We start from the raw sequence: 57,671 nt of genomic DNA, 5'->3' as shown, positions 1-57,671 counted from the left end.
GTATGGGATTACTACTGCGAAACCATGAACGTTCCCGTGCGGGAAGCCTGGCTGGCCGAAGTCAAACGTTATGAGCGTGAAGTGCTGCTGCAGCGCGAAGCTGCGAACGGCTTGTCGTAATTGGATTGGAAAACCTTCCGCGCTTTTGCGTCTATCATCCGATTGGTCGGAGGAATGGCGCAAAGGAACGGGAGGTTTTTTCTTCATCAGCCGCCGGGGAAAAAAAGTCGTCTCGCCTTCGTCCTCGCAACATACAATGCAGAGAACGGCAATGAACGAAACGGCGGGAGTGGGATGCGGGATGAGTAGAGTTAGAATGATTCGCTCTGTCTCGATCGGAGTCGTCATAGGCATACTCGCTTTGGGTCTTCTGCCTTTTCTTGCGGTATTCAGTTGTGCGGAAATGTACGGCTTGGCAGATCCGGTTGATTTGGACCAATTGATTGAGCATCCGCTCGTTTTCTTAGGCGCCATTATCAAAATGAAAAAATAGACGGGCTCAATCAGGGGCCAACTAGTGATTGATTATTTGAATCGGGCTTACTATAATGAGCATAGGTTTCGCATCGACTCGTAGCGAAGAGAAGGGAATTCGTTATGCCCCTGTTGCACGCCATTGGCAATAAGCCGATTATCGCTGCCATAAGGCAAGCATCGGATGTGCCGCAAGCGCTGGGCAGTCCGGTGGACAACCTCTTCTTCATGGGCGGGAGCGTCAAACAGTTGATCGATGCGGTGAAGCGGACGAAAGACGCCGGCAAGGGCGCATTCGTCCATGTCGATCTGATCCGCGGCCTTTCCAGCACCGACAAGGAGACGGTTGAATTTATCGCCGATTGTGCAGGCGCCGACGGTATTGTGACGCCCAAATCGCATTTGATTAAAGAGGCAAAACGCGTAGGGCTGTACGGCATTTTGCATTTGTTCGCGCTCGATTCGACAGCGATGGAGAACGGGCTGAAGCTGGCGCAAGCAAGCGTTCCCGACGGCATCGAACTGATGCCCGGCATCATTCCCAAAGTAATCGAACAGTTCGCCAATGAACTGACCCATATTCCGATTATCGCCAGCGGGCTGATTCAGACGAAAGCGGAAGCGGCCCAGGCTTTGGCCGCCGGAGCGACCTCGCTTTCGGTAAGCAGCCCGGCGCTGTGGAGCCTCGGCTTCGACGATATCGCATAACTGCATACGGCAAGATGAAGTTTGGAGTGAGGATGAAGAGAAAGCTCCGGGCAACGAGTGGGACCGTACGGTCCTTGTTTCGTTGTCCCGGGCTTTCTTTTTTTCTTTGACTTGTATAACGTCAGCAAAATGAAACCGGAGGGATGGCAATGACCAACACGTTGGTTGGCAACAAAGAGTCTCGCGTTCTCCTGATCAGTATCGACGGTATGGCGCATTATTACTTGAACGATCCGCACGTGCGCATGCCTCATTTGCGCAAGCTGATGCGGCAGGGGGTGACGGCGGACAAGATGGAAAGCGTTTTTCCGACGGCCACGTGGGCAATTCACACGAGTCTCGCAACGGGCGCGTATCCCCGCAAAACGGGGGTGCTCGGCAATTGGGTGGTGGATCGGCATACCGGGCAGGTGGGCGAGCATTTTGGCGACCGGATGTGGGGCAAGGAGGAATCCGTCAACTGCGAGACCTTGTACGATGCGGCCAAACGTTCGGGATGGACGACGGCGTCAATCTGTTGGCCGGTCACCAGAGGGGCGGCAGCGATTGACAGCAATATCCCCGAATTTTACGAGCAGGAGCTGTTCGATGCGTATTGCACGCCAGGGCTTATGGAGGAGCTGAAGGAGGCCGGACTTCCGGTCGAATGTTACGGCAAGTGGAGCACCGATCATGCCAGGGGGCCGATGCAGGATTGGCTGACAGCGGAGATCGCCAAATATCTCATCCGGACGAAAAGTCCGCGGCTGCTGATGATGCACTTCTTGCTGCCGGATAGCCTTCAGCACGATTACGGCACTCGCTCCAAGGAGGTATATTGGTCGCTCGAGCATACGGATGAACGAATCGGCGAAGTGATTGCCGAGCTGGAACGGCAGCAATTGCTGGACGCGACGACGATCTTCGTGGTATCCGATCATGGCTTCGTCGACACGATTCGTTCCTTCTATCCGAACGTGCTCTTCAGGCAGCGTGGCTGGTTCGACCCGGATCGGCCCGACGAGAGTCGCGTCATGGCGGTATCGAACGGGGGATCCGGCTACGTGTACGTGATGGAGGACGACCCGGAACGCAATGAGCGTCTCCGCGAGGAAGCAAGAGCGGCGCTTGCCGGCACCGGAGTGGTGCACAAGATATTCGAGCCAAGCGAATTTCCTTCCATCGGGTTGCCCGCGGGAGGCGAGCTGGATCGTTTCCGTCCGGATTTGGCCTTCGTCGTGGAGCCGGATTGTTTCGTGCATTTTGAATCGAACGGCGAACATGTCGCCCGGCAACGGGCCAAATTTTACGGGATGCACGGGTACCTGCCCACGCTGGATGAGATGAAAGCGATATTCGTCGCTTCCGGGCCGACGGTACGTTCGGGGCTGACCATTCCGGAGATGAGGATCGTTGATGTTGCGCCTACGATCGCCAGGCTGATCGGCGTGGAACTGCCGGCTGCGGATGGCCGGGCGCTCGATACGATCTGGAAGGAGCAGGAAGGTAATCCTGCCGGGGGCATCGTCCCCCCAGGCCAAAAAAAATGACCTGCAAGCAGCGGGCTCGCAGGTCCAAGATAATGCTATATCAAAAAGGGGGTCTTCTTTATTATCGCGGCCAAACATTAACTGAAGATGAAAGCAACGTTACGTTTATATGACAAGATATAGAGCGCTTTATTTGGAAATTAAACATCGATATCGAGCACAGCAATGAGGAGAATGTAGTTCCCGGCAAAAAAAATGACCCGCAAGCAACGGGCTCGCAGGTCCAACGTGAATCTATATCAAAAAGGGGGTCTTCTTTATTATCGGCGATAAACGTTAAACGAAGATGAAGCGGACATTACGTTTTCGTTACAAGCTATAGAACGCTTTCATGGCAACTGGCCGGTCCAGGGCGTGACTGAACACTCGCTCAGGTGCAATCTGCTTTCCTCGGAGTGTTCAGTCACACCCTACTCCTTCGAAATCCGGCCGATCTCCAACTGGTTGGCGGTGCCGGTTTTGCGGTGGTGGGTAACGGTGTACATGAACGAGTCCTTAAAGTAAACGTTCAGATACGCATCCGAGCCGGCATTGCGCTTCAGTTCCAACTGATTGTAGCCGAGCGCGTTCGGCTTGTTCGGATCGGCAAAGGTTTCGATCTCCGGGACGAAGACGGACAGCGGCTTGCTGCCCCATAACGCGACGCCGGTGACGATCGCCTCCTTCGGATTTTCCGGCGTCGTTTCGATCGTGAACGCCATCTGCTGCTCGTTGTAGTTCATCGTCAGCTTGACGATCTCGGAGCTGGCTGCTGCTGCGGACGGGTCGGCGGCAGCAGTTGTTGCGGCGCCAGTAACGGGAGCCGCTGTGGTTCCGGCAGCTCCCGTCGAGGCCGTCGCTGCACTGCCTGCCGCGGCTGCCGTGCTGCCCGCGGCTCCTGCGCCGCTCGCCGTCGTTCCCGCGCCGCCGGCTGACCCTGCTGCATCCGCCGCAGCGTCGGAAGCAACCGCGCTGTCCGGCGCGACGATTTCCGTCGGTTTGCCTAGCATTTCTTCGATCTTTTTGCTGGGCAGCCCGAGGAAGTTTTGCAGCTGCACATGCCCCGCCGCAAAAAACGCTTTGACCACCGTCCCGCCATCTTGATCGAGCAGCGTGCCTACTCCTTCGTAGGCGCCGTTCGCGAACTCGCCGCGGTAGACGGGTTTGCCTTCCTTGTCGTAAGCCTCGCCGACACCGTTCGGCTTGCCGCCGGCGAACGTGCCTTTGTAGACCGGCACGCCGGCATCGGTGAAGCTCGCGCCTTCGCCGTTGTAAACGCCCGCCGCAAAAGCCCCCTTGTACTTCACAAAACCGTTCGGGTACAACTCGGTGCCGTCGCCGGCGTACAACCCGCTTTTGAAGCCGCCTTCGTATACGATCGCTTTGTTCGCGCCGTACAGTTTGCCTGCGCCGTTATACTTGCCTTCGGCGAACGCGCCTTCGTACAGCAGCGCGCCGGATTCGTTGTACAGCTTGCCCTCGCCGCCGTAAGTCCCCGCGCTGAACGCGCCTTCGTATTGCAAATCGCCGCTCGGAAAAAACAGCTTGCCCGCGCCGCCGATTTTGCCATTCTGGAACTCGCCGACGTAGCGGATTTTGCCATCGGGATAAAAATCCATGCCTTGCCCGTTCATCGTGTCCGCCGCGAACTGACCTTTGTACAGAAGCGTGCCCTTGTCGTCGTAAAGCGTGCCGCCGCCGGCCTTGAGCCCTTTGTCGAACTCGCCTTCGTACAGCAGCTGCCCGTTGTCGGCATACAACTTGCCTTGGCCGGCGTACAAGCCGTCCTTCAGGCTGCCCTTGTAGCGGGCGACCTTGCCGGTAGGAGGCAGCACTTTGGCATTGCCGCTGAATTTGGCCGCTTGGGAGGAAGCTTCGCGCAGGACCGGGGTCGGGTAGAACCACTTTTTGACAAGCGGAGGCGGTTTGATGAACAGGAAGAAGCTTAACACGAGCACGCCGATAAAAGCGAAAGCGACGACCCGTTTGGACACGTAATAACGGCCGATGGAGACGTAGTTTTGCAGCGACGTTTCTTTGGTGCCGAGAAGCGTTTTGAAGAAGTTCTGGATCTTCTTGATGATGATGCCCGGCAGCTTCTTCAAATCGCGAAGCGGTTTGAGCAGGTTCCGGATGATGGGCAGCGCAACCGGCTTGAATATCGTTTCCATCGTTTTCACGAAACCGTTGTCGCTCACGTCGTACGCCCCTCCTTCAATTGATGGTGTGCCGGTTCCGGCCGGCTATGGGACCTGGATCTGCATTTGGCCCGGCATATTGATCTGGATGACGCCGCCCCAGTTGCACATGCACTTGGAGCTGTTGTTCAGCGCCGGCATGTTGGCGACCAGCACCGTCGGACAGCCCGGCGCCCACGGCGCGGCGGTAACCGGTATGCACGGCATCGGCGTAAGCACGCCAAGCGCGGCTGCGGTTGCGGCGGCAACCATCGGGTTGGCCATCGAATTGCACATGCCGAACGGCAGGATGTTCACCATCGGCTTGTTGTCCATGATGTTCGCGATCGGCATGGAGGTCATGACGCGATTGGCCGGCAGCACCATCAGCGAGCTTGGCGCTACGCCGAAGCTGCATTGCAGCAACGCTCCCCCGCATACGATATTCCCCATATCTTGGCGCCTCCTTCGGACGCCGCGGCGGACGTCGAAGTTTGTCGGATGGAATGAAAAACCGCTGTTATGTACTCCGCTTAGGCAATTTTCGCAAAAAAGCCATTTTTTATGGACTATTTAATGAAAATTGAGCGGTATTGGCGAAATAGACCATGTTTCCACTGGTTATTTCGTGAAAAACCCCGTTTTCGAGGCGGGTTGGGTGCGAATAGGCCCTATTTTCACTGGCTATTTTGGATGAGAGCGGGAAAATCCCGCGAATAGGCCATTTTTTGTGGCTTATTTGGGATGACCGGTTTGTTGCCGGCGGTGTCCGCAAGATCATGTCGGTTTGTGGGACATCTTGCTAACTTATCGTACTACATTAATGTTGCGCGGAGCAATACAAGTTTCGCCAGTCAAAACGATTGCTGGAAAGGCGGCAAACCGTACAGAAGCCGCACTATTGTGGCATTTATCACCAAAATACAGGGTGCGCTGCGTCGGCAAGTATTGTAGTATGAAAGTAACAGCTTGGCGGGAGGAATCGGATTGTTGTATGCGTTTGTTGTCAAAAGGTGTCTGATCGTTGCGTTGGCGATTGCGGTGGCGCTGCCGGCCGGGACGGCGTTTGCGGCGGGAGAGGAAGCGCGGGGCAAGCTGCTTTCGCTTCAGGATGCCGTTGCGGCCGGTCTGAGGGCAAGCTCCGCCGTTCGCGACGCCAAGGCCGACATTACCAAAAAGAACACGGAGCTGAAGCAGGCATACGAAGCGGTCCGAAACCAGAACGACAAGGACAGCGGCCTGTTCGCCAAACCGCATAGCCTGAGCAAGGATCTGGACGTCCGGTTCAAAATTCCGGAAGCGCAAAAGCAAGTTTACATGGCCCAAGTGGCGCTGCAGGACAAAATGAGGGCGGCGCAATTCGACGTGCAAAAGCAGTATTTGGCGGCGCTGCAGGCGATGTCGGCGACGACGGCGGCGCGGACGAAGATGGAAGCGGCGAACCGGAAGCTCGCCGACACGAAAACGAAGGTCCGGCTTGGTCTTGCGGACGGCAAGGCGCGGGAGGAAGCCGAACAGGAGCTGGAGAAGGCGAATTCGACGCTCAAGCAGGCGGAGCTAGCCTATAAGTCGTCGCGCATCGCGCTTGGCAGCAGCATCGGGATGAATCTCGAGAGCGGCTTCACATTCGGCCTCGAACCGGATTACGCCAATTTGAACCAATCGATGCTTTGGTATTACACGGCCGGTGCGGAAAAGACGAATCTCGGCCTGCTGCAGGACGTGCAGGACAGCCGGCTCGCGGTGATGAAAGTCGACGTCACGCGTCAGCTGTACGCCGCCAAGTTCGGGGCCGGCCGCGTCAGTCTGATCGAAAGCTTGTACAAATTTACGGATACCGATTATGACTTGTTCATGGCGGGCTACGAAGAAATGTTGACGAAAATTGCTGCCGACTGGGAGGGGTTGTTCTGGTTCGGCATTTTGCCGATTCCGAAGACGCTGCTGCAGGGCGAGTTCGACGGATTGCGGTATTTCGACGATCTGAAGTATTCGTTGCCGGTATCGATGATGGATCAGAACAAGGCGGTGCTGAAGGAAAAAGAAAGCCGCATCGCGCTGATCGACGCCATCAAAGCTTCTTATCTGGACGCCAAAGGCGCGGAAGAGGCATACGCCCAGACGCTGCGCGACGAAGAGAAGGCGAAGAACGAGCGCGAAGCCGCCGCGAAAAAAGCGAAACTAGGCCTGCTCGGCCAGGACGGCGTGCAGCAGGCCCAGGAGGCGGTCGACCAGGCGGGCCAAACGGTATTCGCCGCACAGATGGCGTACAAAACCGCGTTGTTCAAGCTCGATTACGACACGGGCGGGGCCGTGGGGCCGACGCTGCGGCCGGGCGTGCTGCCGTACAAGGAAATCGACGACGGTTTGGCGCCGATGGGCCAGCCGCCGAAGAGCGCCGCCGCCGCCGGCTCCTGGACGGTGAAGGAGAAGGTGCCTTCGCTGGTCAGCGAATTTGCGGTCAAGCCGGATCCGAAGCTGAACGCGACGCATTATGCGCTGTTTACGACCGGCGGCAAACGGATCGGCAAAGTGACGCCGGTGAAAAAAAGCATGCGCCAGCCGAGCGCGATGTTCGCCAGCCCGGACAAGCTGAAGCTGGTGCTGTACAGCGGCAAGGAGCCGATTCTGGAAGCGGCGCTTGACGGCGCCGGCGCGTCGGGCACGCTGCAGCAGGCGCCCGTCTCGGACGCGACGCGCGAGCAGGCGGCCGCCGCCGTGGAGGCGACCGCACAAGCCGAGGCCGCCGCTGCGGCGGAAGAGGCGGAAGCGGGCGCAGGGGAAGGTGCGGGCGCAGGTACTGATGCGGGAGCCGGTGCGGGCGTTGGTGAAGGCACAGGCGCTGGAGCAGGCACGGGAGCAGGCACGGGCGCAGGTGCGGGCGTTGGTGAAGGCACAGGAGCAGGTACGGGTGCCGGAGCAGGTGCAGGTGCAGGTGCAGGTGCGGGAACGGGCGCCGGAGCAGGTACAGGCGCCGGAGCGGGAACAGGAGCAGGAACTGGTACAGGCACGGGAGCCGGTACGGGAACAGGCACAGGAACTGGTGCAGGCGCAGGTTCCGGAGCAGGCACAGGCGCTGGAGCAGGTACGGGTGCCGGAGCAGGTACAGGAACTGGTGCGGGCACAGGAGCAGGAGCAGGTACGGGTGCCGGAACAGGCACGGGAGCCGGTACGGGAACAGGCACAGGAACTGGTGCAAGCGCAGGTTCCGGAGCAGGCGCGGGAGCAGGCACAGGCGCTGGAGCAGGTACAGGTGCCGGTGCAGGTACAGGAACTGGTGCGGGCACAGGAACAGGAGCAGGTACGGGTGCCGGTGCAGGTACAGGAACTGGTACGGGCACAGGAGCAGGAGCAGGAGCAGGAGCAGGAGCAGGAGCAGGAGCAGGAGCAGGAGCAGGTACGGGAACAGGCACGGGAACAGGCACGGGAACAGGCACGGGAGCCGGTACGGGAACAGGCACAGGAACTGGTGCAGGCGCAGGTTCCGGAGCAGGTGCGGGAGCAGGAACTGGTGCAGGTACGGGGGTAGGTACCGTTGCGGGCACGGGCGCTCCGGCGAAACCGGCCAGCGCTGCGCTCGCGGGCACGATGATTATCGGCACGTTCATGGTGACGCTCGATGCGTTGACGCCGGAGCTGTACAACGCGGCCAAGGAAACGATGCAGGCGTCCGGCCAGGGCGTGCTGGTCAAAACCGACGGCGGCGCCTGGGTCGACGCTTCCAAGCTGAACGATCAAGGCGATGCCGACTCGCCGGGCAATGCCGTCAAGGCGGACAAGATCGACGCGATGAAGCTGACCGTCAAAGCGACCAAAGCCGGCGCTGCATCATCGATGCTGACGGCGGCGCAGCTGCAGCAGGAGAACGAGCGGCTGACGAAGGAGAAGGACAAGCTGCAGGCCGCGTTGGAAGAAGCGACGGCGGCGCAGAAGCCGGCCGAAGCGGCGCAGCTGGCGCTCGAGAAGAAAAACGTCGAGGCGCAGATCGCCGCGAACGCCGCCATGCTGAGCGGCGATGCGGCTGCCGCGCTGAAGCAGCTGCAGCTTGTCGGCAATCCCGACAAGCTGGCGGCAGCGATCCAGGCGGAAAGCGACGCCGCCCGGGAGAAGGAACTGCAGGCGCAGCAAGACAAGCTTGCCGCCGACGCGCAGCAAGCCCGCGCCGCTGGCGACACCGCCGCCGCTGCGGCGCTCGAGGCGCAGCGCCAGGCGGTGGCGGCGCAGCTCGCCGAGCAGCAAGCCGCCGCGGCCGCCGCGCAAGCCGATGCCGTCGCCGCCGCCAAGGCGGACGCCGCGGTAGCGACGGCGCAGCAGCAGCTCGCGCAGGCGCTTGCGGCCGGCAGCGCCGAAGCGGCGTCGCAGCAAGCGCAGCAGCTAATCGCGGCGCTGGCGCAGCAGGCTGCGGCCGCCGCCGGTTCGGCGGCCAGCGCACAGGCGCTGGAGCAAGCGCAAGCGAAGCTGGAGGCGGCGCATGCGGCCGCGGTCGCCGCCGGCGACGCGGAGCAGGCGCAATCGCTGGCCGCGTCGCTCGCGGGAGTAGCCGACGCCATCCTGCTTGCGGCCAAGGAAGAGTTGTTTCTTCGGCTCGATGCCGGCGAAGAGCTGGCGGAGCAGATGGCGGCGCAACTGCAAGCGGATGATCCGCTCGCCCCGGCAATCGCGGAAGCGATCGCCGCGAGCGGGCAGGAGACGCTGCTCGCCATCGCCGCCAAGGAGAAAGAGAAGTATTCGGCGGAAGAGTTGGCGGCGCTGGAGCAGGCTGCGGACGCCGTTCGACAGCAATTCGGAGCGGATACGCAGCCGATTCCCGCAGAAAATGTCGTTTCCGGCGATAAGGTGATTAAATTTGACACGCCACCTGTTATAATAGACGGAAAGGCTTATATACCCATTCGTCCGGTTTCCGAATCATTCGGCGCCGCCGTCGCTTGGGACGATGCAACGATGACGGTAACGATCAGCAAGGACGGCGCGACAATCGTGTGTACGATCGGAAGCGGCACGGCCTACATAGACGGCTCGCCGGTGCCGCTGGATGCGGCGCCGGAGCTGATTCTCGGCAGAACGATGGTGCCGCTGCGCTTCATCGCCGAAGGGCTCGGCATGACGGTTGTCTGGGACGACGCGACGCACACGATCCGCTTGGCGGAATAACGCCATCGGCATCGGTATCGGCGCTTCGCCGACGGCTGCAGCCAGCCGAATAAGCCTCGTTTCCCCGGGAGTCCGCACTCCCGACTGAAATAAGCCCGATTTTATTGGCTATTTCGCCCCAAATGGCCGACAACAACGAAATAGCCAGTGAAAACACTGGCTATTCGCGGAAAAAGCTCCATTTTGGCGCGGTCAGACCGAAATAACCAGTGAAAACACTGGCTATTTCGCTCGACACGGGCAAAAAAGGGTAAATAAGCCACTTTTAATGGGCTATTTTCGCGGAAAGCCCGAATTGTGGAGAAGACGCATGATCAAGCAATGGAGCGAGGTGAACGGACGATGAAAAAATCGATCGCGGTGCTGCTGGCGCTTGTGCTGCTGCTGGCGGCCGCCGGCAACTATTTGTACCGCAACTGGTCGACGCTGCGGCACTTGCCGACGGAAAACGCGATGAAGCTGGGCAACATGTCGCTCGCCGTCACCGACGACGACAACAATGCTTACATCATAGGCGGGTCCAAGAAGACGATCATCAAAACGGACGCAGGCGGAACGGTCGCCTACAAAATCCGCCAGCCGTCCGACCAGCCGGACCTGATGCACAACTTCAACGATTTGGCGGTCGACGGGAACGGCTTCCTGTACACGGTCGACACGCTGCTCGACTCCTTCGGGTTCGTCGTCAAGGAGGAGCGCGTGATCCGCTACACCCCGCGCGGCGAATTCGACGCCGAGTTGTTCCGCATCGATTCGTCAAAGCTGAAGAACGGCAAAGGCGACAGCCTCATGCGCGTCGGCAGCATCAAAGCGCTGCAGCTGCGCGAGGACGGCCTTTACTTTTTCCTCGACGAGGTATCGAAGTTTACGCTCATGAAGGTCGCCAAAGGGGAAAAAGAAGCGAAACCGGTCTACACCGGCACGCTGCCGGACGGGAAAACGCTGAACGAAGTGCGCGGCACGGCTCCCGGCTCGATCGTCTTTTCGACGCGAAGCGGCGAGGTGTATCGCGATCTCGGCAACGGCAGCTCCGAACTGCTGTATCCGCTGCCCACCATCGACCGGACACGGCTCAATTTCCCGGAAAGCATCGGCATCGACGGCAAAGGGCGCCTTTCGTTCATCGATTTCCGGCTGAAGATGATCAGCCGCATCGACCGCGCCGAGCCTTACGTCCTGGAATCGCTGCTCACGGAGGAAAAGGCGCAGGAGCTTGGGCTGGACCTCGATTTCTTCGACCTGTACGCGATCCGCGTGGCGCAAGACGGCGCCGTAACGGTGGCGTCGGGCACCGAAGTATTCCGGCGCGCGGCGGACGGCTCGATCGACTTGAACATCCGCGCGTCCGACCTCCACTACTCCGCCGCCATCATGTCCGGCAGGTGGCTCGTCTGGGCGGTCGCCGTCGTATCGGCGCTGGGGCTGCTCTGGGCGGTCAAGCTGCTGTACGTCAACATCATGCGGCGCCGCATCTCGCTCATTTTGAAGCAAATTTTCGTCTTCGTGCCGATTATCGTCGCTTCGATGGGGCTGCTGTCCTACGTGGTGTACACCAACTTCTCGGCCAAGCTCGAAGACGAAACGATTCGCGAGCTGGCGCTGCTCGCCCGCAACGGGCAGAACCTGATCGACGGCGACCGGCTGGAGCGGATCAAATCTCCCGCCGATTACATGGACGCCGACTTCCGGCTGTTTCACGACAAGATGAAAGGGTTGTTCGAGAGCGACCAGTTCAATTTCGAAGGCTTCTACCGGGCGCTGTACAAATACGAGAACGGCCAGCTGTATCGCATCATCGAGGACGACGACAGCTACAACATGTTCCGGCCGTTTCCGACGACGGAGCAGAACTCGCTGGTTGCGCAGACGGGCGCCATCGTCACGGATAAATGGAATGACGACACCGGCTACTGGATGTACGCCATCGGCCCGGTCTACAATTCAAGCGGCAAAATCGTCGGAGTTTACGAAACGAGCAAAAACCTGGAAGGCATTCTCCAGCACCGGCGAATGATTCTGGTCAGCACGATTCGCAATATCGCCATCATTACCTCCGTGCTGCTCGTCGTTTTCCTGTTGATGACTTACTACATGCTTTCGTCGATCCGCAAGCTGCGCGGCAGCGTAACCCGGTTCGCCAAAGGCCAGTGGGACGCCGTAGTCGATATCAAGACGCGCGACGAAGTGTCCGATCTCGGCGACAACTTCAACTTTATGGCCGGCCACATTCGCGATTACATCGTGCAGATCACGAACGCCAGCGAAGCGTATTACCGGTTCGTGCCGCAGCAGTTTTTGCAGTCGCTTGGCAAGGAAAGCATTCTCGACGTTCAACTCGGCGACCAGGTCGAGAAGGAAATGCACATTCTCGTCTGCAACATCCGTTCCTTCTACCAGTTTTCGAAACGGCTGACGCCGGAAGAGAACTTCAACTTCATCAACTCGTTCCTGAAGCGGTTCTCGCCTTATATCCGCAGCCACGAAGGCTGGATCAACAAATATTTGGGCGCCGGCATCATGGCCCTGTTCTCGAATGCGGCGGACGAGTCGCTGCTGGCGGCGATCGAAATGCGCAGGGAACTGGAGCTGTACAACGTGCACCGGGATCACACCGGCTACGTGCCGATCGACATCGGCATCGGCATCCATCGCGGGCCGCTGCGGCTCGGCATCGTCGGCGAAGAGAAACGGATGGAAGGCAACGTCATCTCGGACGACGTGAATGTCGCGTCGATGGTCGAGAAGCTGACGGATACGCTTGGGGCATCGATTTTGATTACGGATGACTTCGCCCGCCAACTGAGCGGCAATACGTCGTTCCAGTACCGGAATCTGGGGCTGATCCGCGACGAGGACAGCGACAAGCCGCTGCAGCTGTACGATGTGTACCAGGGCGACCCGGATACGATCCGGACGCTGAAGGAGCGGACGAAAGCGCAGTTCGAGCAAGCGATCCAGCTGTACCAGGTCGGCCGCTTCTACGATGCGCGGGAAGCGTTCGTGCAAGTCATCAAGATCAATCGCCAGGACAAGGCGGCCAAGCTGTATTTCTACATTTGCGACGAGTACTACCAGAAGGGCGCTGCCGCCGACTGGAACGGCACTCTGTACGTATCGTAACCAGGCAGGCTAAAAGGGAGCCATTTCCGGGGCCTCCGCAGCGTATCTGCATCCGCATCGAAGACACGCCCAAGTCCCGATTCGTGGGGATATCTTGACAAGGCGAAGGGCAGGGAACCGTCTTATGGAGCAGTTGAAGCAAACCGCATCCGAACGATCGTATCTCGTGCAGGAAATGGAAAATGAAGCGCAGGCGCAGCGGATCGGCGACTTTTTCCTGTCGCCGCATTCGTTCGACGATCAGCGCTATACCCCCGGCGAGCAGGAAATGTTCCGCAACCGGCCCCGCCAAAGCCTGCATCAGGGAGGCGACCGGTTCTGGTTCGTGGAGAACGAGCGGGGAGAAGTAATCGGCGCCTGCAACATCAAGGAGAACGAGCATCGCACCGGCGGCTACATGTGGGATTTTATCGCCGTGCACCGGCAGTACCGCAACCTCGGCATCGCGCGGCGGCTGTACGATACGATGATCGCGTTCGTTCGTTCGCGCGGCGGCCGCTACATTCTCACCTACACGTGCGACTTGCCGGAATACGCGCCGATTCAGCGCATGTTCGAGGGGCGCGGGTTTACGCTAGTGGGCACTTGTCCCGACTACTACTACGACGGCGAAGCCATGCTGCTTTACAATAAAAAGCTGTAGGAGATCGCAAGTGGCCCAGTGTAAGAACGGCTGGCCCCGGCGGCGACCTGCGGCGAAGCGACAAGGATTTGATATGCGTTGACAAAAGCATTGCGATTGCTGGGGCTGCGGGCGGAGGATACGCGCAAGCTGTGGATTATGGCGCCGGTTTTCCTGTGCGGCGGGATAGCCGAGCTGCTCAACTATTCGGGCTTTATGGCGCTCTTCAACCAGCGTTTCGGCGTGCAGCATTTGCCGCTCATGTACATCGTCGAGGCGATGCTGCTGCCGCTGGAAGGCTGGCTGCTGGCCAAGATGGCGAGTCTGCTGCCGAAGCCGAAGCTGATGCGCACGCTGTATTTGCTGATGGCGCTGGCGCTGCTGGCGAACGGTCTTGTGCTGCTCGGCTTCAAGCTGGGCGGCATCGATTTCATCTACTATTATCCGATCCTGTTCCTCTCTTCCAACTTCGTCGTTCGCCAGATGACCTTGCTGCTGTGGGCCACGGCATTCGATTTATGTCCGACGCAGCAAGCCAAGCGGCTCATGCCGATCTTCGTGGCGTCGGCTACGATCGGCGGTATCGTTGCCGGTTTTGTCGCCCAGGTGTTCGTCAAATGGTTCGGCACGGAAGTCGTCTATGCGCTGGCCCCTGTCGTGCTGCTGATCGGTTACCGTTATTTCCGCCTGGCGATCGCCAAATATTTGGTTCCGCTCACGCTCAAGGCGGAGCGGAAATCGGAAGCGGCCGCCGCACCGCAGGAAGAAGCGCTGACTACCGGCCAGTATGCGCGCCTGATCGTGGGCAGCCCGTTCCTGCTGTGCGCGATGGCGCTGATGACGCTGATGCCGGCGCTTTATTTTTTGATCGAATACCAGTATTTTAACGCGGCGCAAACGACCTATCCGAACGAAAGCGACTTGACCGCTTTCTACGGCATCGTCATCACACTGCAATTTACGTTCTCGCTGGTACTGCAAACCGTATCGACGCGGCTGATGAACTGGCTTGGCGCCAGCAACATGCTGCTGGCGATTACGGTCGTGTTCCTCGGCGGCTTCGCCGTCACGACGATGTTCGTCGGGGCGCCGCACAGCCTGGCGGCCGTTTCGTGCGCGTATGCGGTCATTTATATTTTGTATTATTATTTCGCCGAGCCGTGCTACCAACTGTTCTTCAAAATGCAGCCGCTCGGCCGGCGCGACGGCATTCGTTACGTGGTGCAGGCGATCGCCGCGTCGGCGGGCATCCTGTTCGGCGCGCTGCTGTCGCTGCTGCATTCGTCCGGCTGGATCGAACTGACGCCGCAGGCGGCGATCGGTCTCGTTCTGGCGGTGGCGCTCGTCGCCACGGCATGGTACAGCCGCAATCTGTACATGAAAGAGTTGGTGCGCAGCGTGCAGACGCTGCACGACCAGCTGTCCGACATCGCCGAGTCGTTCTTCGGCGGCATCCGCCAGACGAAGGCGATGCAGGCGATTCTCGGCTACTTGCAGCATCCGAACGATTACGTGCGCGAGCTTGCGCTCGAAATCGCCGGCAAGGCCAAAGATCCCGCGCACCTGCCGCAGCTGATCGGGCTGATCCATGAGGACAGCCCGCGGATCAAGCTGGCGGCGCTGCGGGCGATGACGCTGCACGGCGCCGACTTGCAGCAGCTGGTGCAGGTGGCGTCGTTTCTCGAGGACGAGGACGTCGAGGTGCGCTCCGAGTGCGTGCGGCTGCTCGGAAGGGCCAAACATCTGAAGAGCCAGGCGCATTTCTTCATTCGCATGAAGCTGCTTGACGCGCACCCGCACGTCGCCAGCGAAGCGATTCTGGCGCTGTACACGCTTGGGAGCGACGAGAGCTACGCCGCCTGCGGCGAAACGATCGTCAAGCTGCTCGACACGGGCGGCGAATCCGCCGTGTACGGCTGCCGCACGATCGCGGCGCTTGGCCTGGACAGCTACGCCGAGTGGGTCGAGTCGCTGCTCGGCGACGACAAGCCGGCCGTCAAGGTGGCGGCGGCGGCGTGCCTCGGCAAGCTGCGGCGGCGGGAAACGGTGCCGCGGCTGCTGGCGATGTATCCGCTCGCCGACAAGGAGCTGCGCAAGGCGATCGTGCAGGCGTTCGCCGATATGGGCGAACCGGCGCTGTCCGATCTGTTTGACGGCATGAAGCAGCCCGATCCGCTCAGTTGGAAAGCGGCGGTCGTGGCGCTCGCCGGCATCCTGCCGGAGCGGCGGGTGCGCGAGCTGCTCGTGGACGCGTGTCTGGCGCGAATCGCCGATATCGGCCGCAACCGTGCGCTGCCGGAAGCGCTGCGCGCGCTCGGGTTGTCCGAAGCGGCCGCGCTGTGCGAGCGCCGCTACGGCGAAATCAGGGACGCGCTCAGCGACGCGGCCTGGGCGGTGCTGGCGGCGCTGGCCGACGAGCAGGTCGTCGCTACGATCCGCCAGGCCGTGACCGACGCGGACGACGACGTCCGCGAGAACGGGCTGGAGGCGCTGGCGGAAGGGCCGGGCGACCGGCGGCTGGCGGCGGCGCTGTTCGCGCTGCTGCAGCAGGATGCGGCGGCAGCGGCGCGACCGGCGGTTTTGGAGGCTGCGGCGACCCGCGCGGACGCGGGCGAAGGAAAGGCGCCGGTTCAGGCGGCGCTGGAGGTCGTGCGCCACGAAGCGGAAGCGGCGGGCGCCGACGGCTGGCTGCGGCAAATTGCCGGCTATGCGCTCGATATGGAAAGGCGTAAGGAGGCGGGCGACATGCAGGAGGAACGCAAGTTTTTGAGCTTGCTGGATAAAGTCGTGTTTTTGAAGCAGGTGGAGCTGTTTGCACATTTGTCGGTCGACGAGCTGGGGCTCATCGCCGGCATCGCTTCCGAGGAGGTTCATCCGGACGGCGCGTTCCTGATTCAGGCGGGCGAAACGTTCTCCCGCATGTACATCATCGTCGACGGCAACATCGAGCTGAGCGGCACGATGGCCGACGGTTCGATCGGCACGATCGGCGTACTCGGGCCGAAGATGGCGTTTGGCGAAACGGCCATTCTCGACCAATCCGCTTCGGCGGTGTCGGCGCAGGCGTTTTTTGACGAGGTGCGCGTGCTTGCGCTGCGCGGCGAAGACTTGGCCCGGCTCGTCAGGCTATACCCGGAAATCGGCATCGGCTTGCTGCAGGCTTCCGGTGCGCGCGTCCGGCTGCTGGAAAGCATGCTGATGAAAATGGGCTGACAGGAAACGGAGGTTGTTTCGCCGTGAGCGTAAGCGTATCGATTGAGCTGTACAATGAGCTTGGCGAGTTGGAGCGGCTGCGGGAAACGATCGAGCGGCTGCAGGCGGAGGCGGGGTTGGATCCGCAGCTCGCGTTTCACCTTCAGCTCGTATGCGACGAGTTGGTGACGAATACGATCAGCTACGCGTATCCGAAGGACGGGCGTCACGGCATTGTCGTGACGTTTACGGCCACGGAGTCGGAGGTGGAGATTCGCATCGTCGACGAAGGCGTGCCGTTCGATCCGTTCGCGCGGCCGGACCCGGACACGTCGCTCGGCATCGACGAGCGCGGCATCGGCGGCCTGGGAATTTATTTTGTACGCCAAGTGATGGATGAAGTGGCTTATACGCGAGAAGACGGGTGCAACGTCGTGAGGCTGGCGAAAAAACGCCGGTAGCAACTTGGAATCGAAGGAGATGCGATCATGGAGATTACGGAACGTACGCAGGGCGGAATCATCATTTTAACGCTGAACGGTCGGCTCGATACGAATACGTCAAGCTCGCTGGAAACGAAGTTCGGCCAGCTGTCCGGCGGCGGCAACAAGCTGTTCGTGTTCGAGCTGACCGGGCTCGATTATGTGAGCAGCGCGGGGTTGCGCATTTTTCTTGTGGCGGCGAAGAAGCTGAAGGCGGTGGGCGGCAAACTGGCGCTTGCCGGCATGTCGGCCAATGTCAAGGAAGTGTTCGATATGTCCGGGTTCAGCAGCATCTTTGCCATTTATCCGGGCGAGGCGGACGCCGTAGCGGCGCTGTCGTAAGCGGCCGGCAGGGGTCACAGATGTCACAGATGTCACGGAAGGAACGGAGGTGAACGATATGACAGCGGCGCTTCTCGTGCCTTATGCATTGGCCGCCGCAGCGGCGGGCGGGCTGATTTGGATGTTCGTTTCCAAACGTACGGCGGAAAAGGAACTGCAGCGCACGCAGCAGCTGTTTGAATTGAGCCTGGAAATGAACTCGACGATCCGCAAGCAGGATTTGCTGCGCAACATCATGGCCACGACGGCGAGTGTGATGAATGCGGAAGCGTCCTCGGTCATTCTCGTCGACAAGGAGAAGGGCGAGCTGTTCTTCGAGCTGGCGGTAGGCGACAAGGTCGATCAAATCCGCGAGATCCGGCTCAAGATCGGCGAAGGCATCGCGGGGTGGGTGGCACAGACGGGCGAATCGGTCAAAATCGACGACGCCGCCGGCGATCCGCGCTGGTCGAGCAAGGTGGCGACCCGCACCGATTACCCGACGCGCAACATGCTGTGCGTTCCCGTGATCAGCAAAGGCGAAATCGTCGGCGTGCTGCAGGTGCTGAACAAACGCGGGAACAAGCCGTTCAGCGACCGCGACGTGAAGCTGCTGCAGTCGATCGCCTCGCCGACGGCCGTTTCGCTGGAGAACGCGATGCTCTACGACGCGCTGGAGAAATCGATGCAGGCGCTGAAAGAAACGTACGCGCTCAAGGAGCGGATGGACAGCGAGCTCCGTATCGCCCGCGACATTCAGATGAGCTTCCTGCCGCGCGGGCCGTTCGCCAAGCTTGGCGTGTCGGTCAACCAGAGCGGCGCCGTCATGACGATCAGCGACGCCGGCATTACGTACGGCAGTCCGGCGGAGAGCGAGCAAGCCGGGTCGGCGGACGAGCATTCGTTTGGCGCCGAGGTGGACGCAATTTTGCGGCCGGCCCGCGAGGTGGGCGGCGATTTCTACGATTATTTTGCGCTGAGCGATACGAGCCTGTTTTTTGCGCTGGGCGACGTGTCGGACAAAGGCATTCCCGCGGCGCTGTTCATGGCGGTCACGATGACGCTGATCAAAGGCAAAATGACCGACGGCACAACGCCCGGCCAACTGCTTACCGCCGTTAATCGCGAGCTGTGCCGCGACGATTCGGGGATGTTCGCGACCATTTTCTGCGGGTTGCTGGATACGGCTTCCGGCGTGCTGATGTTCAGCGACGGCGGCCACTGTCTGCCGCTGCTTATTCGCGGCGACGGTTCGATCGAGCCGCTGCGAGGGACGAAAGGGCTGCCGCTCGGCGTGCTGGAGGATGCGCAGTATACGGACAACATCGCGATTATGGCGCCCGGCGAACGGATCGTACTGTATACCGACGGCATATCGGAAGCCGAGGATCCGGTTTATGCGCAGTATGGTGTCGAGCGGTTGACGGCGCTTCTGCAGGCGGAGCCGACCGATGTGCCGATGAACCAAAGCATCACGCGGCTGCTCCAGGACGTCGACCGGTTCGCCCGCGGGGCGCAGCAATCGGACGATATCGCCGTGCTGATGGTGCGTCGAAACGCGGGGTAAACGCTCGAAATGTTGTTGTATTTTCGACCTTTTCCGCCTATGATGGGTTTAGAAGAAACTGGGAGTACGGGAGGCCATTTCGATGTTGTCTCATAAAAGTCATGGCGGCAGTCGCAGCGGGGCAGGAAGTCATGCGGGTCCGTCCGGTCGTACGGCGGCGGGGCCGTCGGAGGATTGGCAGCAGAAAGCGGCAACGCCGTCGTCCATCACGCCTGGGGATGTGATGGGCATGCAGGCGGCGATCGGCAATCGCGGCGTACAAAGCTTGCTCGGTTCGGGCGGGGGGACGCGGCTGCCGGTGCAGGCGAAGCTGACGGTCGGGCCGGTGGGCGATGCGTATGAGCAAGAGGCCGACGCAAAAGCGAAGCAGGTGGTGCAGCACATTTCGGCTGCGAATCAGGGCGGCGGTTCCGTGCAGCGCGACGATGAGGAGAGCGGCGAAGGAGAAGGCGAGGACGAGCTGCAGATGAAGCCAGCGGCGGAGTCGTTGCAGCGTTCGCTGGGCGATGAGGAGAGCGGCGAAGGAGAAGGCGAAGACGAGCTGCAGATGAAGCCGGCGGCGGAGTCGCTGCAGCGTTCGCTGGGCGATGAGGAGAGCGGCGAAGGGGAAGGCGAAGACGAGCTGCAGATGAAGCCGGCGGCGGAGTCGTTGCAGCGTTCGCTGGGCGATGAGGAGAGCGGCGAAGGGGAAGGCGAGGACGAGCTGCAGATGAAGCCGGCGGCGGAGTCGTTGCAGCGTTCGCTGGGCGAGGAAGAAAGCGGAGAAGTCGACAGCAGCGACGCCGATGAGGCATTCGACGCGCCGATGGAGAGCGAAATGGACGAAAGCGAAGGCGACGATGCTCTGCAGATGAAGCCAGCGGCGGAGTCGTTGCAGCGTTCGCTGGGCGATGAGGAGAGCGGCGAAGGGGAAGGCGAGGACGAACTGCAGATGAAGCCCGCGGCGGAATCGCTGCAGCGTTCGCTAGGCGAGGAAGAAAGCGGAGAAGTCGACGGGAGTGACGCCGACGAAGCATTCGACGCGCCGATGGAGAGCGAAATGGACGAAAGCGAAGGCGACGATGCTCTGCAGATGAAGCCCGCGGCGGAGTCGTTGCAGCGTTCGCTCGGCGAGGAAGAAAGCGGAGAAGTCGATGGCAGCGACGCCGACGAGGCATTCGATGCGCCGATGGAGAGCGAAATGGACGAAAGCGAAGGCGACGATGCTCTGCAGATGAAGCCAGCGGCGGACTCGTTGCAGCGTTCGCTCGGCGATGAGGAGAGCGGCGAAGGAGAAGGCGAGGACGAGTTGCAGATGAAGCCTGCATTCGGGGCTGTGCAGCGCGACGCGGAAGACGGCGGTTCCTTTGCGCCACCGCGCGACATCGAGCAGCGGATTCAAGCCAAACGCGGCAGTGGCCAGTCGATCGAGGAGGGCACCCGAGGCCAGATGGAAGACGCGTTCGGCGCCGATTTCAGTAGTGCCAAAATTCACAATGACGCGGAATCGGACGAGTTGTCCCGCTCGATTGGGGCCCGTGCGTTTACGCTCGGCAACGATGTGTTTTTTCGCCAGGGAGAGTACAATCCCGGCAATGAGGCGGGCCAGGAGCTGCTGGCTCACGAGTTGACGCATGTCGTGCAGCAAAGCGGTGGAAGTGCCGGCGGCGGTGGCGGCGGAGGGGCGGAATAGTCGTCATGACCGGGGAAACCCGCGGTTGCCGGTGCGGTACCGCTGGCGAGTCAAGGAGCGTATTTCGACCAGTCGAAATACGCCCAAAAATTTTTGAGAGCGCTTTAATAGACGTGTTGCGGAAATGGCGGTTGTATGCTATGATGAAATCAATTCGGAAAGATCGACCTGAATTCGCACGTTCGAAAGGGGATCTCTTGACGGAGAGGTACCTTTTCGAATGTGTGATTTTTTATTTACGGTGGTAAATAGAAGTGACATATTAAACTTTATTTGGAGGTATGTTCAGATGGCACAGCAAGGCACAGTAAAATGGTTCAACGCAGAGAAAGGTTTTGGCTTCATCGAAGTTGAAGGCGGCAAAGACGTATTCGTGCACTTCAGCGCAATCGTCGGCGACGGCTACAAAACACTTGACGAAGGCCAACGCGTTGAATTCAACGTCGTTCAAGGCAATCGCGGACCACAAGCCGAGAACGTCGTTAAACTGTAAGATTTAAGGAAGCCCTCGAAAGCACGGTGCCATTTGGTATCGTGCTTTTTTGCATGTTTGCTGCAGCGCAGGAACTGGTGCCGACGTATCTGTTGCTGAAGCTTTGGTTCTACGGGTATGCCCTCGGTAAAACGAACTTCCAGTATGATTCCGATACGTACACGTAGCGGGTGTTGCCGTAGCGGCCGGCTGTCGGCTTGGACAGTGAAAAGTTCTCATCAAAAATTGACCCATGGTAAAACGATCCAAACGAGCGAATCTGTGATATCCTTACGGTTCCTATGCCGGAAAGGAGAGTAGATCGTTAAAAAGGGTTGCTTGGATAGTCTACCCGATATCTTTGCGATCGACCATACCATGTTGAAATTTATGAATGAGATTTCGTCTACTTTTCGAAATTGCTTCTCCCGAGCCGCAGCGTACGAGTGGTTCGTCGTAGTCGTTGTCGGTCTCATGGTGCGCACTGATTAACTCGGTGTCACTTCCATCGTGCGGGATCTGGCGCTGGGGCCGCGTCATTACGAGTCGATTCTTCATTTCTTTCGTTCCTCCGCCTGGTGCTGAAATAGCTGCAACGCGTTTGGTACGATGTTGTGAATCGGCATGCGCCGGTCGTACGCTTCCTCGGACGTGTCTTGCTGGTTAGCTGTGATTTTGCATATTATTCGACACATGTAAACGCTTTCTCAATCAATTTAGAACCGCTGTTTTCATGATCATTGCTACTACAATTTGCAAAATAATGATTACGATCAACCCCGCCAAAGGGAGCCTGTCAAGGCACGTTCTTTTGCCTTGACAGGCGGTTCTACCTTCCCACGCTTAATGGCTGCCCAGCAAGTCATTGCTGGGCTTGCTACACGGCGAATGATGGGGTGCAGGGAACGGTTTCCCCCGGAGGGAGACGGAAGGGGGCGGGGGAGGAATAACGTGATTACGTGCGAACGATTCTTGCTCATTGCCGAACTAATCTGATCTGCAGGACGGCGTAAAAGCGATCTTTGGCCGGGACGACTCATCCGGGGAGCCGCAAGCCTCCCATGTTGTGTAAGTGATCGATCAAGCGATTGCGGCCGCGGATATCTTTGGCAAGCGTTGCTCCTGCTTGACCGTTACTACCTGTCCATTCTCGCCCTGCAGTGGCTGAGGGCAATCGTTCACTTACGTCCGCTGTACACATCGTGACCCGAGCCAAGATGAATGTCGTTGCCTACGAGTCGCCTGCCACGAAGAAGCCAGGTCGAGGGCGTCCGCCGAAGAAAGGCAAGATGGTGAAGCTCGCCCGTGTTGTTTAAGACACGCGCAGCAGATTTTAACGGCCATGGTGACCCTCTACGGCGAAAAAGAAATTATGTCCTTTCTGTGCGAGGATTTGTCAAGGGGGCTCGGATTGTACCAGAAGCCGCGCTTTGTGCTCGTGCGACAGGACGAGCGTCTTTTGATATCCGTCAGCATCGACCTAAGCTTGGAACCCCAACAGATCCTCACCGCATACAGCTATCGCTTCAAGATGGAAGGTACGTTTCGAGAAATTAAGCAAGTCATTGGCGCATTCGGCTACAGCTTCCGGAGTTCGGCGATGCCGAAGCTGAACCGCTATCGCCGGAAAGGCGAACCGGATCCGCTGGAGCGCGTGACAGGCGAGCAGCAGCGCAAGCGGATTCGTATGACCTTGCTGCCGCTGCCGCATCGAAGGGTTTGTCATGTGCAGTGTCATCGCAACGGGACTGGTTCAATTGATCGCTTTACTTTTTTCCGGGCAGAAGCCGGGTCTATTTTTCCGCTATCCCCGCACCCCCTCTAAGTCCGTCGTCTCAGAGGCAACGGTTGTGGCCTATTTTCGCAAGTCGATTTTCCGCCTGTTTGCCCAAAACCCGCAGATTTCGCTAGCCCCAATTATTCGTTCCAGGCAAAAAAACGGCCCATATGGACGCCGATTCCGTTGCTTCTTAACGCTGAAGAACTTTTTACTGACCAGGAGTGAATGAAAGCATTGAAAATGAATATTGAAAAGATAACCAGAATGGTCTAAATTAGGTGAAGAATATTTCTCGGAGGCAATCATTTGATGGAAAAGAACCTAAAAATTGCATCTTTCCAAAATGGTTATAGCATTAATGAGATGAGGTGTTTCGATCATCCTGTAGCAGTTGGTGCTAGTTATTACGATAATCTTAATTATTACTACTACTGTTTTCTTTATGCAGTAAATGTGAATTGGTGTAATCAATACTACTCGTGGTATCACGAAAATCCAATACTTAAGCTGCTAGGAATTGAATGCTGTAAGATAGCAGCCCATGATCATGAGGATCCAATTTCTAAAATCACAAAATTAATAGATAACAACTACCCAGTTATTATTCCAACTACTTTTAACAGCATTTTCTATCATCGAGAATACCGGAAAAGGACGGATTTACACACATTATTAGTGACATCGTACAACAACGAGCTTGGTACCATCGGGATAAAGGAATCTCCGCGATCACTTTCACCTGACTTCACCAGGGATAATGGATTAATTAATTTTGTCGTAACAGAAGCAGCGCTCAGGGAGATATGGTGTCAATCGCAAAACGTTTTATTGACGGAGATGCCTAAGCAGTATGCTTCAATCTACTATTTGAAGAAAGTGGGTTCACCTAAGATAAGTCAGTACTCCGATCTTGTCTGCTACCTCTTACAGGATGTGAATATGGATTATAATCTGTTTTCGGATTGGATTGACAAAACGAACATTGCTCTTCAAGACGGTCAGGAAATTAGTCAGGTGATCATGGAACGGGCCAGGGTGGAGTATGTATCATCCCTATCTATGTTCTTTGATATTTTAGAGACTGTTTTTGTAGAAAAACTACGTGATGTGGAATTTAGAATGAAACTCAGCAATCTTAGAAGGGTTTATACAACTAGTCGGGATCGCATTTATAATATTACGATTAAACATGCTATTCAACGACAACCGATTGATGGTAGAGAATTGAGTCAAATAAGAAATCGATTAAAGGAAAGAGATATGGAAATGATTGAAACCTTAACCGATGCTATGAAGGGCATACCAATTCATGTAGATTTATAGAAGAAGGCAAGATTGAACACGGATAGCAAGTGCTACAAGGTTTCCGAAAGAGGGAGGTAAGTAGATGGATCCAGAAGCAAGTTTATTGTTATTGGTACTAAGACAATTTTGTGAATCTGAAACTAATAAAGACTTTGCAAGTGAAGGGCTTGCTATGGTCAATGAAGATAAATTTATTCGTTTGTGTAATCGGCACAAGGTATTACCATTGATCGCTTCCAAATTCGTAGAATTGGAATTAACGGAGTCTAAAACTGTAAGGGAAGGGCAGAATCAAATCCTCATAAACGCAATGGCCAATTTATGCAATATGAAGGAAAATAAAACCATTATCGAAAACCTAGAGGGAAATGGTATAAGTTACGTTGTTCTAAAAGGGTCTTATATGACACTGTCTGCATACGGAAATGTAGGATATAGATTATCGCAAGACACAGATATTCTCATTGATAGAACGGATGTTGAGAAGGTTACTGATCTAATCCAACAATTAGGATACTTACGTGGCCGATTTATTAGGGAAGAAGCGAAAGTCAAGATGTATTCAAGACAAGAAGAAATTTTTTACTCCATGAATACGCACCAAGCGGCTCCTTTTATCAAAACCTTAAATCACCCTTTGATACCATATCACTGTGTTGATCTAAACCTTCACCTTACATGGGGTGAGGATACCCAACGAGGAGATATAAGCATCGCCGACTTTATAGGTTCTAGAAGGAAAGTAAGCGTACAAGGAATTAACTACTTTGTCTTACCTTACGAGGAGTTCTTTATCCAAATTTGTCTGCATCACTTTAAGGATGTTAACTCCATCTACCTATTAACAAAAACACCCAGTCTGATAGTGAGTAAGTATTGCGATATTTATTTCTTCTTAACAAAGAATATTGGTGCTATAAGTTTACCTCGCCTATACGAATTAATGGGGAAATTCCAGGTCGAAATGTACGTCCATTATATGCTTTATTATACTTCGCTTATTTTCCCGAGTTCCTTAATTACCCAGATGTTGGAAGTGTTGAAGCCGAAAGATACTGGAATGTTGAAACTTATGGGTTTGTCATCAGGTGAAAAAAAAGAATGGAAAGTTGATTTTTTCGAAAGACTGTTCGCGAGTGAAAGAATGGGGCTGATAAAGGATTATCTAAATGAACAAGACCTTATGAAAATTAACTATAATAAAGAATTTCTGTAAGGAAGGGGGGCGAAAATATGCAAGTCATTGAAATCATAACAAATATAGTACTATCGGTGCTCGATATTAAAGAACACAAGATTGATGGAGATCGATCTTTGGAGGAATTGGGGTTAGACTCCATAGCCACAATCAAACTTATTGTCAGAATTGAAGAAGAGTTAAACATATCTTTCGACGATAAAGATTTATTAATTGAAAACCTGAATACTCTAAACAAAATATGCGAAAAAGTTCAAAAATATACTGTATCCAAATAAATGAGAAGGTGAAACAGACTTGTTTCATAAGGGATTCTCAGATGCTATACATAAATATACGAGTAACATACAAAGAAAATTGCCAGAACTAAAAATAGGATTAATATCTAATGTATCACTCGAGTCCATTTTTGACCCGTTTATCAAGTTGCATACTAGTGAGTGTGGTTATTATCCAGTTGTGAGCTACCGACGACTTGAAAGCGATTATAAAGAAGATGAAAGACATCCGGACGATCATGAAATAGATGTTTGGGTATTACTTTTTAGATTGGATGGGATTTCTGAGAAGTTATTGGGGTCATTTTGGTCGCTTTCTTCTTCAGAACTTGATACGGAAATATTCAATGTAACCCAGTTTACTGAGGTGGTTATTAAAGATTACAGGAATAAATCAAAGGCCCCCATAATATGGATCTCGTTCGAACTTCCGGTTTATTCGAATATATTGAGCCATAATGGAAACCATGAGCGTAATGTTGTGAACTTGCTGAATGTCCATATAAAGGACAAGATCATAAACACCCATAATGCCTACTATTTGGATATAAATCGAAGTATGGAGATCATTGGGTATCGGAATTTTTACGATCGGAGACTTCTATTGCTATATAATATTCCATTTAGTAGAGATGCAAGTAATCAAATAGCTTTCGACATAGCGAAGGCATTAAGAATAGTACAGGGCAGACGTAAAAAATGCCTGATACTGGACTGCGATAATATCCTATGGGGAGGAGTAATAGGAGAGGACGGACTATATGGAATTAATCTTGGTTCTTCCTACCCTGGAATCAAATATAAATTATTTCAACAGGAAATTAAGAACTTATACAAAAAGGGTATTTTACTAGCTTTGTGTAGCAAAAATAACGAATCAGATGTCATGGAAGTATTTAGAGATCATCCAGATATGGTTATTAAAGAGGAACATATCATAACTTTTCGTATTAACTGGGAAGAAAAGTCAACCAGTATAATAAGTATAGCTGAGGAATTACGTATTGGTCTTGAGGATATCGTGTTTATTGATGATAGTGAATTTGAAATTAATTGCGTCATGCAACGTTTACCCGAAGTTACCTCTCTACACTTCCCAGAAAGTCAGGCGTTATTTTATAAAGATATGCTATGCTCAACGGGGCTATTTGATGGACAAGCAATCACATATGAAGATAGGAACAGAAGTAATATGTATCGAGATAATGGGATGCGAACACGAATGGCAACGAGTTTTGATAATATGGTTGATTTTTACAAATCATTAAATATGGACGTTTGGGTGCAGCGGGGGAACGAATTTAGTTTACAGAGAATCGCCCAACTATCACAAAGGACAAATCAGTTCACGCTTACAGCGAGGCGGTATTCGGAAAAAGATATTGCGTGGTTACTTTCAAATCCAGATTATGAAGTGATAACTTTAAAATTTACAGACAGTTTTGGTGAAATGGGTATTGTAGGTGTTGCAATACTAAGATACGGGGAGCTTGAAGCGACAATAGAATCCCTTTTTCTATCATGTAGAGCATTAAGTAGGAATCTAGAAGATATTTTACTAAATGCTATTTTCACTATGGTGAAGACAAAAAAGATACAAATGGTAATTGGCGAGAACATTTCCACAAATAAAAATGGCCAGACAAATCACTTTTATCTCAGAAGAGGTTTTGAACAAATATACAAAAAAGGAGCTGTGTCAAAATATAAATGTTTAGTTAGCAACTATAAAGAGATTGTGGTCGAATATATCCAGAATATTAATATGGAGTTCTGATTTGGCTGCTTAAGTAAGGGATTATTCATCTAGGAGGTAGATAATGTTATACAAAATAGAGGCGTACTTTACATACCTTTACCTTCGTCGACATTTAGAAAATAAAGATTACAGTAAAATTAAGTATTTTTTTGATAGTGATGGTCAGAGAACATATAAATATGATTGTTGCGATAGTAAAACAGAAAAAATAGCAGAAGCAGTCAGCAATGTTGTTGGGAAAATTGTAAAAAGCAACGAATGTCTTTATAAGAGTGGAATTGGATTAATTATGCTCAGGAGAAGAAAATATAAAGTAAACATTAAGATTGGCATTCAGTTCCCTCCATTTCGATCTCATGCATGGCTTGAGGTTGGGACTGATCAAAAATTATTTGGCGAGGGTTCTGAAAAGTATACCGTCATAAAGTAATGATTACTTACTGTAGAGGAGGACTTATATGTATAAGATCACAGAGAGTGTTGTCATTACTGATATGTCAGGTGTTCTCATAATTCTCGATACAAATACAGGAAATTACTATGCATTAAATGAGGTTGCCAAGAAAATATGGAGGATGATTGAGAAGAGTGTATCGTCGGATGAAATAGTCAACCATATAGCCGAAGAGTATCAGGCGGAACAATCGGTGGTATTGCAGGACGTAAATGAATGCTTCGAAAGCTGGATCTCGTTTGGATTCATCAGTAAAGCATAAAGGAGGAAGTATGTTTTCCTACTACATTTATAATGCAATAATTGAAAGTGATATTGAACTCCCGTGTGACCCCAGCAATATGTTCATTAATAATGATAAAGCTGAGAAAATTATTATTAAATATTCAAGGGGGGCGCTGCATGAAGATAATAGAATTACTTATCTTGGACTTAAATATAATGGTCAATTACGAAGTTACAACGTGGATCAAGGCATATTATTTTGTGCGGAAAATGGCATAAAAGTATTAATACATACGAACGGGCAATTATTAATAGTTGACTGTTCAGAAGAAGGATTAATAAAGGCTGCGTTATATGTGATAGGTATATGCATGTCAATTTCATTAATGATGAGAGGATTAATCCCCTTGCATGCAGCAGCATTAGAAATAGATGGTAAGGTTGTTGCATTATTATCTTCGTCAGGAAATGGAAAATCAACGTTGCTTTGGAATGAGATTTCTCAAGGGTCAAGTTTTGTAACGGATGATGTGTTGCCGATTCAACTAAACGATAACGACGACACTTTATTAGCGATACCTTCGATGTCAATTTCCTCAAAGCTTTGGGATAAGTCTTTAGAGAGGCTATCTTTGGATCCTGAAAGATACAAAAGGATAGTTCCCGAATTAAATAAATATTGGGTTCCTGTGGAGCAGTCCAAACGCTTACTGTTGCCCAAGAAGGTTCATGTTATCCTCATGCTTAACCCAAGAAAGTCAACAACAGAAGAAGTGTCTTATAGTAGGAGAAAGGAACCGCAATTAATATCAGAACTAATTAATAACACACATGGTGCATGGGCTAATCCAGCTAATATAAAGCAAACATTGTTTCCAAAATATATAAGAATTATAAATGATATTCCAATCTTTGAAGTTGTATACGAAAAAAAATATTCAATAATACCTAAGATATCTGATTCTATACGATTAATGCTCAAAAATTAGTTGGGGTGGTGCAAGTTAGTGTTTTATACCTGCGGAATAATGAATTTTGCTGGAGGTCCCGAAAAGAACGAGAAAAATACACTCGAACAGATGCAAAAGGCAGGAGAACGGTTTTATGGTGTAAAGACTCACTTTAAATCAGTATTAAAGTCAGCCAAGATAGAGGGGATTTGCTGGTCGGCCGCTGCGACACCACACTATTTTAATTACTCGAGTGTAATAAATCAATCGGAAGATTACCTCGTAACTGTTGATGGCAGGATAGATAACGAGTCAGAGATTATTACAAGTACGGAACAGGATTTCAACGAACCCGCAGGAGTAGTAAAATCTTATTTTATAAAGAATGGTCCCATGGCCCTGATGGATATTATTGGTGACTTCTGCATTTCCATATGTGATGTCCGCAACAACACGCTTTACCTGTATCGCTCATGTTTTGGGATTAGACCGCTCGTTTACTTTTGGATTAAGGGACATTATCGAACGGCATGGGCTTCTTCATTAGAACAGGTGTTACAAATATCTGAAACTACTGTGGACATATCGGAGGAGTATCTGGCGATTTATTTAAGTTCTACTTCTATGAACAATCAAAAGGCTACTCCGTACAATAATATTTACCATTTGTTACCGGGCGAATGTTTGAAAATAAGTGTTGATAGAATAGAGAGATTATTTTGTAGGAGTCCTCAATATTCAGAGGAAACTTATAATTTGTCCTATAAAATGCAATTGGAAATTTTCCGGGATTTATTCTTTGAAGCAGTTCGGTGTCGTTTGCGTCGTTCAAGTTCCGAGATCCATATTTCTTTGAGCGGCGGACTGGACTCATCTTCCATTGCCTGTGTGGCAACTCAAATTATCAAAAACGAAAATGTGCCTGTGACATTATCGTGCGATCATTTAGCGCACATAGGGGAAGGGAATGAATCCAAGTTCGCTGCATTGGTTGCAGAACATATTGGTTGTTCCCTTAATATGTATTCTGATAATAATTATAGTGACATTCTTGAGGCAGTGAAACTCAGTCAACCAACTCCCTTTTACGCTCCATCCCGAGCATTGTTAGGTAATCTTACTATTAATGCAATAAATGACAAAGCCGAAAATTGGGTGAGGTTCACGGGGCATGGTGGGGATCAGGTTACAAGTTCTAGTAGATATCTTTATCCAATAGGGTTGATACAGAGAAAAAAGTATTATGACGCATATCAAGAATTGCGTAATATTTCAAAAAGCGGCAATAGCAATATGTATCGTGTATTTATGAATAATATTGTAAATATGTATCGTCAAAAAGATGAACTATGGGGAACCTCATTTTCTATTGATCATCATTTACTGACTGATGAATTTATATCTAAGTGGGCTCTAAGGGAAAGGAAATATCATAAGAGTATAACGAAAGAGTACCCGTTCGATGTTCAATTAAGATTCGAGCAACTACTGCACGGAAGTTCTTGGATGAGTGAAGATGGTTCACATTTATTATCAAATAGGTACCCATTTCTAGATATCAGGCTTGTTGATTTTTGTTTGTCAGTACCAGAATTTCTCAAAAGGGATCGTAACGATAGAACAAAAACAATTTTAAAAGAAGGTCTTAAAGATGTGCTCCCACAAATCATTAGAAGAAGAAATAGTAAATCGTCGCATTTCGGCAGTTTTGTAAACGGAATGGCAAGCCGAGGTGATGTACTGGTTGATATCGTAAAGAAATCAAAATTAATCGAGAGAGGAGTTATAAGAAAAGAAAAATACAAAGAATTATTGGGATACATGCAGTATGGGTCGTTAACTCATCAAGTCCCTTCTTTTCTATCTATATTGGCACTTGATGTGTGGCTCATAATGAGAGAGAACGGTTATGCTCACAACGAATTGGTTAATAAGGCCAGTCAGTAGTGCGAATTGTACGGATTATATTTAACCCTTTTGCCCAAGGTTGGTATAAATAAGGAGGAACTTGCTATGAAATATACAAAGCCTGAAGCCACAAAAGTAGGAAACATTATGGAGATTACACATGGAAGTGGTAGTCAAATTATTGAATATATAATTGATCCTGATACGGGTTATGTATATTACGAAACTTACAGCTAATAATTTTGTAAGTTAATGGAATATTAGAAATATTCGAAATAATACCAACCTTGGGCTATTGGGTTAAATAAACATATTAACGACCATCGGGATGATCCCGCAAGTAGGGAGTGACTAATTATTATCCAACTTTCTGGCGAAGTACTTCTTGTCAGGGGCTTTAAATTTATAGGTATGATGAAACTAATGGGTTGGGGAACAAGAGAAGCCTTTCGCATCGCCCCTGTCAACATGAGTTTGTTTGTGCTCATCGCTGTATTGGAAGGCATTGCCCCCGTATTCGTGTTGTATGTTAGTAGCAATCTAATTGATGTTACCATTTCACAATGGGGGAGGGGGGGCAGTGCGATGATAAGCATTCTCCCCTGGGTGGGTGCTTATATTATTGGGGCCGTCGCATCCTTTAGTTTAATGTCCCGAATACGTTTAACGATCAGGGAGCGGGTATCGCAGAAACTTAATTACTCGATAGAAGCAACAAGGCTGAAAATGGCGTCAAATCTCCCACTATTAACCATGGAAGCTAGTGAAACACAGAATATGCTCCAACGTTCGAGTAATCCTGGAATGAAATTGAGCAACATGATCTATAACCTTCTTGCAACAATACTATGTGTGATCCAAATGATTACCTTATCGTTCTTCTTTACCAGTCTTTCCCATTGGCTGCCTGTTATACTTCTGATCCTTCAGATTCCCGTCCTCATGTTGACTTCGAAAGGGCAGAAGTTATCCTTAGCGTTAAACTACAGACAAACGGAAGATCAACGTAGAGCAGGATATTTAGATAGTTTGATGAACGGACGCAACGAACAGAAAGAGATACGGTTACTTGGACTAAAGGATCATTTGGTAAAAACTTGGGCCAGCCAGATGACTCAACTCCGTGAAGAATCGCTGGCATTGCGAAAAAAGGCTATTCTACTCGAGTATCCAGGTGTGGCGCTCAATTTTATTGCAAGTACCGTCATTCTGCTATTCGCTGCGTTAATGCTACCAAGTCAAAAGCTTACCGCGGGTCTTTTTGTGGCCCTGTATCAGGGAGTAGCCCAATTCCGTGTCGCCTACATCAGTTTCACAATAACTTATCGGGAGCTGTTAAAAACGACCGGCGAGGTCGGATTTGTAAGGGACTTTATGCAACTCGGACACTCACTACTTCAAAACAGTAATGGAGATGATAGGGCACGAACCTCTTTTCCGGAACCGCTTGTGGAAGGCATAGAGTTTGATAATGTGACATTCCGCTACCCAGGCAGCAATTCGCTTTTAAGTGGTATTAGTTTTCGGTTGAAGCCAGGCGAGCATGTGGCATTGGTTGGCGAGAATGGCTCTGGTAAAAGCACGATCGTGAAACTACTTTTAGGGCTCTATTCACCGGAAGCGGGGACCATAAGAGCCGATCGACAGTGCTATGAGGAGATAGATATACAATCGCTACGTCAAAATATTACCGCTGCTTTTCAAGATTATTCTAATATAGCTTTGACCTTGTCTCAAAGCGTTGCTTCTGGGAATCCGCAAGTATTCGGACAAGATGGATGGACTCCGGATATGGCGGTGGTCGAGCAAGCTGCAGCTCTTGGTGGGGCTGATGAAGTGGCGAATAGTTTGCCGGGAGGGTGGACTCAACCCATTGGCAAGATATTAGATGGCGCAGTTGATCTATCGGGCGGACAATGGCAACGCTTGGCATTAAGTCGGGCGCTAATACGTCATTCGCAAGTTCTCATCCTAGATGAACCGACATCGGCCCTGGATCCTAAGGCGGAAGCAGAACTTTACGCGCGGTTTATGCAGATCATGAGAGGGCGTACGGTAATCGTCATTAGTCACAGGCTTGGCTCGGCACGTATGGCAGATCGGATACTCGTCCTTAAACAAGGTGTAATCGTCGAGGAGGGCCACCATAACGATTTAGTAATGGTAAACGGCGAATACTCTCGGATGTGGAAGGAACAATCAAAATGGTACAACTAGACAATAATAGGGAAAATAAATGGACGGTTCGATTAATTGTCCGTTTCGTTGTTTGGATGTTCGCAATCGCTCCGAAGAGAGTTACGGTACTATTCGTTATTCAGGTGGTCACCTCGACGGTTCCCGGTGCGAATATCATTATTTTTAGCCGTATTGTGGAGCAGGCTGTACTTGTCTATCAGGGAGCAAGTCATATTGAGTCAATAATCCTTTGGATAGCAGCCGCTACCGCATTACAGGTTTTCTCGAGTTTTCTAAGGCCATTATTTTCATTGAAAGAGGACAGTCTGCGTCAACAGCTTGAAGAAGTGGCACTTCGAGGCATGCAGGATAAGACGAATCGTTTAAGACTAGAGGCTCTTGAACGCACGGACTTCCAAGACTTGTTGACTAGGGCTCGAAGGCTGGCAGAACCCGGATTCTTCTTCAGCATGACCAATGAGTTTTTCATGATTATTCAGTCCGCGATGAGTGTACTGTCAGTTTCCGCGGTTGTGATTTGGTGGAACCCTTGGCTGCTCTTCGCTATTTGCGCCACTACCTTACCTGTCCCGATTGTTAAGTGGGTGGAATATAGGCGGAAGTACACATTGGAAAAAAAACAAATCCCGGAAGCTCGTCTGCGCAATTATTTGTCGGGACTAATGCAATCACTGGCGGCCGCCAAGGAAGTACGGGCATTCGGTATGGGCGAGTGGCTGTTTTCTAGGTGGAAGGAGTTATATTGGCGAGTTGAAAACGATATCTTTCAGGATACGCGACGCCATACGATAAGGTACACATCCTTTTATATCTTTAGTGTGATTGGTTTAGCCGGCGCTATAGCTTGGTGCGCCGCGTCGGTTTCATTCGGAACTTTATCAACTGGCAGGTTTTCAGCGTTGTTGTTTGGTCTGGAGAATGTCAGTAACGGGGTTCGAATAATATTCGAACGCTTTGGTTTCATGGCCGATCGTTTACAGCGTATTGGAGATTTCTTTGCCTACATGGACCTCGAACCCGAAGAGGATTCGGTCGACAAAAGGAAGCATCGCAAATCTTCGCCAATTACTTTGGAGGGGGTCAGTTTTCAATACCCACTAGCTAAGAAGAACGCCATCTCTGACATAACATTCACCATCCAGCCACGTGAAAAGGTAGCGTTGATTGGTGCAAACGGCTCAGGCAAGACTACGCTGATAAAACTCTTGCTGGGGTTGTATCGCCCCACGTCAGGAAAGATAAGATACGGTGATATTGATGGTGAAATTGTCGATTTACGCGATCTTCAAAGTAATATAGCCGTAGTTTTTCAGGATTTCAATAAGTATTCGGTCACAGTTCACGATAATATCGGCTTCGGGAATATAGCAGCACTGGACAATATCGTCCAAATTCGTGCGGCCGCCGCTCGCAGCGGAGCAGATGAATTAATAGCTGGTCTGCCGCATGAGTATGAAACGTTGCTCACCAAGCGTTTCACAGGAGGGGTCGACCTCTCCGGCGGCCAGTGGCAGAAAATCGCTATCGCCCGTGCATTTATGCGCGATACAGAACTGATTTCGCTTGACGAACCGACTGCAGCGTTGGACCCAAAAGCAGAGTCTGATGTATTACACCGGTTTCTTGAAATGGCAGGAGCTAAAACTACTATTTTGGTCTCTCACCGGTTGGGTCTTGCCCGGTTCTGCGATCGGATTATTTTGCTGAAGGAAGGCCGAATCACGGAGCAAGGAACGCATGATGAATTGCTCGCATCGGATGGGGAGTATGCCCTTTTATGGTCTTTGCAATCGCAATGGTATCGTGAGAACGAAATGAAATCGATGGTTTATATAAGGCCCTAGACAAAGGAGAAATAAAACAAGATGAAAATTATGGGGAATAACATTTTGCGGATAGTTCCAGCTTGTATGCTCTGCATCACCTTCTTAGCCGGATGCAAGGAAACGTCTGAACCCGTCTCAAGCACATCTCCGGCTCAAACGACGTCCACGTCAAACAAGCCGTTAAAGATCGCGTTTCTGAACGAGCATCAATTTATTCGGGAGTATGGCGATTCGTTTCATAAGAAATTCCCGGACATCCCGCTGCAGGTCATTCCAACAGTGCAAACCGAAGGCGGGGTCATATCGGAACTCGAAACATCGGCCATCTTGCAGGAAAAGCCGGACCTCGTGTTTGGCCCCAATCTTGTAATGGAGTTAGGTGAGGCTGGCAAGTTATTTGACCTATCCGTACTCGCGAAAAGGGAGAACATGGATTTATCCGTCATTTCTCCGGCTGTGATAGATGCACTGCAGGCACTGGGGAACGGGAAACTGGTAGCTCTCGCGTCGGAATTTCAATCCGCGGCGCTCTATTACAATAAGAGTTTGTTTGATCGGCTGCAAATTCCTTACCCAAGCAACGATATAAGCTGGCAAAGTCTCCTTGAGCTGTCCAAACGAATAGCGCGCACGGAAAACGGCAAGTCCATCTATGGCCTGACTCACCGAAACTCTCCCACTGTGTTTCTGAGCCAGTACATCCACGGCGTTGGGGCGCCATCTCCCATTAGCGAGGATGGACGAAAAGCGAATTACACCTCGGTTGCCTATTCGTCTGCTGTCGAAGCGGGGATTGCTGCATTTGCAAGCGGCGCTTTTTATCTCCCCCAGCAAAATCTCCCTGCCGCACAGTCGGTCGCTGAATCGCTTAATCGAAATAAGTTCGTGACAGGGGAAGCCGCTATGACTATCGATTCCCCTGGTCTTATGACTACACTCAAGCAAGCCGCCGACCAAGGAATACCCTCGTTTTCCTGGGATCTGGTGTCGGAGCCGATCCATCCGTCGAAACCAAAGGACTCCCAAAATATCGTTGTGTCGAGCGTGTTCGGCATGATGGCGGATTCTGAGAAAAAAGATGCGGCCTGGACGTTTCTCAAGTATTTGATCAGCTCGGAGTTGGCGGCGGAATTGCCCAAAACCAAACCTCACTTTCTTTCCGTTCGCCTTGATGCTGGCGGGGAAAGGGACGGTCGCAAGCTGGATGCCTTCTATGCGCATCGGCCGATACAGATTTCCCCTCGGCGGTTACCGAAGGAAATTTCTCAGGAATATAATAAACTTCACACGGAAGAAATGACGAACCTGCTTTATGGCCGAAAACGTGTTGCCGATGGCCTGCAATTCCTCCAAGATAGCGTTCAACGATTGCTGGATCAGGCGAATGGGTCGGGGAAGTAAGTTTCAACGCCTGAACAAGCAGTAACCAAACGATCTGCGCCGGGGGGACCGCCGAAGAGGTCTCCCCATCTCCGCGAAGCACTATGCCTTCCGCCCCGTAATCGCGCAAAACACCGGCGACGCTGCCGCGAGTGGTTATGCCGATGAGCCCCTGCACCCCGCTGTGCGATCCTCAATGCATTGGACAGCGCGGGAGACGAATTTCCGGATTTTCTGAACTGTACGTGAGATGACTTTCCGTCGTCCTGCAGCAGCATAGCGTCGGACACGCCCTAAACTGGGAGCACATGCGTGCCGATATAAACAAAAAAGGCTATTCGCGTTTGGGAGGAAACCGCCGTCAAGCGCAAAACGGTTCCAACCCGCGAGGCAGATGGAGGCGCACAGCTTGTCATTTCTAACAAACGATTGGGCAACGTTGCTGGAACCCGAATTCGCCAAACCTTACTATAAACAACTGCGGCAATTTCTCAAGGCGGAATACGCGTCCACGACGATTTACCCAAGCGCGAACGACGTATACGCGGCGCTGCGTCTTACTTCCTACGAGGACACGAAGGTCGTCATTCTGGGACAGGACCCGTACCATGGTCCCGGTCAAGCGCACGGGCTGAGCTTTTCGGTCAAGCCCGGCATCAAGCCGCCGCCGTCGCTCGACAACATCTACAAGGAACTGCATCGCGATCTGGGCTGCCGCATGCCGAACAACGGCTTCCTGGAGCATTGGGCGAAGCAAGGCGTGCTGCTGCTGAACAGCGTGCTTACCGTACGCGCCGGCGCGGCCAACTCGCACAAGGGTAAAGGATGGGAGGTGCTGACCGGAGAAGTGATTTCATTATTGAACAAACGTCCTTGTCCGGTTGTCTTCCTGTTATGGGGCAGACAAGCGATGGACAAGATGACGCTCATTACGGAATCGCGCCACTGCGTGATCAAATCGGCGCACCCGAGTCCGCTGTCCGCGCATACCGGATTTTTCGGCAGCCGCCCCTTCTCGAAGGCAAACGCGTTTCTGCGCAAATCCGGATTGCCCGAAATCGACTGGCAAATCCCGGACATCGACTTTGCGGACAGCTCCGTTTAGGGGCGTGTCCGTAAACCCGCTCAGGTGAATCGTTCACTGCAAGCATGGAACGAAAATTCGGCCCAATCTGCTGCCTGCGGAGTTTCAGACACGCCCAAGGCAACTGTTGAACAACGTCGAACATTGTCGAAGCGTGGAAATATTTGCTGAACTATAGCCGATTTACTGGTATGATGTTGGGGAATCGGATGATAGGGGTGCCAGGCATTTGGAGCACATACACCACTCATACAATATGACGCTGGTCATATTCTCCTCTTTCATCGCCGTTATGGCGTCTTACACCGCGCTTGATCTGGCGGGACGCGTCACCGCTTCCGTCGGCGCCGCCCGCAAGCTGTGGCTGCTCGGCGGCGCGGTCGCCATGGGAGTCGGCATATGGTCGATGCATTTTGTGGCGATGCTCGCGATGCAATTGCCGATCCCGGTAACGTACAACCTCTGGATTGTGCTGCTGTCGCTGCTGATTGCCATTGCAAGCTCGTTGCTGGCCTTGTACGTCGTCAGCAGGACAATCGTGTCGCTGCGGTCGCTGGTGCTCGGCGGGCTCGTCATGGGCGGCGGTATTGCCGCGATGCATTTTACCGGCATGGAAGCGATCCGGCTTCAAGCCGTCATCCGCTACGACGCCGACTTGTTCGCCTTGGCTGTGCTCGTTGCGGTAGCGGCTTCCATTGCGGCGCTGTGGCTCAGCTTTTCGTTTCGTGACGACACGAGACGCGAGTGGACAACCCGCAAGCTCGGCAGCGGCGTCGTAATGGGGGCCGCCATCGTCGGCATGCATTATACGGGCATGTCTGCGGCCAAGCTCATCCCCGACAGTTCGGTTCGGATAAGCCTGGAGCAATCAATCGCCACCGAAACGATCGCCTACGAAGTGGGCATTGCGACGTTATTCATGCTTGGTTTTACGCTTATCAGCGCCATCTTCGACCGAAGGCTGGCGTCCCGTACGGCCGAGCTCGACGCAAGCGAATTGCACTATCGTTCGTTGTTCGACAACAATTCCGACGCGGTTTTTTCGGTCGATCGCACCGGCAGCATCCGCAGCGTGAACCCGGCCGTCAAACGAATTACCGGTTACGACGCGACCTATTTCATCGGCCAGTCGATCCATCAATTCGACGGTTCCGAGCTGCCGTCCTACATAAGGCAATTTCAGGAAACTTTGCGCGGCAATCCGCAATCGTTCGAGATGTCGCTGCAGCACAAGCACGGCCACCGCGTCGAGCTGGAAGTGACTTGTGTGCCCATCTCGCAAGTAAGCACGGTGATCGGCGTTTATTTCATCACGAAAGACGTTACGGAAGCGCGGGCAAGAGAAGCGCGCATCAACGCACTGGCCTATCGGGACGAGTTGACCGAGTTGCCGAACCGGCGCAAATTCATCGAGCTGGTGGAGGAATCGCTCCGCCATACGGCCGGATACAAGGACATGCCTTCGCTTTGCTACCTCAACATTGACCGCTTCAAAGCCGTCAACGATGCGGCAGGCAATATTTCCGGCGACGAAGTGCTGAAGCTGCTCGCATCGAGAATGGCGGAATCGCTCCCGCCGGGGGCCATTCTGGCACGGCTCGGCAGCGATCTGTTTACTTTCTTGCTTCCTCGTTCCCGGGGGGCGGACTATACGCTCCGGACGGTCAAACGGCTTATGGCCGTAGTCGCAAAACCGATCGTGGTACGCGGATTCGAGTTCCATATGTCCGTCAGCGTTGGCGTCGCTTTGATGCATGCGCATGGAGAAGACGGCGAAACGCTGATGAAAAATGCCGAAACAGCGCTCCACTATGCCAAAAAGATAGGGCGCAACAACGTGCAAATGTACGATGCGTCCATGGACGAGGACTTCAAGCTGAAGCTGGAGATCGAGTCCGGCCTGCATCGGGCGATCGAACGCAGGGAATTCGTCGTGCACTATCAGCCGCAAATCGATTTGGCCAGCGGGGAAATCGTTGGCGCCGAGGCGCTGCTGCGATGGAACCATCCCGAAAAAGGGCTGATCCCGCCGGGCGTCTTCATTCCGGTCGCCGAAGAGACGGGGCTGATCAATCCGATCGGGGAATGGATTATCCGAACGGCCTGCCAGCAGAACAAGCTGTGGCAAAATGCGGGGCTTCGGCCCATCGTGGTATCCGTCAACTTGTCGATCCGGCAGTTCGAGCAGCCGCATCTGGCGGAGACGATTGGGCACATCCTCGAAGAAACCGGGCTCGAGCCGCGTTATCTGGAACTGGAAATTACGGAAAGTATGGCGATGGATGTGCAACGCGCGCTGGAGACGCTGGGTCGGCTCAAACAGCTCGGGCTGAACATCAGCATGGATGACTTCGGCACCGGGTACAGCTCGCTCAGCTACTTGACCAAATTCCCGATCGACAAGCTCAAGATCGACCAATCGTTCATTCGCGAAATTCGCGACGATTGCAGCGATGCCGCGATTATTTCAACCATTGTCGCGATGGCGCGCCACTTGCAGCTGAAAGTAATCGCGGAAGGTGTCGAGACGGAAGAGCAGCTTGCTTTTCTCCGCAGCCAGCAATGCGATCAGATTCAAGGCTATTATTACAGTCCGCCGCTGCCGCCCGAGAAGCTTACGGCATGGATCGGCGGCAAGGAACAAGCATCGTAACGCGCGCCAACTTGGGGATGGGAAGGATGAAGAAATCGTGTCGAAGCTATGGGGGAGAAAGCCGCTTGCGATCGGCTTGACGGCGCTGCTCGCGCTGCAACTGGCCGTTGCCGGAACCGCGTCGGCGATCGCGCCGCCGCGACCAGGCGAACTGGAGAAATTTCAGCAGGAGGGAACGCTGGAGCAGCATGCGGAGGCGGCGGAAGCGCTGGGCGGCCACAAGGTGGAGGAAGATTTGGCGGAACAGCTGCCGAACAAGCTGCGCGAACTGACGGGAGCGGCAGCGTCCGGGCAGTCGGGAGATCAGGCGGCACCATACGACGGCGGCGACGTATTCCGCATGATGGAATCGTTCCAATTCGCGCCGCCAAGCGGCAGAACCGGTTCGATGCCGCGTACCGGCACGGCCAAGGCGCTCGTGCTGCTGATCGACTTTCCCGACGTGAGGGCGACGGCCGACAATCCGGTTGCGGACGTGCAAAGCTCGTTCTTCGGCAATGGCCTCGATGCCAAGCCGTATGACAGCGTCAAGCAATATTACTACCGTTCCTCTTACGGCAAACTGACGATCGACGGCAAAGTGCTGGATTGGTTTACGGCATCGCACAACCGCAGCTATTACCAGCCGGCGAATACATCCTTGTCGTCGTCGCAGGAAGCGGTGCAGAAGCGCGAGGAACTGATCAAGGAAGCGCTTGCCTATCATGCAGGGAAAGGCGAAGATTTTTCGCAATATGACAGCGACGGAGACGGCACGATCGACGGCCTGTATGTCAAATGGACCGGAGACGCCGGCGCCTGGGCTACGTATTGGTGGGCGTACCAGACCGGCTGGAGCAGCAGCAGTCCGGTCGTCGGCGGGAAAAAGATCAAAACGTACGTCTGGTCCTGGATCGGCAACGCCGCCTACGATGCCAGCCACCCAACGATCAAGTATTATCCGCAGGTCGACATTCACGAAACCGGCCACATGCTGGGCTTGCCGGACTATTACGATTATACCGACTGGAATAAAGACAATAACCGCGGCGGCGTCGGCGGGCTTGACATTATGGACGGCAACTGGGGCGATCATAACGCTTTCTCGAAGTTTTTGCTGGGATGGCTGACGCCACGCGTAGTCGCCAAGACCGGGAAAAAAACGATCGAGCTGAAGCCGTCCGGCACCGATGGCGATGCGGTGCTGATTATGCCGGGGGCGACGGGCAGCGAGTTCGGCGAGTTTTACATGGCGCAGTACCGCAAGAACGAAACCGGCAACGACTACAACTATCCGACGAACGGTATGGTGATTTGGCATATCGACTCGCGCCTGAATACGGCGGGCAACGACTTTATGTTCAACAACGGATCTTCGGCGCACAAGCTGATTAGCCTGGTCGAGGCGGATGGTCTCGGGCAGATTGGCAAGGACAAAGGGAAACGAGCCGATGCGGGCGATTTCTATACGACAGGCAAACAGTTCGGTCCGTCTACCAAGCCGAACAGCAATACGTATGCCGGGACCAAAACGTACGTCTCGGTCGGCAACTTCGGCGCAGCCGGCGCAACGATGTCCGCCGATTTCGAAATCGGCGCGGCAACGACGCTGGAGGTAACGGTAACGGACGGGGCCAAAGCGCCTGTCGGCAATTTGTACGTCACCGTTACCGACGCGGCCGGCAGCGATATTACGACCGATGTGGCGGGCGAAGGCAATACGGCAGTCACCGACGAGACGGGCAAGTTCAAAGGAGCCATCAACAAAGGCAAGTATGAGGTTTCCGTAACGGATGCCGCGTATACGCAGGTGGTCAGTCTGGCGGTTACCGTATCCGGTACGGGCAAAGCGGCGCTCACGTGGCCGAGCAAAGATAAGCTCGACGCGAAGAAGCAAGGGGCGATCGGCGGCGTCGTGCTGAAAGGCGGCAATCAGCCGGCCAATGGCGTCAAGGTGAAGGCGGTTAACGGCAAATCGTCCTGGAGCGCAACGACGAATGCCAAAGGCGCGTTCCAAATGATCGTTCCGACGGGAACGTACACGCTGATCGTTTACGGAGAGGATTATAGCGAAACGTCGAATGCGGCAAGGCAATACAAGAATGTGGCGTACAAAGGGATCAAAGTGACGGCGGGAATGCAGGCGGGCCCGCTGACGGCAATGAATGCGCAAACGGCGTGGGGAGATTACGATTTGCTCGGCGAGGCCAGCACGACGAAAGCGAAATCGGGCACGATTACGGTGAGCGGGTCGGCGGCAGCCGGCAGCACGGTGACCATAGCCCAGGTCAGTGTGGACGGCGACACGATAACAAGCAAGACATTCGTCGCAAGCGCCGTTGCCAAAGCGTCCAAGGGCGCCGCAACGGGCACATATAAAGTCAATTTGGCCAAAACGTACAGCGGCGGCAAAATCGTCATTACCGCCATGGACGAAGCAGGCAACTGGGAGTCGAGCTCCGTCATCACGCTTCCATAACGGCAGCTTCGCCAAGCCAAACAGGCATCCTAGGGCGTGTCTGAGAACTCCGAGGACAGCAGATTTTGCCGAATTTTCGTTCCATGCAAGGCGGTTTTGCGCAGGCTTACCGGGGGTAAGTCAAGCAAAGGCAACGCAGCAGGGGGCGAAAAGGCGGTGAAAGATGCACCTGAGCGGGTTTTCAGACACGCCCTAATATCGGGTGCCTGTTTTTTTGCGCGCTTTTCTCACACGACAAAATAGTAATTATTGATGTAGCCCAGCGTGGTAATGACGCAGAGCAGCACAAAAACGAGCAAAAATGTCAGCTTCAGCAGCTCATGCCGCCAAACGAGGGCGACCAGATACAAATAAAACGGGATGCATACCATCATATAGCGAATGACGCTTGTCAGCGAGTGCTCCGAGCTGGAGAACGGAATGACGACAAGCAAGGCGCCGTAGACGAACAACAGCAACTCGCGCGGTTCGCGCCAGAACGAGCGTCCCTTCGTGGCCGCATATACGATCATCACACCGCAAACGATCGTCGCCATCGCCATGGAAAGCAGACCGTTGTCCCAGCCGCCGGACCCGATAAAATAAGGGTAGTCGAAATAATTGACGTAATTGGCGAACGGAGTGGTGGTGGCCCGGCTCCAATTGATCTGTTCGTGCAGCGGTGCGAGGAAGTCGCCGGTCAGATGCTTCATATAGGCAAAATAGGCGAGGATCGGCACCAGCGACAGCAAGCCGTAACCGGCAAACCGGAGGTCGCGCCATGACCAGCGTGTTCCTTTGTCAAGCAGCAAGGCTAGGACCACGAACATCAAATTGATCACGCCGGGCACGCGGGTGGCGGCCGACAGTCCGGCGCACACAAAGGCGAGCGCGTATTGCTTGTTGGACCCGTAGTACAACGTGGCGGCGCATAACAGCAAAAACAGGCTTTCGGTATACGGGACGGAAAAATATAACGAAGCCGGGTACAGCAGCACAAACAACAGCGTCAGCTTGGCCTGGGCGGGTGTAAAGCCACGCAGCAGCGCAAGCCGGTACAAGTAGTACATCGCAGCGATCAGGAACAAGTTGGAAGCTATTACGGCAGCGACATCGGCGCTCAGGGCAGGCAGCTTGGCAAGCGCGGCAACGGCCAGCGGATAGAGCGGGAAAAACACCCAATCGGCCGGCGGGTGCGACTCGTCGATGGCGAACCGGTCATAGCCGTTCGTGGCGATTTTCAAATAAAATTTGCTGTCAAACCTCGCCATGTCGTCGACGCCCGGAAGCTTGGTCTGATCGAGCATGGCGGGGAGCTTGAGCTGCTGCGCTTGCCACTCGTCTCCTTGGCGGACGGTTTCGTATACGGGCGGCACGGTATAATCGACGAACAAATTGCCGCCCAAATAACCGGCTGCGTATAAAAAGGCGCGAGTGACGGCAACAAGAAGAACGGCATAGAGGATGATTCGGCTTCGTTCGGAGATCGGTTTCGTCTTCATGTCGGCTCCATTTCCCCCTTTTGTGCACATCGGACAAAGGCTATCAGTTGAAAGCGGCAGGTGTAAAGTGAAGATTATGTAAATCAGTACCCATCTTCAGTCATTCTGCCCCTTCCGACGTTTTTTTTTCAATCATCGTGCGCAAAATTGTATTATAATGAAGAGTAGAGCCGGAGCGTATTAATGGACCGGAATCATCATGCCCATTCATCCTGCGCCGCCCGGGGCGGCATCAAGCAATAAGGAGAGATGAAGAGTGCCCGGCAGACAACGTTTGGAGCGGCTGCCGATCGAGCAGCTGCTGGATAACGGCGGATTTTTGCTTTCCCTGATCGGACAATTATGCGATTCTTTCTACATATTGGACACACGCGGGCGATTGCATTACGCTTCGCAGCCCTTCCGTAAGGCGCCTTCCGCCATAAACAGCCTGACGCTTAAAAAAATGCTTCGTTTTATCGATGCCGGCGACCGGCTTACGGTGCAACAGGCGTTTCGTGCGGCCATACGCAGCCGGCAGTCGGTTTCGCTCGAATTCCGCGGCAGTCCGGAAGAGAACCAGCATCGCTGGTACGATGCGAATATTATTCCGGTACCGGACGAGCACGGCGAAATCGCGCTAGTAGTAGCTACGGCCAAAGATATTACCGAACGCAAGCGGAACGAACTGGACCTCAGCCATCGCGCTTTCCACGACGCTTTGACCGGATTGCCGAACCGGGTGCTGTTTCAGGAGCATCTCGCGCAAGCGCTTGCGCACGTCAGACGGTCCCGGCAGATGCTGGCTGTGCTGTATCTCGATATCGACGACTTTAAGCTGATTAACGATTCGATGGGACACCATGCCGGAGATACGTATTTGCGCATCATGGCCGAGCGCATTCGCGGCTGTTTGCGGCAAAGCGATTCGTTCGCGCGTATGGGCGGCGACGAATTTACGATTTTGCTGTCGACGGTCGATTCGCTGGAAAGCGTCGTGCTCGTCGTCAAACGGATTTTTCAGGCGCTGCAGGTGCCGTGGAAGTTCGAAAATCAGGAGTTTGTGTCGACGATCAGCATGGGCATCTCGCTTTACCCGATCAATAGCGACGATGCGGCGACGCTGCTGAAGCAAAGCGATATCGCGCTGTATCAGGTAAAACAGAAAGGGCGCAACGGGTTCAAATTTTATGCGGGGCTGTAGCGATGAAACGAACCCGCCGCATTCCGGAACGGCTGACGACGGAACAATGGATGGTTGCTTCGCCGCACCTCAGCGTGGAGCGCAAGACGGCAACCGGTTATTACCCGCTGCACTGGCACGAGTTCTACGAGATGGAGTTCGTGCTGCGGGGAAACGCCGTGCAGCTGTGGAACGGCGTCCGTTGCGACATTCGAGCGGGCAGTTTTTATTTGTTGACGCCATCGGACTTTCATGAGGTGAACATTCCCGAAGGCGAATCGGTCGAGCTGTATAACGTCAAATTTTCCGAAGCGATGATCGGCGGCGAATTGCGCGATCGGCTGCTGCACACGGAGCGTACTCCGCTTGCGGCAACAGGCGGCACTTTCGCCGCCTTGTCCGTTTCGTTCGAGCGCCTGTTCGGCGAGTGGACCGGCACTGCCGCATATCGGCAGCTAGCCGTACGCCATGCGCTTGAGCTGCTGCTGATCGACTGGCTGCGGATGACGGAAGCGACAGGGCGAGAACGCGCTCGCGCGGACAGCGGCGGCAAGCCGGCCGTTGCCGCGGGAGAAGAAACGGAGCTGCCGGGGGCCATGCTGCGCGAAGCGATCGCCTATGTGCAGCAGGAGTTCCGCGAGCCGGTGACGCTGACCGAAGCGGCAAGGCGGTGCGGTCTTTCGCCCGCTTATTTCAGCGCGACCTTCCATCAGGCGACGGGAGTGCCTTTCTCCGCCTATGTGCAGAATGTGCGGCTGCAGTTCGCCCGGTCGTTGTTGTCGAGCTCGGCGCTTTCCGTGACCGACGTTTGTTATGCCAGCGGGTTCCGGTCGCTCAGCCATTTTCTTCGTTCGTTTAAAGCGAAGTTCGGCCAAACGCCGGCCGCCTATCGTAAAATTAGCGATACAAATCATACATAAGGCGAAGTTTCGGGATCAGGCTATTGCTACAATAATATCGAGTGTTATCACGAGAGGAGCCATGTTACCATGCATCACGTTCTGAAAACATTGATCGGCAGATATCCGGAGCTTGACGAGTGCGCGGCGCAGCTGGAGGAGGCGTATGCGGCGCTTGTTTCGTCGTACCGCGCGGGCGGCCAACTGCTCGTCTGCGGCAACGGCGGCAGCGCGTCGGACAGCGAGCATATCGTCGGCGAGTTGATGAAAGGCTTTATGCTGAAACGGCCGCTTGGCACGGCGGACCGGGATAAGCTGGCCGCGGCGTTTCCCGAAGAAGGCGACTATTTGGCGAACCATCTGCAGGGAGCGCTGCCGGCGATTTCGCTCGTCAGCCACAGCGCGCTTATTACGGCGTATAGCAACGATGTGGCGCCGGATATGATTTTTGCCCAGCAGGTGTACGGCTACGGGCAGCCGGGCGACGTCGTGCTCGGCATCAGCACGTCGGGCAATTCCGGCAATGTCGTGCGTGCGATTCAGGTGGGCAAGGCGATGGGGCTGCGCACGATCTGCCTCACCGGACGCAAGGGAGGCAAGCTCGGCGCGTTGTGCGACGTGGCGGTCCGCGTGCCGTCGGACAGCACACCGGATATTCAGGAGCTGCATTTGCCGATTTATCACGCGCTCTGCGTTATGCTGGAAGAGGAGTTTTTCGGCCAATGACGAAGCTGCTGGCTGGACTGGATATCGGCGGCACCAAATGTGCGGTCAGCCTCGGGCTGCTGCGCGAGGAAGGCGTGTCACCGCTGGCGCGCGTCAGCTTCCCGACGCCGCGGACGCCGGATGCGGCGCTCGCGCAGCTCGGCGACACGTTGGCGCGGCTACTGGCGGAGCATGCGGAAAACGAGGCCGGGCTGGCGGCTAGTGATGCGGGCGGGAGTGCGGGGAATACGGCGGGAAAAGCGGCGGATGGCGCGGGCGAGAGTGCGGGAGGAGCGGCGCGACTCGCGGCGATCGGCATCAGCTGTGGCGGGCCGCTTGACAGCACGCGCGGCCTGGTGTTGTCGCCGCCGAATTTGCCCGGCTGGGACGGCATCGACGCCGTCGGTCCGTTCCGCAGCCGGTTCGGCGTGCCGGTGGCGCTGCAAAACGACGCTAATGCTTGCGCATTGGCGGAATGGAAGTGGGGCGCCGGCGCCGGCAGCCGGCACATGGTGTTTCTGACGTTCGGTACCGGGATGGGGGCCGGACTGATTTTGAACGGCCGGCTGTATGCCGGCGCGAACGACATGGCCGGTGAAATCGGCCATATGCGGATGGAGCCGGACGGGCCGGTCGGTTATGGCAAAGCCGGCTCGTTCGAAGGCTTCTGCAGCGGCGGCGGCATTGCCCAATTGGCGGCGACGATGGCCGGGAAGCGGCTTCGCGAGCTGGCTGCCGCGGGTGGCGACGCGGCGAGCGAAGCGCCGGCGTTCTGCCGCACGGCGGACGAGCTGCCGCACGTTACCGCGCAGAAGGTCGGCGAAGCCGCCCAAGCCGGCGACGCGCTGGCGCTGGAGGTGTTCCGCGTCGTCGGCGAGCAACTCGGTCGCGGCCTGGCCGTGCTCGTCGATGTGCTCAACCCCGAGCGCATCGTCATCGGCAGCATTTACGGCAGGCAGCAGCAGCTGCTGGAGCCGGTGGCGATGGCAGCGCTGCGCCGCGAGTCGCTGGCGATTGCGCTTGACGCATGCCGCATCCTGCCCGCCGGGCTTGGCGAACAGGTAGGCGACTACGCGGCGCTGTCGGTTGCGCTGCTCGCGCTTGAGGCGAACGAGGAGTAGGAGCGGCGAGAGTAGTCCAATATACATTAAAAAAACCGCTTGCCGGACGTAATGGCGTCCGCGCAGGCGGTTTTTTTTGCGCCGGGACGGCACCTCTATCAAAATAGGCCATAAAAAATGGCCTATTTGCCTTTTTTGCCCGCCGCATCGAAAATAGCCAGCGAAAACACTGGCTATTATGTCCAAGCAGTCCTCAAAGCGAACTTTTCTACGAAATAGCCAGTGATTTCACTGGCTATTTGCTTGCGGATAACCATTTTTGCCGGAATAGCCAATAAAACATGGCTTATTTCCGAGAACCCCGCTTTACCTGGGACCTTCGATGCCGCGATAGCGGACGACGCAGCCGTACAATTCCCCCGACGCCACGCACAGCCACTCTCCGGCGCGATCGTAGGCGAGGCAGGAGAGATAATGGATATTGGCCCATTCGGTATCCGCATCGGCGGGCTCGGCGTTGTCCTTGACGACGCGCGGCCGCCCCAGATCCGTCAAGCCGCTCGCCGGAGAGAAACGAAACACATGCCCGGCATCGTCGACGCCGCCGTAAATGCCCGCCACCGTGTCGTCGCCCAGGCGGATGAACCCGCGCAGCGGGCCGCTCGCATACAGCCGGCCGTAAGCAACGGTCCGCGAACCGTCCGGCGGCATGCTGAACAGCATCCCGTCGCCCGTACCGGCCACGATCGTGCCGTCTTCCAGCACAGCCCCGCCCGTAATGACGGCGCGGAACGCCCGGCCGCGGATAGAAGGCGTCCGCACCGCCAGTGTCGCACATTGCGCCGTGGCCGCATCGTACAGCAGCAAACTGTCGTCCTTGCCCGACAGCAGCAGCCGATCGCCCGGCAGCGGCAGGAGCGTGCCGCCGCCCGGTTGGACACGCAAGTTCGGGAGGGACAGCCAGCTGCGGTCTGCCGGCCGGAACCGGCTAATCGCTCCGAAACGGTCGCTTGCCAGCACGTGACCCGCATCGGTGACGCCGTGCAACCGGACAATGCCGCCCGCCGGAACGGCTGTGTCGCTTATGCAGTCGCCTGTCGTCATGTCGACGAGCAGCAGGCGTCCGTCGGCGGTCGCAACCGCCGCGGTGAACGCGTCGATGCCGACGCACGACAACGGGGCGCCGTCATGGACGACACGCATGCATGCCGGCGAGTCTTCGCTCATGGAGGTGACGGTCCAAATCACCGAACGTGTACCTCCGAGCGCATACAGCCGCTCTTGCCGCACGATCATATGCAGCAGTGCCGTGTCGCGCCATGCCATATGCCGGTGCAACGGCAGCGTGCGAGTCGTCGCGGCGGCAATATGCATGTAGGCGGCCGCCCCCACGCCGTTGTAATCCGGTTCGGCATACGGCACCAGCTGCAGCCGCGGCGCTTCCGGTCCCGGAGGATGAAGCCGCTTTACGTCGACGGCCACGACATACGGCGAGTGCTCGCCGCATACGTCCACCATATGCAGCCATCCGTCCGGCTCGTAAATCATTTCGCAAATGTACTGCGAATCTTTGCCGCCGGGAGACACGAGGCCGAGGTTTTCCGGTTCGCCGCCGTTCAGAATATCCCAGCGTACGAGCCGGATGGGGCAGTAGGCGTCGTCGTACGTTTTCAGACCGTAATATAGTACGAATCGTTCGTCCGCTTCCAGGCCGCCGATGCCGTATGCGCGCTGCGCCGGGCAGCGCCGCAGCTGAATGGAGCCGTGGCGCGTCACCTCCAGCGAGTCCGGGTGCAGCTCGATCATTTCGCCGTCGAGGTTGTCGACCAGGAACAGCGTGCCGCGCGGCGACTGCAGGGCGAACAGGAACTGCCGGCGATGCTTCGTTCCGTTAGGCGATTCGAAACGGATTTTCAAATCGGCGATTTCGTCCGCGGCGGGGTCGTATCGCCACAGCTCGCCCGTATAGGAGCCGCCGTAAATACGGCCGCGATCGTCCTTGGCCAGCCGGCACGAGGAAAATTCGGACACTTTGCCGTAATCGCGTACCTCGTTCGTGAGCAGGTCGAGCCGGTAAAAGTGGCCGCGCATATAGCCGAGAAAATAATAGTAGCGCGGGTCGTCGCCGAGCAGGCCGCCGTAAATGCTTTCCCGCGGGACGGGGATGCCGCGGACGGACACCTCGTCCGTATCGGGATCGACGATCATCACCACGGAGCCAGGGTACCCTTCCCACGGGTCTTCGTAATGCTGCTCGAACATCCATTGCCGGTGCCCGGGCGCCGGCGCCGTATTGTGCGTCGCCATGATGAGCCGGCCGTCCGGCAGAAAGTCGATGCTCGTATGGATTTTGCTCGGCGGCATGGCGCGCGGGTCGACGATCCAGACGTCGGCCACGTCGAACATCAGCCGCAGCTCTCCCGAGTTCGGGTAATATTCGTATAACCGCGCCGTCAGCGGTTTTTCGTTCTCGCCGCACACGCTGATGAAAAAACGGCCCTGCGGCGACCGTTTGAAATCCCACACCGCGTTGTGGCCGTCTTCGTTCGGCAGCTGCACGAAGCGCATGTGCCGCTCCGGGATGGCCGCTTCCCAATTGTCCCTCATTCGTCCGTTGTCTCCTTCTGTTCGGGAAGTCCGTAACCGATGGCGAGCTGCGGCGTTTCCAGCGCGCCGCCCGCATAAAGCGCCTCGATCGCGTAATAAATCATGCCGGTCGACATAAGCGTCCTTTCCATGGGAAAAGGGGGCCGGCCGGTCAAAACAAGCGTTTCGATCATCCGCGTCAACCGTTCAAAATGGGCGAAAGGACGATCGTCGTCGCTTTCGCATCGGGCAGCGGCAATCCGGCCGCCGTCGTCGCGGAAAGCGAACGCCCACTTTTCGATCAGCCGCTCGAACTGGACGACCCAGCCTCTTGCACCGTCGGCGTATTCGAGCGCGAACAGCACCGGTTCCGCTTCGAGGCGACGCGGGTGAACGGCCGCCGCCGCGGGAATAGCGGCCAACGCCTGCAGCAGCAGCTCCTCCGGCCATTCGCCGGCATCCATCGCCTGCCACACGGCGGCGCCCCGCAGCGCTCGCACGGCACGAATGCCGCTTTCACCGCCGGTTCGCCGCTCCGCCAGCGATTGCAGCACGTCCATCGCATGGAAGCCGTACGATTCCAGGCCGCCGGAAGAAACGACAACGATGTCGCGCAGCCCGCTCAATCGAGCCGGATCGAACGGCGGCACCGCTTCGGTGTGCGGGATGGAAGAGCCGCCCAGGAACGGGATATGCCGCTTCCGGAGCTGCTCGTACATCCACCGGGCGTCGGCGAACTGCCAGGCCAGATGTTTGTCGCAGAAGATCGGCACGACGCGTCCGAGCTCGTCGAGCGCCGCCAGCGCCTCTTCGAGAAACCGCCTTCGTGGATACCGGATGCGTCCCAGGGGATCGAGGGGATAATCGCCGTGTTCGCCGACCAGCACGATGCCGTCGACGCCGCCTTCCGCCAGCACCGCTTCGCGGATTGTGGCGCAGAGCGGAATCCCGTGCCGACTGGCTGCTTCGCGGCTCATGTCGTTTGGCGGCAGCTGGTCGGCGTAAAGCGAGGCGACGCGGACGTGCGGCGTGTAGCCCCAGTCGCCCAGCAGCCGGCCGACGATGACGTCGGCGTGGGAGTTGGGGCGGTATTCGGTGAAAATCGCCGCTATTTTGGGCTTGGCCGCTGCGTTAAGGGAGCCGCTCATACGTGGAACCCTCCGTCGACAGGATACAGCGAGCCGGTTACGTAAGAGGCGGCGTCGGATAACAGGAACGCCGCCACTTCGTTGATTTCGTTCGGCCGGCCGCTGCGGCCGAGCCAGCTGTGGCGGCGCATCGCGAGCCGCGCTTCTTCGGACAACGCCGCCAGCTCCTCTTCCGGCTTGAAATCGCCGGGCACAAGCGCGTTGGCGCGGATGCCGTACGCGGCATAATCGGCGGCGATGACGCGCGTCAGTTGGTTCAGCCCGGCTTTGGCCGCGCCGTAAGCGAGGCAGCCGGGCTGGACAATTTGTCCGAGCACGGAGGACGTATTGACGATGGAGCCGCCTCCCGAGCGGATCAGCAGCGGAATCGCGTGCTTGCCGACGAGAAACGCGCTCGTCAGCGTGCCGCGCAGCGTCGCTTCCCATTCCTCGAGCGTTAGCTCCAGCGCGGGCTTCCACACGTTCGTGAACGCGTTGTGATACACCCCGTCGAGCCGGCCGAAGCGGCGATCCAGCGCGTTCATGACGCCGCGCACCTGATCCTCGTCGCCCAGCTCCGCTTGCCGAAACGCGAACCGGCCGGCGTAAGCGCCATGGTCAATGCCGCGCTCCTCGTCCGCCAGCAATCCGGCTACGTCGGGATACCGCTCCGCCGGCAGGCGGTCGCAGCCGAACACGGCGGCGCCTTTCGCGAGAAACAGCCGGATCGCCGCCCGGCCCGCCGTGCCGAGACAGCCGGTGATCAGAATGACTTTCCCGTCCAACGTAGTGATTGTTTTCCCCTTCCTTTCTTTGTCCCAATATTACTGCGGTTTAAAGACGAGCGGGGAGAGGGGGAGGAGAGCAGCCGGCTTCCAAAATAGCCCATAAAAAATGGCTTATTCGCCCCATTTTCCTCGACTCCTCGAAAATAGCCAGTGAAAACACGGCCTATTTGCCCCGCAAACCCTCAAATGGTGCCTCGCTGCCCGAATAGCCAGCGATTTCGCTGGCTATTTCCGTGCAACAGTCAATTTTTTACCCGATAGCTAATAAAACATGGCTTATTCTCAAACGCAACCGCTTCGGAGCGGGTATGCGGCCAATCCGATGCAACCGCCGGCACAATACGACATGTGTTGTCCGGCGGCGAGAGCGCTCAATCCGGATAGCACCGCACTTCGTACAACGCTGCCGACGGGTCGCCGTTCGTGGCGAACACCGTTACGCGCAGCCGGTCGGTCCGAACCGGCGCCTCGGGCACGATCGCCGCGCGGCGCTGGTAGTTGCCGAAGATCGCGCCGACCGGCATCCACCGCCCGTCGACGAACGCTTCGGCGGCGATATCCCGGGCGCATTGCGGATCGCGATACAGCGCCGGATATTGGCGGTAATCGCGCAGCAGGCTGCCTGCGCACGTCAGTTCGACGCGGCCGATCGCAACCGGCCGCTCCCATGCCAGCTCCAGCCATTGCGGCAGCGGCTGCGCCGGATCGGAGCGCCACAGGTTCGGGCTGCGGTACGGCCGCGTTACCCCGCTGAGCACGGCGGCGGCTCCGTATACGAGCTGCGCCGGTTCGATGCGGAAGCTCATCGTCCGTCCGTTGCCGTACCGCCTCATCTGACCGTTGCCCATGTCATAAGCGCTTGCGTGTCCCGGCTCGACCGCCGCCGCCTCGTGCCAGCACACGTGCGGGTTGGCCAGCAGGTCGAGCCGCACGTAGCGGCCGCGCAGCGGCGATACGTCGAGCGCCGCTGCCCAACCGGCCCAGCGCCGAAGTCCCGGCGCCACTTCCAGCAGCGTCGTCGCAAGCGGCTCGCCGGGCTCGACGCGGTAGTCCCAGATGTGATCGACGGCATAAAGCCGCGCTTCGACCCGCTGCGCCGTGTCCGTCCCGTTGTCCAGGCAGACGGCGAGCCGTTCGATCCGGTCCGCGCCGACGGCGATCCACTGGCCGCGCCGGCGAACCAGCGGGCCGGCTTGCGGCCCGCCTTCGTCCGGCTCGCGCGGGTCCGGCTCGCCGCCGGAAAGCGCAGCTTCGCTGCTGGCGCGGACCGTTGCCGCGCGGGCAAGATCGCGCGGATCTTCGTTAGCCGCGTTCGGCAGGAAGCAGCCGTCGCGCAGCAGCGCCTGCTGGACGGCGGCCGCCGGAACGCCGCGCAGCGGCTTGCCGGCGCGGGAGGCGAGGGCGGCGGCGGTGCCGGCCGCCTGGCCCATCAGCGCCGTCGTGCCCATGACGCGCACCGTGCCGAGCGCCGCGTGCGTGACGCTGACGTTGCGGCCGGCCATCATCAGGTTGTCGACGCCGCGCGCAAGCAGGATGCGCAGCGGGATGCCGTAAGGGCCGACATAACTGCGGGCCATATAGGTGCCATTCGGGTCGTGCGCTTCGACGGCGGCCTTCTCGCTGAAAGGAGCGAGCAAGCCGCCGGGCTCGTGCAGATCGACGAACCAGCCGCCGTACGCGACTTCGTCCGCAAAGACGGTCCGGTTCAGAGGATCGTGTTCGGTCATCAGGTAGTCGCCCATGATGCGGCGGCTTTCGCGTTTGCCCGGCACCTGGCCGATCCAGTCGAGCGCATAAGTCGCCGCTTCGTCCTTGAGCCGGGGATCGCGGTTTTTGATCCAGTCCCAGATCCCGAGCACATGCCGGGTCAGTTCGTGGCGCAGCGTTTCGTTGTCGTAAATCGTGTGCCACGGCACGGACAGCTCGATCCACCAGAAGCCGTTGCGCGGATCGCCCGGCCAGCGGCCGGCCTTGTAGAAGAAGTCGGGATTGTCGTAACGAACGGCCCAGTCGGGGGCGGTGAAGGGGACGGGGTAGCCGACGTTGCGCGCTTTAAAATGCAGCGAGCTGCCCATCACCGCATCGCTTGCCTGCTCCGGCGCGTGCGGCTCGCCGAATTCGACGCGGCTTTCCGTGCCGAGCCGCCATTCGCAGCCGGCCATCGCCGCCACGAAACCGTCTCCGGTGCAATCGACGAACGTGTCCGCGTACAGCGTCAGCTCCGTTTCGGCATGCGCCACGCGGGCGACGACCGCTTCGATCGTCGCCTCGCCGCTCGTTGGCTGTCCCGCCTCGCCGCTGCCCGCCGCTGTGTCGCCACTCTCTGCCGCAGGCCGCCCCGCGTCATCGCCGTCCCGCATCCGCACCGCCGTCACGGTGGCGTTGAGCCGCAGCGTCAAGTTCGGCGTGCGCATAACCGCATCGTACAGCACGAGGTCCCACACGCTGTTGATGTAGCCGTTGTCGAAGCCGGGCTCCTCGTGGTTGCGCGCCCGCTCCTCGATCAGCAGCTCGGAGACGATGCCGGTCTCCCGCGCGTAGGCGTGGAAACTGGCCGCTCCTTGCGGCGGGACGCGGATTTCCGAAGAGCTGGTGCCGCCGAGCACGGGGCGGTCCTGCACGAGGCAGACCCGGGCACCGTGCCGGGCGGCGGCGATGGCGGCGCACAGCCCCGCCAGCCCCCCGCCGCACACCACGATATCGTAGCGCTCGCCGACCGACCGCGTACCGCCGCCAGCCGTACCGCCAGCCGGACTGCAGCTTGTCGTTCTGCCGACAGTTGCACCGCCGCCCGCGATACCGCCGCTTGCCATTCCGTCGCCAGCCGTACCGCCGCCGATCACTTCACGTACCCGAGATCTTTCAGCAGCTTCTGCGCGTCGGCCGTGCGCGTTTCAATCGCGAATTTCGCGTTCATCGTTTTCACGTAGTCGTCCCATTCCGCCAGCGGGCGTTTGTTGTACAGGAATTTGACCAGCTCTTCGTACTCATAGCGGTCGTCGGCGACCGTACCCGAAGGAGCGGGAACGAACTGGCTGTAAATCTGGATGCGCGGCTGGTTCATCGCAAAATCGATGTAAGCGCCCTGGTTGACGAATTTTGTCTTCAGGTAGTCCATTTCGCTGCGGCCCGTCAATTGCTCCTGGTAGGCGTAGCCGAGCTCGGACATGGCCGGCAGGGCGACGACTTTGCCGTTCTCCAGCTTGTAATGCGTGCCTTCGACGCCGTAGTTGACGGTCAGCTGGCCTTTTCCCGGATCGGTGATGTAGTTGAGGTATTCGAGCACCTTGTTCAGTTTGTCCGGCTGCTTCTCCAGCGACTTGGACAACGCGATCAGCCCTTGCGTGTTTCCGATGTCCCAGTGCCCCTGGAACTTGCCGCCCGGCCCGGTCAGCGCGCCCAGCTGCGCCCATTCCGCGTTCGGATTGATCGCTTTCCACGTTTTGGTGATCGCGTCGGTAATCATCGAGGACCAGTTGATATAAATGACGCCGGCCTGGCCTTTGAACACTTTGTCCGTCGGGTTCTGGTTGGTCAGCACTTCCGGGTCGACGACGCCGGCCTTGATCAGGTCGGCAATATACGCTACCGCGTCTTTCATCTTCGGATCGGTCGTCGTGTACACGACTTTGTTGTCGCGGATCATCCAGTTGCCGGGATTGGCGACGCCGAAGGCGGAGAAGATGCCGCTGAACGCCGGCAGATCGGCGCCGGTCAGACCGTACGTATCCTTCTTGCCGTTGCCGTCCGGATCTTTCTCGGTGAAGGCGATCAGCACGTTTTTAAACTCCTCGAGCGTTTTCGGCTGCTCCAGTCCGACCTTCTTGAGCCAGTCGGCGCGAATCCAGTAGGTGGCCATCGGAATCGTCTGCCGTTTGTCGAGCGAGTAGATTTTGCCGTTGTATTTGCCCCGGTTCAGGTCGGAATCGGTGTACGCTTTTTTTACGTTCGGCATTTTGTCGAGGTAAGGCCCGAGATCGAGCAGCAGGTTCTGGTCGGCGAACTGCTTGAGCGTGCTTTTGTTGACCGAAAAAAGATCGGGCGGCGTGCCGCCGGTAATTTTGGCCGTCAGCACCTGGCTGTAATCGGTAACGCCGATGTTGAAGTCCATGACCATGTTCAGATCCTTGTTCAACTGCTGGATGATCGGATCCTTGTCCTGCGGCGGGTTGCCGCCCCCCCCTTGAATGTACGCAGTGAATTTGACCGGCTCCTTCGGCGCCGCGCTTGCTACGGGCGAAGCCGAAGGCGAGCCTGCCGCTGACGGCGATGCCGTCGCCGCATTGTCCTTGCTTCCGCCGCCGCAGGCCGCCAGCGCAACGGCCGAAACGAGCAGCACCGTCAGCGCGCTTGCTGTCCCCTTTTGTTTCATCGAATGACACCTCTTTCAGCTTGTGGTATTTATCTCAGCCCTTGATCGATCCGAGCAAAACACCTTTGGTGAAATGCTTCTGGATGAAAGGGTAGATAACGACAATCGGCAGCGCGGTCAGAACGACCGCCGCCATCTGCAGCGATATGGTGGGCAGCGTTTCCTCGATATTCATCTCCGGCGCCTGCCCGGCGCGCAGCACGTTCTGCAGCATCACCTGCAGTGGATGCAGCCTGCGGTCGCTGATGTAAATGATCGCCGCAAAAAACTCGTTCCAATGCCCAACCGCATAGAACAGGCCGATTGTCGCCATGATCGGCATCGACAGCGGCAGCACGACGCGCACGAGAATGGCGGTTTCGCCGGCGCCGTCGATGCGGGCGGCTTCGTCCAGGCTTTCCGGCAAATTTTCAAAAAACGCCTTCATCACCAGCAGGTTGAACGAGCCGATTGCGCCGGGCACGATCATCGCCCATACGGAATCGAGCAGTCCGGTTTCCTTGACGATCAGGTACGTCGGGATCATGCCGCCGCCGAACAGGGTGGTAAAGACGATCAGCAGCA

42 protein-coding genes (2 of these 42 cut by a window edge) are annotated in these 57,671 nt (G+C 55.7%); 33 read left to right on the top strand and 9 right to left on the bottom strand.

Annotation, left to right across the window (positions count from 1 at the left end):
* The 4 genes from rhaA to EXY20_RS10985 form a co-directional block, all read left to right on the top strand.
* Positions 1 to 120: the 3' portion of an L-rhamnose isomerase gene (gene rhaA / locus EXY20_RS11000; protein ID WP_135550771.1), read on the top strand. It extends 1,158 nt beyond the left edge of the window; the window shows 120 of its 1,278 coding nt (coding positions 1,159-1,278); the start codon falls outside the window, past its left edge; the stop codon is at positions 118 to 120.
* 151 nt (positions 121 to 271) lie between these two features.
* Positions 272 to 493 (top strand): hypothetical protein, encoded by a 222-nt coding sequence (locus EXY20_RS10995; RefSeq protein ID WP_135550769.1) that lies wholly within the window; start codon positions 272 to 274, stop codon positions 491 to 493.
* Between the two features lie 104 nt (positions 494 to 597).
* Positions 598 to 1,182 (top strand): glycerol-3-phosphate responsive antiterminator, encoded by a 585-nt coding sequence (locus EXY20_RS10990; protein ID WP_135550767.1) that lies wholly within the window; start codon positions 598 to 600, stop codon positions 1,180 to 1,182.
* 149 nt (positions 1,183 to 1,331) lie between these two features.
* Complete coding sequence (locus EXY20_RS10985) at positions 1,332 to 2,711, top strand: alkaline phosphatase family protein (protein WP_167859161.1); 1,380 nt, start codon at positions 1,332 to 1,334, stop codon at positions 2,709 to 2,711.
* Between the two features lie 410 nt (positions 2,712 to 3,121).
* On the opposite strand, the gene EXY20_RS10980 is transcribed toward EXY20_RS10985, so the two are convergent.
* Together EXY20_RS10980 and EXY20_RS10975 are read right to left on the bottom strand one after the other, a co-directional pair.
* Entirely contained in the window at positions 3,122 to 4,888 is a 1,767-nt protein-coding gene (locus tag EXY20_RS10980) for an MORN repeat-containing protein (RefSeq protein WP_135550762.1), read from the bottom strand.
* Positions 4,889 to 4,933: 45 nt separating this feature from the next.
* Positions 4,934 to 5,320: a DUF4280 domain-containing protein gene (locus tag EXY20_RS10975; protein ID WP_135550759.1), complete on the bottom strand. Its 387-nt coding sequence runs from the start codon at positions 5,318 to 5,320 to the stop codon at positions 4,934 to 4,936.
* 534 nt (positions 5,321 to 5,854) lie between these two features.
* On the opposite strand from EXY20_RS10975, the gene EXY20_RS39465 reads away from it, so the two are divergent.
* From EXY20_RS39465 to EXY20_RS10850, 25 genes are all read left to right on the top strand, one after another.
* Positions 5,855 to 10,021 carry a stalk domain-containing protein gene (locus EXY20_RS39465; RefSeq protein WP_135550755.1) on the top strand — a complete coding sequence of 1,389 codons (4,167 nt, stop codon included), beginning with the start codon at positions 5,855 to 5,857 and terminating at the stop codon, positions 10,019 to 10,021.
* 342 nt (positions 10,022 to 10,363) lie between these two features.
* The gene (locus EXY20_RS10965; protein WP_167859160.1) at positions 10,364 to 13,141 is read left to right on the top strand and encodes an adenylate/guanylate cyclase domain-containing protein; all 2,778 of its coding nucleotides are present in this window, start codon (positions 10,364 to 10,366) and stop codon (positions 13,139 to 13,141) included.
* 124 nt (positions 13,142 to 13,265) lie between these two features.
* Entirely contained in the window at positions 13,266 to 13,784 is a 519-nt protein-coding gene (locus EXY20_RS10960; protein WP_135550751.1) for a GNAT family N-acetyltransferase, read from the top strand.
* A 78-nt stretch (positions 13,785 to 13,862) separates the two neighbouring features.
* A complete protein-coding gene (locus tag EXY20_RS10955) occupies positions 13,863 to 16,976 on the top strand; it encodes a cyclic nucleotide-binding domain-containing protein (RefSeq protein WP_135550749.1) in 3,114 nt (1,037 codons plus the stop codon).
* 23 nt (positions 16,977 to 16,999) lie between these two features.
* Positions 17,000 to 17,416, top strand: coding sequence for an ATP-binding protein (locus tag EXY20_RS10950; RefSeq protein WP_167859159.1), 417 nt, complete (start codon positions 17,000 to 17,002; stop codon positions 17,414 to 17,416).
* A 27-nt stretch (positions 17,417 to 17,443) separates the two neighbouring features.
* On the top strand, positions 17,444 to 17,779 hold the full coding sequence (locus tag EXY20_RS10945; RefSeq protein WP_135550745.1) for an STAS domain-containing protein: 336 nt from the start codon (positions 17,444 to 17,446) through the stop codon (positions 17,777 to 17,779).
* A gap of 58 nt (positions 17,780 to 17,837) precedes the next feature.
* Positions 17,838 to 19,325 carry a PP2C family protein-serine/threonine phosphatase gene (locus tag EXY20_RS10940; RefSeq protein WP_135550743.1) on the top strand — a complete coding sequence of 496 codons (1,488 nt, stop codon included), beginning with the start codon at positions 17,838 to 17,840 and terminating at the stop codon, positions 19,323 to 19,325.
* 82 nt (positions 19,326 to 19,407) lie between these two features.
* On the top strand, positions 19,408 to 20,997 hold the full coding sequence (locus EXY20_RS39460) for an eCIS core domain-containing protein (RefSeq protein ID WP_207671250.1): 1,590 nt from the start codon (positions 19,408 to 19,410) through the stop codon (positions 20,995 to 20,997).
* A gap of 289 nt (positions 20,998 to 21,286) precedes the next feature.
* The gene (locus EXY20_RS10930) at positions 21,287 to 21,490 is read left to right on the top strand and encodes a cold-shock protein (RefSeq protein ID WP_135550741.1); all 204 of its coding nucleotides are present in this window, start codon (positions 21,287 to 21,289) and stop codon (positions 21,488 to 21,490) included.
* Between the two features lie 1,390 nt (positions 21,491 to 22,880).
* On the top strand, positions 22,881 to 23,294 hold the full coding sequence (locus tag EXY20_RS10920) for a hypothetical protein (RefSeq protein ID WP_135550736.1): 414 nt from the start codon (positions 22,881 to 22,883) through the stop codon (positions 23,292 to 23,294).
* A 264-nt stretch (positions 23,295 to 23,558) separates the two neighbouring features.
* The gene (locus EXY20_RS10915) at positions 23,559 to 24,572 is read left to right on the top strand and encodes a hypothetical protein (RefSeq protein ID WP_167859158.1); all 1,014 of its coding nucleotides are present in this window, start codon (positions 23,559 to 23,561) and stop codon (positions 24,570 to 24,572) included.
* A gap of 64 nt (positions 24,573 to 24,636) precedes the next feature.
* Positions 24,637 to 25,770, top strand: a complete 1,134-nt coding sequence (locus EXY20_RS10910) for a nucleotidyltransferase family protein (protein ID WP_135550732.1) — start codon at positions 24,637 to 24,639, stop codon at positions 25,768 to 25,770.
* A gap of 17 nt (positions 25,771 to 25,787) precedes the next feature.
* Positions 25,788 to 26,030: an acyl carrier protein gene (locus EXY20_RS10905; protein ID WP_135550730.1), complete on the top strand. Its 243-nt coding sequence runs from the start codon at positions 25,788 to 25,790 to the stop codon at positions 26,028 to 26,030.
* Between the two features lie 19 nt (positions 26,031 to 26,049).
* Positions 26,050 to 27,807 (top strand): HAD-IIIC family phosphatase, encoded by a 1,758-nt coding sequence (locus tag EXY20_RS10900; RefSeq protein ID WP_135550728.1) that lies wholly within the window; start codon positions 26,050 to 26,052, stop codon positions 27,805 to 27,807.
* A gap of 43 nt (positions 27,808 to 27,850) precedes the next feature.
* Complete coding sequence (locus EXY20_RS10895; RefSeq protein WP_135550726.1) at positions 27,851 to 28,219, top strand: lasso peptide biosynthesis B2 protein; 369 nt, start codon at positions 27,851 to 27,853, stop codon at positions 28,217 to 28,219.
* Positions 28,220 to 28,247: 28 nt separating this feature from the next.
* Positions 28,248 to 28,505: a PqqD family protein gene (locus EXY20_RS10890; protein WP_135550724.1), complete on the top strand. Its 258-nt coding sequence runs from the start codon at positions 28,248 to 28,250 to the stop codon at positions 28,503 to 28,505.
* A 10-nt stretch (positions 28,506 to 28,515) separates the two neighbouring features.
* Positions 28,516 to 29,457: a phosphoenolpyruvate carboxykinase (ATP) gene (locus EXY20_RS10885; protein WP_135550722.1), complete on the top strand. Its 942-nt coding sequence runs from the start codon at positions 28,516 to 28,518 to the stop codon at positions 29,455 to 29,457.
* Positions 29,458 to 29,475: 18 nt separating this feature from the next.
* Entirely contained in the window at positions 29,476 to 31,365 is a 1,890-nt protein-coding gene (locus tag EXY20_RS10880; protein ID WP_135550720.1) for an asparagine synthase-related protein, read from the top strand.
* A 66-nt stretch (positions 31,366 to 31,431) separates the two neighbouring features.
* On the top strand, positions 31,432 to 31,563 hold the full coding sequence (locus EXY20_RS40260; RefSeq protein ID WP_268966237.1) for a hypothetical protein: 132 nt from the start codon (positions 31,432 to 31,434) through the stop codon (positions 31,561 to 31,563).
* 186 nt (positions 31,564 to 31,749) lie between these two features.
* Positions 31,750 to 33,543, top strand: coding sequence for an ABC transporter ATP-binding protein (locus EXY20_RS10875; RefSeq protein WP_167859157.1), 1,794 nt, complete (start codon positions 31,750 to 31,752; stop codon positions 33,541 to 33,543).
* Positions 33,531 to 35,369 (top strand): ABC transporter ATP-binding protein, encoded by a 1,839-nt coding sequence (locus EXY20_RS10870; RefSeq protein WP_135550716.1) that lies wholly within the window; start codon positions 33,531 to 33,533, stop codon positions 35,367 to 35,369. The genes EXY20_RS10875 and EXY20_RS10870 overlap by 13 nt, the downstream gene beginning before the upstream one ends.
* A 21-nt stretch (positions 35,370 to 35,390) precedes the next feature.
* A complete protein-coding gene (locus tag EXY20_RS10865) occupies positions 35,391 to 36,752 on the top strand; it encodes an ABC transporter substrate-binding protein (RefSeq protein WP_135550714.1) in 1,362 nt (453 codons plus the stop codon).
* Between the two features lie 388 nt (positions 36,753 to 37,140).
* Complete coding sequence (locus tag EXY20_RS10860; RefSeq protein ID WP_235885563.1) at positions 37,141 to 37,836, top strand: uracil-DNA glycosylase; 696 nt, start codon at positions 37,141 to 37,143, stop codon at positions 37,834 to 37,836.
* Between the two features lie 208 nt (positions 37,837 to 38,044).
* Positions 38,045 to 40,468 (top strand): bifunctional diguanylate cyclase/phosphodiesterase, encoded by a 2,424-nt coding sequence (locus EXY20_RS10855; protein WP_235885561.1) that lies wholly within the window; start codon positions 38,045 to 38,047, stop codon positions 40,466 to 40,468.
* A gap of 37 nt (positions 40,469 to 40,505) precedes the next feature.
* Complete coding sequence (locus EXY20_RS10850; RefSeq protein ID WP_135550710.1) at positions 40,506 to 42,926, top strand: M6 family metalloprotease domain-containing protein; 2,421 nt, start codon at positions 40,506 to 40,508, stop codon at positions 42,924 to 42,926.
* Between the two features lie 227 nt (positions 42,927 to 43,153).
* On the opposite strand, the gene EXY20_RS10845 is transcribed toward EXY20_RS10850, so the two are convergent.
* A complete protein-coding gene (locus EXY20_RS10845) occupies positions 43,154 to 44,407 on the bottom strand; it encodes a mannosyltransferase family protein (RefSeq protein WP_167859156.1) in 1,254 nt (417 codons plus the stop codon).
* Between the two features lie 256 nt (positions 44,408 to 44,663).
* On the opposite strand from EXY20_RS10845, the gene EXY20_RS10840 reads away from it, so the two are divergent.
* From EXY20_RS10840 to EXY20_RS10825, 4 genes are all read left to right on the top strand, one after another.
* The gene (locus EXY20_RS10840) at positions 44,664 to 45,590 is read left to right on the top strand and encodes a sensor domain-containing diguanylate cyclase (protein WP_135550706.1); all 927 of its coding nucleotides are present in this window, start codon (positions 44,664 to 44,666) and stop codon (positions 45,588 to 45,590) included.
* A 2-nt stretch (positions 45,591 to 45,592) separates the two neighbouring features.
* Positions 45,593 to 46,489, top strand: coding sequence for a helix-turn-helix transcriptional regulator (locus EXY20_RS10835; RefSeq protein WP_135550704.1), 897 nt, complete (start codon positions 45,593 to 45,595; stop codon positions 46,487 to 46,489).
* Positions 46,490 to 46,558: 69 nt separating this feature from the next.
* Positions 46,559 to 47,194, top strand: coding sequence for a D-sedoheptulose-7-phosphate isomerase (locus tag EXY20_RS10830; protein ID WP_135550701.1), 636 nt, complete (start codon positions 46,559 to 46,561; stop codon positions 47,192 to 47,194).
* Positions 47,191 to 48,294 (top strand): ROK family protein, encoded by a 1,104-nt coding sequence (locus tag EXY20_RS10825; RefSeq protein ID WP_135550699.1) that lies wholly within the window; start codon positions 47,191 to 47,193, stop codon positions 48,292 to 48,294. The genes EXY20_RS10830 and EXY20_RS10825 overlap by 4 nt, the downstream gene beginning before the upstream one ends.
* Positions 48,295 to 48,600: 306 nt before the next feature.
* On the opposite strand, the gene EXY20_RS10820 is transcribed toward EXY20_RS10825, so the two are convergent.
* The 6 genes from EXY20_RS10820 to EXY20_RS10795 form a co-directional block, all read right to left on the bottom strand.
* A complete protein-coding gene (locus tag EXY20_RS10820; RefSeq protein WP_135550697.1) occupies positions 48,601 to 50,841 on the bottom strand; it encodes a WD40 repeat domain-containing protein in 2,241 nt (746 codons plus the stop codon).
* Complete coding sequence (locus EXY20_RS10815) at positions 50,838 to 51,968, bottom strand: hypothetical protein (protein WP_135550695.1); 1,131 nt, start codon at positions 51,966 to 51,968, stop codon at positions 50,838 to 50,840. The genes EXY20_RS10820 and EXY20_RS10815 overlap by 4 nt, the downstream gene beginning before the upstream one ends.
* A complete protein-coding gene (locus EXY20_RS10810) occupies positions 51,965 to 52,732 on the bottom strand; it encodes an SDR family NAD(P)-dependent oxidoreductase (RefSeq protein ID WP_235885559.1) in 768 nt (255 codons plus the stop codon). Before EXY20_RS10810 ends, EXY20_RS10815 begins: the two co-directional genes overlap by 4 nt.
* A 374-nt stretch (positions 52,733 to 53,106) precedes the next feature.
* Entirely contained in the window at positions 53,107 to 55,548 is a 2,442-nt protein-coding gene (locus tag EXY20_RS10805) for an FAD-dependent oxidoreductase (protein WP_135550691.1), read from the bottom strand.
* Between the two features lie 26 nt (positions 55,549 to 55,574).
* Complete coding sequence (locus tag EXY20_RS10800) at positions 55,575 to 57,107, bottom strand: extracellular solute-binding protein (protein WP_135550689.1); 1,533 nt, start codon at positions 57,105 to 57,107, stop codon at positions 55,575 to 55,577.
* A gap of 34 nt (positions 57,108 to 57,141) precedes the next feature.
* On the bottom strand, positions 57,142 to 57,671 hold the 3' portion of the coding sequence (locus EXY20_RS10795) for a carbohydrate ABC transporter permease (protein WP_135550687.1). The gene runs 331 nt beyond the window's last position; 530 of the gene's 861 nt are visible here — the last part of the coding sequence; its start codon lies beyond the right edge, outside the window — the gene reads right to left on this strand; its stop codon occupies positions 57,142 to 57,144.

It is taken from the genome of Paenibacillus cymbidii, from assembly GCF_004764705.1.
Lineage (GTDB): Bacteria > Bacillota > Bacilli > Paenibacillales > NBRC-103111 > Paenibacillus_AN > Paenibacillus_AN cymbidii.
This window is presented reverse-complemented; position numbering and strand designations above follow the sequence as displayed.

Coding starts and splice junctions, on each gene's coding strand:
- EXY20_RS10915 (WP_167859158.1), top strand. CDS start 23,559: ATGGAAAAGAACCTAAAAATTGCATCTTTCCAAAATGGTTATAGCATT.
- EXY20_RS39460 (WP_207671250.1), top strand. CDS start 19,408: ATGTTGTCTCATAAAAGTCATGGCGGCAGTCGCAGCGGGGCAGGAAGT.
- EXY20_RS10890 (WP_135550724.1), top strand. CDS start 28,248: ATGTATAAGATCACAGAGAGTGTTGTCATTACTGATATGTCAGGTGTT.
- EXY20_RS10965 (WP_167859160.1), top strand. CDS start 10,364: ATGAAAAAATCGATCGCGGTGCTGCTGGCGCTTGTGCTGCTGCTGGCG.
- EXY20_RS10830 (WP_135550701.1), top strand. CDS start 46,559: ATGCATCACGTTCTGAAAACATTGATCGGCAGATATCCGGAGCTTGAC.
- EXY20_RS10870 (WP_135550716.1), top strand. CDS start 33,531: ATGGTACAACTAGACAATAATAGGGAAAATAAATGGACGGTTCGATTA.
- EXY20_RS40260 (WP_268966237.1), top strand. CDS start 31,432: ATGAAATATACAAAGCCTGAAGCCACAAAAGTAGGAAACATTATGGAG.
- EXY20_RS10895 (WP_135550726.1), top strand. CDS start 27,851: ATGTTATACAAAATAGAGGCGTACTTTACATACCTTTACCTTCGTCGA.
- EXY20_RS10940 (WP_135550743.1), top strand. CDS start 17,838: ATGACAGCGGCGCTTCTCGTGCCTTATGCATTGGCCGCCGCAGCGGCG.
- EXY20_RS10945 (WP_135550745.1), top strand. CDS start 17,444: ATGGAGATTACGGAACGTACGCAGGGCGGAATCATCATTTTAACGCTG.
- EXY20_RS10910 (WP_135550732.1), top strand. CDS start 24,637: ATGGATCCAGAAGCAAGTTTATTGTTATTGGTACTAAGACAATTTTGT.
- EXY20_RS10875 (WP_167859157.1), top strand. CDS start 31,750: ATGGGTTGGGGAACAAGAGAAGCCTTTCGCATCGCCCCTGTCAACATG.
- EXY20_RS10885 (WP_135550722.1), top strand. CDS start 28,516: ATGTTTTCCTACTACATTTATAATGCAATAATTGAAAGTGATATTGAA.
- EXY20_RS10805 (WP_135550691.1), bottom strand. CDS start 55,548: ATGGCAAGCGGCGGTATCGCGGGCGGCGGTGCAACTGTCGGCAGAACG.
- EXY20_RS10960 (WP_135550751.1), top strand. CDS start 13,266: ATGGAGCAGTTGAAGCAAACCGCATCCGAACGATCGTATCTCGTGCAG.
- EXY20_RS10975 (WP_135550759.1), bottom strand. CDS start 5,320: ATGGGGAATATCGTATGCGGGGGAGCGTTGCTGCAATGCAGCTTCGGC.
- EXY20_RS10820 (WP_135550697.1), bottom strand. CDS start 50,841: ATGAGGGACAATTGGGAAGCGGCCATCCCGGAGCGGCACATGCGCTTC.
- EXY20_RS10865 (WP_135550714.1), top strand. CDS start 35,391: ATGAAAATTATGGGGAATAACATTTTGCGGATAGTTCCAGCTTGTATG.
- EXY20_RS10905 (WP_135550730.1), top strand. CDS start 25,788: ATGCAAGTCATTGAAATCATAACAAATATAGTACTATCGGTGCTCGAT.
- EXY20_RS10845 (WP_167859156.1), bottom strand. CDS start 44,407: ATGAAGACGAAACCGATCTCCGAACGAAGCCGAATCATCCTCTATGCC.
- EXY20_RS10825 (WP_135550699.1), top strand. CDS start 47,191: ATGACGAAGCTGCTGGCTGGACTGGATATCGGCGGCACCAAATGTGCG.
- EXY20_RS10815 (WP_135550695.1), bottom strand. CDS start 51,968: ATGAGCGGCTCCCTTAACGCAGCGGCCAAGCCCAAAATAGCGGCGATT.
- EXY20_RS10990 (WP_135550767.1), top strand. CDS start 598: ATGCCCCTGTTGCACGCCATTGGCAATAAGCCGATTATCGCTGCCATA.
- EXY20_RS10835 (WP_135550704.1), top strand. CDS start 45,593: ATGAAACGAACCCGCCGCATTCCGGAACGGCTGACGACGGAACAATGG.
- EXY20_RS10930 (WP_135550741.1), top strand. CDS start 21,287: ATGGCACAGCAAGGCACAGTAAAATGGTTCAACGCAGAGAAAGGTTTT.
- EXY20_RS10995 (WP_135550769.1), top strand. CDS start 272: ATGAACGAAACGGCGGGAGTGGGATGCGGGATGAGTAGAGTTAGAATG.
- EXY20_RS10800 (WP_135550689.1), bottom strand. CDS start 57,107: ATGAAACAAAAGGGGACAGCAAGCGCGCTGACGGTGCTGCTCGTTTCG.
- EXY20_RS10985 (WP_167859161.1), top strand. CDS start 1,332: ATGACCAACACGTTGGTTGGCAACAAAGAGTCTCGCGTTCTCCTGATC.